51 protein-coding genes and 1 tRNA gene (2 of these 52 running past the window's edge) are annotated in these 57,671 nt (G+C 35.8%); 24 read left to right on the top strand and 28 right to left on the bottom strand.

The window, feature by feature from the left end; translation table 11 throughout:
* The 8 genes from Q0972_RS09880 to Q0972_RS09845 form a co-directional block, all read right to left on the bottom strand.
* Window positions 1-671: the 5' portion of a porin family protein gene (locus Q0972_RS09880; protein WP_299365368.1), read on the bottom strand. 28 nt of this gene lie to the left of the window's left edge; 671 of the gene's 699 nt are visible here — the first part of the coding sequence; it begins with the start codon at window positions 669-671; the stop codon falls past the left edge of the window.
* A 91-nt stretch (window positions 672-762) separates the two neighbouring features.
* Entirely contained in the window at window positions 763-1,224 is a 462-nt protein-coding gene (locus tag Q0972_RS09875; protein WP_299365366.1) for a biopolymer transporter ExbD, read from the bottom strand.
* Between the two features lie 12 nt (window positions 1,225-1,236).
* Entirely contained in the window at window positions 1,237-1,872 is a 636-nt protein-coding gene (locus Q0972_RS09870; protein ID WP_299365364.1) for a biopolymer transporter ExbD, read from the bottom strand.
* 7 nt (window positions 1,873-1,879) lie between these two features.
* Entirely contained in the window at window positions 1,880-2,344 is a 465-nt protein-coding gene (locus tag Q0972_RS09865; RefSeq protein WP_299365362.1) for a hypothetical protein, read from the bottom strand.
* A gap of 18 nt (window positions 2,345-2,362) precedes the next feature.
* On the bottom strand, window positions 2,363-3,133 hold the full coding sequence (locus tag Q0972_RS09860; protein WP_299365360.1) for a MotA/TolQ/ExbB proton channel family protein: 771 nt from the start codon (window positions 3,131-3,133) through the stop codon (window positions 2,363-2,365).
* A 75-nt stretch (window positions 3,134-3,208) separates the two neighbouring features.
* Window positions 3,209-3,296 (bottom strand) — tRNA-Ser (locus tag Q0972_RS09855).
* 74 nt (window positions 3,297-3,370) lie between these two features.
* On the bottom strand, window positions 3,371-4,396 hold the full coding sequence (locus tag Q0972_RS09850) for an asparaginase (protein WP_299365358.1): 1,026 nt from the start codon (window positions 4,394-4,396) through the stop codon (window positions 3,371-3,373).
* A gap of 3 nt (window positions 4,397-4,399) precedes the next feature.
* Complete coding sequence (locus Q0972_RS09845) at window positions 4,400-5,167, bottom strand: TatD family hydrolase (protein ID WP_299365356.1); 768 nt, start codon at window positions 5,165-5,167, stop codon at window positions 4,400-4,402.
* Between the two features lie 48 nt (window positions 5,168-5,215).
* Between Q0972_RS09845 and Q0972_RS09840 the strand changes: the two genes are divergently transcribed.
* On the top strand, window positions 5,216-5,683 hold the full coding sequence (locus tag Q0972_RS09840; protein WP_299365354.1) for a TIGR02281 family clan AA aspartic protease: 468 nt from the start codon (window positions 5,216-5,218) through the stop codon (window positions 5,681-5,683).
* A gap of 33 nt (window positions 5,684-5,716) precedes the next feature.
* Window positions 5,717-6,340 carry a response regulator transcription factor gene (locus Q0972_RS09835; protein ID WP_299365352.1) on the top strand — a complete coding sequence of 208 codons (624 nt, stop codon included), beginning with the start codon at window positions 5,717-5,719 and terminating at the stop codon, window positions 6,338-6,340.
* A gap of 498 nt (window positions 6,341-6,838) precedes the next feature.
* Here the strand turns inward: Q0972_RS09835 and odhB are convergent, their stop codons facing one another.
* Together odhB and Q0972_RS09825 are read right to left on the bottom strand one after the other, a co-directional pair.
* Window positions 6,839-8,053, bottom strand: a complete 1,215-nt coding sequence (odhB, locus tag Q0972_RS09830) for a 2-oxoglutarate dehydrogenase complex dihydrolipoyllysine-residue succinyltransferase (RefSeq protein WP_299365350.1) — start codon at window positions 8,051-8,053, stop codon at window positions 6,839-6,841.
* Window positions 8,054-8,083: 30 nt separating this feature from the next.
* On the bottom strand, window positions 8,084-10,852 hold the full coding sequence (locus tag Q0972_RS09825; protein WP_299365346.1) for a 2-oxoglutarate dehydrogenase E1 component: 2,769 nt from the start codon (window positions 10,850-10,852) through the stop codon (window positions 8,084-8,086).
* A gap of 113 nt (window positions 10,853-10,965) precedes the next feature.
* On the opposite strand from Q0972_RS09825, the gene Q0972_RS09820 reads away from it, so the two are divergent.
* Window positions 10,966-11,511 carry an alpha-ketoglutarate decarboxylase gene (locus tag Q0972_RS09820; protein WP_299365344.1) on the top strand — a complete coding sequence of 182 codons (546 nt, stop codon included), beginning with the start codon at window positions 10,966-10,968 and terminating at the stop codon, window positions 11,509-11,511.
* Here Q0972_RS09820 and Q0972_RS09815 read toward each other — a convergent pair.
* Together Q0972_RS09815 and Q0972_RS09810 are read right to left on the bottom strand one after the other, a co-directional pair.
* Window positions 11,508-11,858: a hypothetical protein gene (locus Q0972_RS09815; protein WP_299365342.1), complete on the bottom strand. Its 351-nt coding sequence runs from the start codon at window positions 11,856-11,858 to the stop codon at window positions 11,508-11,510. The genes Q0972_RS09820 and Q0972_RS09815 overlap by 4 nt on opposite strands.
* Entirely contained in the window at window positions 11,858-12,832 is a 975-nt protein-coding gene (locus tag Q0972_RS09810; RefSeq protein WP_299365340.1) for a polyprenyl synthetase family protein, read from the bottom strand. The genes Q0972_RS09815 and Q0972_RS09810 overlap by 1 nt, the downstream gene beginning before the upstream one ends.
* Before the next feature lie 119 nt (window positions 12,833-12,951).
* On the opposite strand from Q0972_RS09810, the gene Q0972_RS09805 reads away from it, so the two are divergent.
* The 8 genes from Q0972_RS09805 to Q0972_RS09770 all read left to right on the top strand — a co-directional run bounded on the left by Q0972_RS09805 (window position 12,952) and on the right by Q0972_RS09770 (window position 23,973).
* Complete coding sequence (locus Q0972_RS09805; protein WP_299365338.1) at window positions 12,952-13,557, top strand: TetR/AcrR family transcriptional regulator; 606 nt, start codon at window positions 12,952-12,954, stop codon at window positions 13,555-13,557.
* Window positions 13,558-13,563: 6 nt separating this feature from the next.
* Window positions 13,564-14,907 carry a TolC family protein gene (locus tag Q0972_RS09800; RefSeq protein ID WP_299365336.1) on the top strand — a complete coding sequence of 448 codons (1,344 nt, stop codon included), beginning with the start codon at window positions 13,564-13,566 and terminating at the stop codon, window positions 14,905-14,907.
* A gap of 23 nt (window positions 14,908-14,930) precedes the next feature.
* The gene (locus Q0972_RS09795; RefSeq protein ID WP_299365334.1) at window positions 14,931-16,094 is read left to right on the top strand and encodes an efflux RND transporter periplasmic adaptor subunit; all 1,164 of its coding nucleotides are present in this window, start codon (window positions 14,931-14,933) and stop codon (window positions 16,092-16,094) included.
* An 84-nt stretch (window positions 16,095-16,178) separates the two neighbouring features.
* Window positions 16,179-19,715 (top strand): efflux RND transporter permease subunit, encoded by a 3,537-nt coding sequence (locus Q0972_RS09790; RefSeq protein ID WP_299365332.1) that lies wholly within the window; start codon window positions 16,179-16,181, stop codon window positions 19,713-19,715.
* Window positions 19,716-19,812: 97 nt separating this feature from the next.
* Window positions 19,813-21,567, top strand: a complete 1,755-nt coding sequence (aspS, locus tag Q0972_RS09785) for an aspartate--tRNA ligase (protein ID WP_299365330.1) — start codon at window positions 19,813-19,815, stop codon at window positions 21,565-21,567.
* 46 nt (window positions 21,568-21,613) lie between these two features.
* Complete coding sequence (locus tag Q0972_RS09780) at window positions 21,614-23,395, top strand: chloride channel protein (protein ID WP_299365328.1); 1,782 nt, start codon at window positions 21,614-21,616, stop codon at window positions 23,393-23,395.
* 50 nt (window positions 23,396-23,445) lie between these two features.
* Complete coding sequence (locus Q0972_RS09775; RefSeq protein ID WP_299365326.1) at window positions 23,446-23,691, top strand: hypothetical protein; 246 nt, start codon at window positions 23,446-23,448, stop codon at window positions 23,689-23,691.
* Between the two features lie 90 nt (window positions 23,692-23,781).
* The gene (locus Q0972_RS09770) at window positions 23,782-23,973 is read left to right on the top strand and encodes a cold-shock protein (protein WP_299365324.1); all 192 of its coding nucleotides are present in this window, start codon (window positions 23,782-23,784) and stop codon (window positions 23,971-23,973) included.
* Between the two features lie 144 nt (window positions 23,974-24,117).
* On the opposite strand, the gene Q0972_RS09765 is transcribed toward Q0972_RS09770, so the two are convergent.
* A complete protein-coding gene (locus Q0972_RS09765) occupies window positions 24,118-24,573 on the bottom strand; it encodes a protease complex subunit PrcB family protein (protein WP_299365322.1) in 456 nt (151 codons plus the stop codon).
* A gap of 14 nt (window positions 24,574-24,587) precedes the next feature.
* On the bottom strand, window positions 24,588-25,037 hold the full coding sequence (locus tag Q0972_RS09760; RefSeq protein WP_299365392.1) for a nucleoside deaminase: 450 nt from the start codon (window positions 25,035-25,037) through the stop codon (window positions 24,588-24,590).
* Between the two features lie 65 nt (window positions 25,038-25,102).
* On the opposite strand from Q0972_RS09760, the gene Q0972_RS09755 reads away from it, so the two are divergent.
* Window positions 25,103-26,872, top strand: a complete 1,770-nt coding sequence (locus Q0972_RS09755; RefSeq protein WP_299365320.1) for a 1-deoxy-D-xylulose-5-phosphate synthase — start codon at window positions 25,103-25,105, stop codon at window positions 26,870-26,872.
* On the opposite strand, the gene Q0972_RS09750 is transcribed toward Q0972_RS09755, so the two are convergent.
* Together Q0972_RS09750 and dgt are read right to left on the bottom strand one after the other, a co-directional pair.
* Window positions 26,846-27,016: a hypothetical protein gene (locus Q0972_RS09750; protein ID WP_299365318.1), complete on the bottom strand. Its 171-nt coding sequence runs from the start codon at window positions 27,014-27,016 to the stop codon at window positions 26,846-26,848. The two genes, Q0972_RS09755 and Q0972_RS09750, sit on opposite strands and share 27 nt — an antisense overlap.
* Before the next feature lie 79 nt (window positions 27,017-27,095).
* Window positions 27,096-28,436 carry a dGTP triphosphohydrolase gene (dgt, locus tag Q0972_RS09745; RefSeq protein ID WP_299365316.1) on the bottom strand — a complete coding sequence of 447 codons (1,341 nt, stop codon included), beginning with the start codon at window positions 28,434-28,436 and terminating at the stop codon, window positions 27,096-27,098.
* A 226-nt stretch (window positions 28,437-28,662) separates the two neighbouring features.
* On the opposite strand from dgt, the gene Q0972_RS09740 reads away from it, so the two are divergent.
* Together Q0972_RS09740 and Q0972_RS09735 are read left to right on the top strand one after the other, a co-directional pair.
* Window positions 28,663-31,500 carry a TonB-dependent receptor gene (locus Q0972_RS09740; protein WP_299365314.1) on the top strand — a complete coding sequence of 946 codons (2,838 nt, stop codon included), beginning with the start codon at window positions 28,663-28,665 and terminating at the stop codon, window positions 31,498-31,500.
* 33 nt (window positions 31,501-31,533) lie between these two features.
* Window positions 31,534-32,739, top strand: coding sequence for a multidrug transporter (locus tag Q0972_RS09735; RefSeq protein WP_299365312.1), 1,206 nt, complete (start codon window positions 31,534-31,536; stop codon window positions 32,737-32,739).
* 92 nt (window positions 32,740-32,831) lie between these two features.
* On the opposite strand, the gene Q0972_RS09730 is transcribed toward Q0972_RS09735, so the two are convergent.
* Window positions 32,832-33,185: a nicotinic acid mononucleotide adenyltransferase gene (locus Q0972_RS09730; RefSeq protein ID WP_299365310.1), complete on the bottom strand. Its 354-nt coding sequence runs from the start codon at window positions 33,183-33,185 to the stop codon at window positions 32,832-32,834.
* Window positions 33,186-33,471: 286 nt separating this feature from the next.
* Between Q0972_RS09730 and Q0972_RS09725 the strand changes: the two genes are divergently transcribed.
* Together Q0972_RS09725 and Q0972_RS09720 are read left to right on the top strand one after the other, a co-directional pair.
* Window positions 33,472-35,742 (top strand): inorganic phosphate transporter, encoded by a 2,271-nt coding sequence (locus Q0972_RS09725; RefSeq protein ID WP_299365308.1) that lies wholly within the window; start codon window positions 33,472-33,474, stop codon window positions 35,740-35,742.
* 152 nt (window positions 35,743-35,894) lie between these two features.
* Window positions 35,895-36,746, top strand: coding sequence for an OmpA family protein (locus Q0972_RS09720; RefSeq protein ID WP_299365306.1), 852 nt, complete (start codon window positions 35,895-35,897; stop codon window positions 36,744-36,746).
* A 212-nt stretch (window positions 36,747-36,958) separates the two neighbouring features.
* On the opposite strand, the gene Q0972_RS09715 is transcribed toward Q0972_RS09720, so the two are convergent.
* Both Q0972_RS09715 and Q0972_RS09710 read right to left on the bottom strand, forming a co-directional pair.
* The gene (locus Q0972_RS09715) at window positions 36,959-39,430 is read right to left on the bottom strand and encodes a ribonucleoside-diphosphate reductase subunit alpha (RefSeq protein WP_299365304.1); all 2,472 of its coding nucleotides are present in this window, start codon (window positions 39,428-39,430) and stop codon (window positions 36,959-36,961) included.
* Between the two features lie 186 nt (window positions 39,431-39,616).
* Complete coding sequence (locus Q0972_RS09710; protein WP_299365302.1) at window positions 39,617-40,597, bottom strand: ribonucleotide-diphosphate reductase subunit beta; 981 nt, start codon at window positions 40,595-40,597, stop codon at window positions 39,617-39,619.
* Between the two features lie 694 nt (window positions 40,598-41,291).
* Here Q0972_RS09710 and Q0972_RS09705 point away from each other — a divergent pair.
* Complete coding sequence (locus tag Q0972_RS09705) at window positions 41,292-42,026, top strand: LytTR family DNA-binding domain-containing protein (RefSeq protein ID WP_299365300.1); 735 nt, start codon at window positions 41,292-41,294, stop codon at window positions 42,024-42,026.
* Window positions 42,027-42,034: 8 nt separating this feature from the next.
* Window positions 42,035-43,963, top strand: a complete 1,929-nt coding sequence (locus tag Q0972_RS09700) for a tetratricopeptide repeat protein (RefSeq protein ID WP_299365298.1) — start codon at window positions 42,035-42,037, stop codon at window positions 43,961-43,963.
* A 3-nt stretch (window positions 43,964-43,966) separates the two neighbouring features.
* Here the strand turns inward: Q0972_RS09700 and Q0972_RS09695 are convergent, their stop codons facing one another.
* On the bottom strand, window positions 43,967-44,539 hold the full coding sequence (locus Q0972_RS09695; RefSeq protein WP_299365296.1) for a DUF3109 family protein: 573 nt from the start codon (window positions 44,537-44,539) through the stop codon (window positions 43,967-43,969).
* 90 nt (window positions 44,540-44,629) lie between these two features.
* Between Q0972_RS09695 and Q0972_RS09690 the strand changes: the two genes are divergently transcribed.
* Genes Q0972_RS09690 through Q0972_RS09680 form a run of 3 tightly spaced genes read left to right on the top strand, consistent with a single transcriptional unit; the run spans window position 44,630 to window position 46,034 of the window.
* Window positions 44,630-45,211 carry a MarC family protein gene (locus Q0972_RS09690; protein ID WP_299365294.1) on the top strand — a complete coding sequence of 194 codons (582 nt, stop codon included), beginning with the start codon at window positions 44,630-44,632 and terminating at the stop codon, window positions 45,209-45,211.
* Between the two features lie 11 nt (window positions 45,212-45,222).
* Window positions 45,223-45,426, top strand: a complete 204-nt coding sequence (locus tag Q0972_RS09685) for a hypothetical protein (RefSeq protein ID WP_299365292.1) — start codon at window positions 45,223-45,225, stop codon at window positions 45,424-45,426.
* A complete protein-coding gene (locus Q0972_RS09680) occupies window positions 45,423-46,034 on the top strand; it encodes an NAD(P)/FAD-dependent oxidoreductase (RefSeq protein ID WP_299365290.1) in 612 nt (203 codons plus the stop codon). The genes Q0972_RS09685 and Q0972_RS09680 overlap by 4 nt, the downstream gene beginning before the upstream one ends.
* On the opposite strand, the gene Q0972_RS09675 is transcribed toward Q0972_RS09680, so the two are convergent.
* The 3 genes from Q0972_RS09675 to Q0972_RS09665 form a co-directional block, all read right to left on the bottom strand.
* Window positions 46,024-47,631, bottom strand: coding sequence for a S41 family peptidase (locus Q0972_RS09675; protein ID WP_299365288.1), 1,608 nt, complete (start codon window positions 47,629-47,631; stop codon window positions 46,024-46,026). The two genes, Q0972_RS09680 and Q0972_RS09675, sit on opposite strands and share 11 nt — an antisense overlap.
* Window positions 47,631-48,062: a dCMP deaminase family protein gene (locus Q0972_RS09670; protein WP_299365287.1), complete on the bottom strand. Its 432-nt coding sequence runs from the start codon at window positions 48,060-48,062 to the stop codon at window positions 47,631-47,633. The genes Q0972_RS09675 and Q0972_RS09670 overlap by 1 nt, the downstream gene beginning before the upstream one ends.
* Window positions 48,063-48,156: 94 nt before the next feature.
* Window positions 48,157-48,750 carry a HupE/UreJ family protein gene (locus Q0972_RS09665; RefSeq protein WP_299365285.1) on the bottom strand — a complete coding sequence of 198 codons (594 nt, stop codon included), beginning with the start codon at window positions 48,748-48,750 and terminating at the stop codon, window positions 48,157-48,159.
* A 763-nt stretch (window positions 48,751-49,513) separates the two neighbouring features.
* On the opposite strand from Q0972_RS09665, the gene Q0972_RS09660 reads away from it, so the two are divergent.
* Window positions 49,514-50,962 carry a T9SS type A sorting domain-containing protein gene (locus Q0972_RS09660; protein ID WP_299365283.1) on the top strand — a complete coding sequence of 483 codons (1,449 nt, stop codon included), beginning with the start codon at window positions 49,514-49,516 and terminating at the stop codon, window positions 50,960-50,962.
* Between the two features lie 180 nt (window positions 50,963-51,142).
* Here the strand turns inward: Q0972_RS09660 and Q0972_RS09655 are convergent, their stop codons facing one another.
* Genes Q0972_RS09655 through Q0972_RS09635 form a run of 5 tightly spaced genes read right to left on the bottom strand, consistent with a single transcriptional unit; the run spans window position 51,143 to window position 55,610 of the window.
* Window positions 51,143-52,438: a TRAP transporter large permease gene (locus tag Q0972_RS09655; protein WP_299365281.1), complete on the bottom strand. Its 1,296-nt coding sequence runs from the start codon at window positions 52,436-52,438 to the stop codon at window positions 51,143-51,145.
* 4 nt (window positions 52,439-52,442) lie between these two features.
* Complete coding sequence (locus Q0972_RS09650) at window positions 52,443-52,907, bottom strand: TRAP transporter small permease (RefSeq protein ID WP_299365279.1); 465 nt, start codon at window positions 52,905-52,907, stop codon at window positions 52,443-52,445.
* Window positions 52,904-53,887 (bottom strand): TRAP transporter substrate-binding protein, encoded by a 984-nt coding sequence (locus Q0972_RS09645; RefSeq protein WP_299365277.1) that lies wholly within the window; start codon window positions 53,885-53,887, stop codon window positions 52,904-52,906. Before Q0972_RS09645 ends, Q0972_RS09650 begins: the two co-directional genes overlap by 4 nt.
* Window position 53,888: 1 nt before the next feature.
* A complete protein-coding gene (locus Q0972_RS09640; RefSeq protein ID WP_299365275.1) occupies window positions 53,889-54,554 on the bottom strand; it encodes a bifunctional 4-hydroxy-2-oxoglutarate aldolase/2-dehydro-3-deoxy-phosphogluconate aldolase in 666 nt (221 codons plus the stop codon).
* A gap of 9 nt (window positions 54,555-54,563) precedes the next feature.
* Window positions 54,564-55,610 (bottom strand): sugar kinase, encoded by a 1,047-nt coding sequence (locus Q0972_RS09635; protein ID WP_299365273.1) that lies wholly within the window; start codon window positions 55,608-55,610, stop codon window positions 54,564-54,566.
* A 207-nt stretch (window positions 55,611-55,817) separates the two neighbouring features.
* Between Q0972_RS09635 and Q0972_RS09630 the strand changes: the two genes are divergently transcribed.
* Together Q0972_RS09630 and Q0972_RS09625 are read left to right on the top strand one after the other, a co-directional pair.
* Complete coding sequence (locus Q0972_RS09630) at window positions 55,818-57,419, top strand: UxaA family hydrolase (protein ID WP_299365271.1); 1,602 nt, start codon at window positions 55,818-55,820, stop codon at window positions 57,417-57,419.
* A 4-nt stretch (window positions 57,420-57,423) separates the two neighbouring features.
* On the top strand, window positions 57,424-57,671 hold the 5' end (the start) of the coding sequence (locus Q0972_RS09625) for an SDR family oxidoreductase (RefSeq protein ID WP_299365269.1). The gene runs 568 nt beyond the window's last position; the window shows 248 of its 816 coding nt (coding positions 1-248); the start codon lies at window positions 57,424-57,426; its stop codon lies beyond the right edge, outside the window.

Raw genomic sequence — 57,671 nt, 5'->3', positions numbered from 1 at the left:
TTAAAAAATCTCATATCTATAGGTTGACCGTCCAGTCTTACCGAATTATCAAATATTGGATTAAGACCATAATAGGCATGGAAATTCCAGGTTCCGTATCCTGCGCTTAGTGTTAGACCATATTGAAGCCTATTGAACTCATCGATATTAGATAATTTTACATCACCACTATCGCTTATAAACTTTGTAGAATTATAAAAAAGATACCCTATCTTAAATCCTGGATATAGTCTTAAAAAATTATAGTTTGTAGCATTAGATCTTCTCCATCTAAACTCAAAAGGTACTTCTAACAAATAAGTAGTAAACTTATTCTTAGAGACATTAACTTCACTTTCGTCTATGACGTTAAATGTGATCTCGTTATTGGTTTCTAAGATAGCTATATTTTGATTATATGAGTTTGAAGACAACCCTAATCCAATACCAATAGCTACATTTCTTTTTTCATTAATTGGCATATCTCTAATAAAACCGAAATGAAATCCTGTAGAGAAGCCACTTTGATTGACATCATTAGGTTTTGCACCTAGAAGATTATAAGTAACCGAAATATAAAATTGATCTTCTCGATAGTTCTTGTATAGTTCTGATTTATCCGAATTGTCATCATCCTGTGAAAAACCAAAACAGCTAATCAAAAATATAAAAACCAAGTGTGCATTCTTCATAGAGATAAATCTACAAAATCTTTTAAACGACATAAAATAAAAACGTCCTGAAGTAATCAGGACGTTTCTTGTATAAAATTAAGACTATTGTTTATTCTGCTCTAGCATTAGCAATATACATTACCTTTAATGTGTTTGCCTTTCTAAGTTCTTGTTTAATATCCGATACTAAACCTGCATGTGTGTTTTTGTCTATTTTAAGACCCACTACAAATTTAGGTTGTAATTCTTCAACTAATTCTGCTTGAGCTGCTAATACGCTTGATTGCACTTCCTCAACACTAATGATTGCATCGTTAAATTGGATAACTGGCTCTGTTCCTAATTGAGAAAATGAACTACTGGGTTTACCAGCATAAATAAATGCTGTTCTGTCCTTCTTCAATTTTTCTACCTGATCTGCACTTGGTAGCACATTCTCAATCATTAAACTACTATCGCGCATTACTGTTGCTACCATGAAAAAGAAAAGCAACATAAATACAATATCTGGTAAGGATGCCGTTGAAATCGCCGGCAAATCTCCTGATTTTCCTTTTTTAAATTTTGACATATCTGTTACTTTTTAACTTTTATCTGGTTCTGCCTCTGATAACTTCATCGGGTATAACTTCTTGATAGCATCAATGCGACCATTTAAAATGGTATCCTTGCTAAACTGGTTCTTCTCTTTCTCAGCTAGCATGGCTTTATAAACATTCTCTGCATCTGGATAAAATCTCCTATACAAACGCTCTGCTTCACGCTCTCTCAAGAAATTATAGGCTGCTACAAGTTCGTTCTGAACATCCATATATTGCTCATAGGATGTTTCTCTATCATGTTTCATAGAGATAATCGCCTTATCTGGATGGTCAGATGATGATGCGTCTCTTTTTCCTTTGCAGTAATCACAACTTTCACCTGCTGCATTGGTGCCTCCTCCATTATCAAGGAAATCTATTGCCGCCTGTCTCAAATCTTTTAATTCCATTTGCTCTTCTTCTACGAGCAATTGATTCCGACGGTTAATAAGCACCGTAAAAAGATTTTTCTGCTTAATTATAGGTGGCTCTACTTCAGAATCATCAATAGGCGGCAAACTTCTTAACAATCCCTTATCTTTTTCTATAGTTGTTGTTACTAAGAAGAAAATAAGTAATAAGAAGGCAATGTCAGCCATTGATCCTGCATTTACTTCTGGTGCTGCTCTTTTTGCCATACCTTAATTATTTGCTAATTGTTTTTTTAACTCCAGAGAAAATCATTGAGACTGCTGCAATGACGATCAAAATATAGAAAGCGATTAAACCGCCACCAACAACTTTTGATTCACTTTCAGTTGCCATAGTATCACCATACTTGTAAAGTCCTGCAGTAAAAGATTCGTCTGGCCCAACTGAAATCACATAAGAGATGATTAATACTGCCGCAAATGCTCCTACTCCTATTAACGTATTTTTTAAGCCTGAAGTATTTGTAAATAGATTTTTAACTACAAAAACCAACACAAATAATAAAACCAGTCCTAATATAATGTAAGCAACTATTGCCATTGGCTCAACGATGGCAGTATCACCTGCTAGAGCCGCTGCTTTAATTTCATCATCGCCTTCAGCTATGATCCTTCCTAAGAAAAAGATACCAGCTACGCTGAGAATTAAAGCTACTATTCTTAATATTTTATGTAACATAATTTAGTGTGGTCTTTGTTATTTTTTGTGTCTTACCAGTAAATCCATTAATGTGATCGACGCATCTTCCATATCGTTTACAATACTATCAATCTTAGCAATAATATAATTGTAGAAAATTTGAAGGATAATAGCCACAATAAGACCAAATACCGTAGTTAAAAGTGCTACTTTAATACCACCTGCTACCAATGATGGCTGCATGTCACCAGCGGCTTCAATTTTATCGAATGCTTGAATCATACCAATTACCGTTCCCATGAAACCAAGCATAGGCGCTAAGGCAATAAATAAGGAAATCCAAGATACGTTCTTTTCTAATTGTCCCATTTGAACTCCACCATAAGCTACTACAGCCTTTTCTGCCGCATCAATATCCTCATCTGCTCTGTCTAAACCTTGATAGAAAATAGAGGCAACTGGCCCTTTTGTATTTCTACACACTTCTTTAGCTGCTTCAATTCCTCCAGATGCTAGTGCATCTTCTACATTTTGGGTTAGTTTTTTAGTATTTGTAGTTGAAAGATTTAAGAAGATAATTCTCTCTATAGCAATCGCTAGACCAAGAATTAAACATAATAGTACAATACCCATAAAGCCTGGGCCACCTTCAATAAAACGCTTTTTTAATTCTTGATGGAAACTCAAATCTGCGTCTGAAGCGTCATCTTGAGTTACACTAGTTACTGTAGCTGTTGCAGTTGTAGACGCTAAAGTCGTTGCATTAACGTTAACAGTTCCGATAGCCATTAAACAGGTTATGGCGAGGATAGAAAATAATCTTTTCATTGTTCTTAATCTTAATTTTATTAGTTAAAGTGTTAAAGATAAAAAAAATAATGTAACCTTTTCCTAAAATCTAAGCAGAGAGGAAGGGATTCGAACCCTCGATACCCTTTTGGAGTATACACACTTTCCAGGCGTGCGCCTTCGACCACTCGGCCACCTCTCTGTAGGTTTTGATAAAAATTACGGTGTGCCAAATAACAAAAAAAACTTTAAACACTAAAATTTGTGTCGTTAATTTTAAGTCATTTCGCCTCTTAGTGATTTTTCAAAATAGAATTGGAATTCTTCAGAGCTAATATTATAACCCAAGAGGTACATTAATTTAGCTACTGCAGCTTCTGTTGTAATATCCTTACCAGATATAATACCTATATGCTCCAGCTGGGAACTTGTATCGTACTTTCCCATTATAACGCCACCACCTGAACATTGGGTAACATTAATAACATGCAAACCCCTATTGATAGCTTTCTCTAGCAAATCTATAAACCATTTTTCCGTTGTTGCATTTCCTGATCCATAGGTTTCAATAATTAGACCTCTTAAACCTTTTGTATTTAAGATGGCTTGCACTAGAGGCTCCGAAATGCCTGGAAATAATTTCAATACTCCAATATTTGTATCTAATTGGGTTCTTACAATAAGTTTTTCTTTATATTTTTCTTTTCGCAGAAGCTCATCATTAATTTTTAAATGAACACCCGATTCTGCCAATGTTGGATAATTTGGTGAATCAAAAGCTTCAAAATGCTCGGCATTAATCTTAGTGGTTCTGTTTCCCCGATAGAGTTTATATTCAAAATACAGGCACACTTCTCGAATTACAGGAATTCTATCGTTATGAAGGGACGCTAGTTGAATTGACGTAATTAGGTTTTCTTTGGCATCCGTTCGTAAATCACCGATGGGCAATTGAGATCCTGTAAATACGACTGGTTTTTCTAAGTTTTCTAACATAAAGCTCAAAACAGAAGCCGAATAACTCATGGTATCACTACCATGCAATACCACAAAACCATCAAATTTTTCGTAATTGGCTTCTATGATCTTTGCCATGGCTTCCCAATATATTGGATTCATATTTGAAGAGTCTATGGGTTCCTCGAAGGACACAGTCTCTATAACGCACTCTAACAATCTTATTTCCGGAATTCTTACTAATAAACTATCAAAATCAAAAGCTTTAAGAACGCCAGTATCTGCATCTTTTACCATTCCAATTGTACCACCTGTATATATAAGTAAAATATTGGGTTTTCTCATATATTAAATACCAAATACTTGTTTTGAATTTTCAGTTGTAATTTTTGCAATCTCTTGCTTGCTTATTCCGTAAAGTTCGGATAATTTTTCTAATACCTTATTAATGTATAGGCTTTCATTTCTTTTACCACGATATGGTTTAGGGGCCAGATAAGGTGCATCTGTTTCCAGGACAATATGTTTTAAATCTATTTGATTAATAAATTGATCTATTTTCCCATTCTTGAAGGTCACTACACCCCCAATTCCTAATCTCATATTATAGGATATGGCTTTGTGTGCATCTTCTAATGTCCCAGTAAAACAATGAAAAATACCGAATAAATCTTCTGATTTCTCTTGTTCTAAAACACTAAAAATTTCATCAAAAGCATCACGGCAATGAATAACAATCGGCAGCCTATATTGTTTTGCTAAACTTATTTGATGTCTAAAAGCTTCAATCTGAATATCTAAAGTACTTTTGTCCCAATACAAATCGATACCTATTTCACCAATGGCATAGAACTTTCGCTTTTGAAGCATATGCTCTACGTGTTTTAATTCTTCTTTAAAATTGGCTTTAACATGTGTAGGGTGCAATCCCATCATTAAAAAAATATGCTCAGGAAAATCCTTTTCAAGCTGTAGCATTGATTCCGTGTAGTGGGAGTCTATAGCTGGAATAAAAAAACGGGTGACGTTACCCTCTAGGGCTCTCTCGATCATCTCTCGTCTATCTTCATCAAAAGCCTCTATGTATAAATGCGTATGTGTATCTGTTATAACCATTTTTCAAAAATAATCGTTTAGAATATTATATTTGCACAAATTTTAAAAATGGAACCATTAAAAGATTTTCTTATTGATAAAGGCTACTCTAAGATAAAGCTCAAACTCACCAAAACCAATCATTTTGAAATTAGAGCTTCTATAAACGGTGTCAAAGGACGATTTATTTTAGATACTGGTGCCTCGAGTAGCTGTGTTGGTTTTGAGGCTATAAACCGTTTTAACCTTAAAGTAAAAGATTCTGAAATAAAAGCTGTTGGTGCTGGTGCTTCTAATATGTCCACACAGATTTCTAATTCAAATAACTTAAGAATTGGGACTTGGAAAAAAAATCGTGTCGCCCTAATTTTATTCAACCTTTCGCATGTTAACAACGGGCTTATAAACCATAATGCTGATCCTGTAGATGGTATTATTGGTGCTGATGTTCTAAAAAAAGGGAAGGCCATTATTGACTACGAAAAAAAATATCTTTACTTAAAACTAAAAGAAATTTCATTACCTAAAGATTCTTAGTATATTTAAATCCCTAGTTGAATTAATTGCATAATGAATCCAACCATCATAATTGCAGATGATCATCCTTTGGTTCTAAAAGGTCTTGAAGACTTTTTGTCTGAAAATGGATTTAATGTTTTAGCGAGTGCCAAAAATGGTAAAGAAGCACTCACATTGATAAAGGCTCATGTTCCACAAATCGCCATTTTAGATATAAAAATGCCTTTTTACACAGGTTTGCAAATCGCCGAGAAGTGCATACAAGCTAAAATTACAACCAAGATTATACTTATTACTTTCGAAAAAGACGAAAAAATATATAACGAAGCCAAGAAACTTGGAATTTACGGTTATGTACTAAAAGAATTTGCCTTAGACGAAATAGAAAATTGTATATCTTCAGTTGTTAAAAACAGACCTTATTTTAGCCCAGAGCTTTTGGCCTATATCGAAGTAGACGAAGCACCAAAAGGATTAGACACCTTAACCCAAGCTGAAACCAAAATTTTTAGGCTCATTGGCGCCAATAAAACAGCTACCGAAATAGCAAAAGAGCTCTTTATTTCGGTAAGAACAGTAGAAAAACATAAAAATAACATTAGACGCAAACTTGCATTAGACTCAAAATCAGCAAGTTTGTATTTCTTTGCCAAAGAAAATCTAAAATATCTCTAAAAATACGTAGTTCTACGTATAGTATGGCATTATTTTATTTATGACATTTACATTGTTATTAATTAAGGGTTAATAACGAGCTATTAATTAGTTCTTAGGGGATTATTAGAGCCTCGAACGTTGTTCGGGGCTCTTTACTTTTTTTGAAAAAAATTAAAAAAATACGTAGTTCTACGTATAGTGTCGCATTATAATTATTCGGAATTTTACAAAGCTATTAATCAACGCCTCAGATTAAATTTTTAAAAAGCTCTGGGCCGATCTTAGTTCAGAGCTTTTTTATAACATAGATTTATGCAGACAATGAAAAACAATACCGCAAAAAGGGATAGAATATTTATGATACTTTTAGTTGTAAGTTCTATTGTAGTAATCACAGCCAATGTAGCTGTTAATTTTTTTAGTTAATTTTAGTTAGTTGCTCTTTTCTTCAGTTAGGAGTAAAAAAAAGCGCAATTCCATTTAAGAATTGCGCTTTTTTAGTTATTCATTGATTTTTTACATCTCTAGAGCTTTTTTAGGATTGTTATCCATCAATAATTCTATCGGGTTCTCTAACGCCTCTTTTACAGCAACCAAGAAACCAACAGACTCTCTTCCGTCGATTATTCTGTGGTCATAAGATAAGGCTACAAACATTACTGGACGAATTTCTACCTTACCATCAATCGCCACAGGCCGTTCAACAATATTATGCATACCCAAAATACCACTTTGTGGAGGGTTAATTATAGGGGTTGATAACATACTACCAAAGACACCTCCATTTGAAATGGTAAATGTTCCCCCTGTCATTTCATCAACTGTAATTTGTCCATCTCTTGCTCTAATTGCCAAACGTTTAACTTCAGACTCGACGCCTCTAAAAGTCAAATTCTCTGCATTTCTTATAACCGGTACCATTAAGCCTTTTGGTCCTGAAACGGCAATACTAATATCAACAAAATCATAGGTAATCATCTCTTTACCATCTATCATTGAGTTGACAGCTGGATACATCTTTAAAGCTCTTACAACAGCTAGAGTAAAGAAACTCATAAAGCCAAGGCTTACGCCATGTTTAGCTTTAAAATCTTCTTTGTATTGCTTACGTAAATCGAAGATTGGCGACATATCAACCTCATTAAAAGTAGTTAACATCGCCGTTGTATTTTTAGCTTCAACCAACCGTTCTGCTACTTTACGACGCAACATTGACATCTTACTACGAGATGTCCCTCTATTGCCTCCTGTAGGGGTTCCCATCGATGGCACAGCATTAACAGCATCGTCTTTTGTTATTCTTCCATCTCTGCCAGTACCCGAAACCGAAGCAGCATCAATCCCCTTTTCATCTAATATTTTCTTTGCAGCTGGACTCGGTGTACCGGTAGCATAAGTTTTAGATTCAACAGGTGCAGCTTTCACTTCTTCTTTTTTAGGGGCTTCTTCTTTAGATTCCTCTTTCGCTAGTACCTCTGACCCCTCGGGTGCTTCAGCACTGGTATCAATTAAACATACTACTTCCCCAACGGCAACGGCATCGCCTTCTTCGGCCTTGAGTGTAATTGTACCACTTGCTTCAGCAGGTAATTCTAATGTTGCTTTATCGCTATCAACCTCAGCAATAGCTTGATCTTTCTCAACATAGTCCCCATCTGAAACTAACCATTCAGCTATTTCCACTTCTGTAATAGACTCGCCTGGCGAAGGCACTTTCATTTCTAAAATCATACCTATATTATTAACTTTTAAGGAGTTGAATTATTCTTTATATCGTGTTTGGTTATTCTTGCTTTTATCAAAAACGTAATCTATAACTTCTTGATGTCTTATTTTTGAACGTACAGAGCTTCCAGCCGCTGGTGCTCCATATGGTCTTCTACTAGCTGCTCTCCATTGCCTAGCTTCTTCTAAATGCATCAACATGTGCCCGTAAGCTCCCATGTTTCTTGGTTCTTCTTGCGCCCATACTACATCATCGGCATTTTCATATTTTTTCAAAGTAGCTCTGATGGCTTCAGCAGGTAATGGGAACAATTGTTCTACTCTAACTAAAGCAATATCGTCTCTTCCAAGCTTCTCTTGTTCTTCTAATAGATCATAATAGAATTTACCTGTAACAAATACTAGGGTTTTTACTTTAGCAGCATCAACCATTTCGTCGTCTATCAACATTTGGAAACTTCCATTGGCAAATTCATCTACGGTTGAGATCACCTTAGGATGACGCAACAGACTTTTTGGTGTAAATACGATTAGTGGTTTTCTGTAATTGGCTTTCATTTGTCGACGTAACAAATGAAACATATTAGCAGGCGTGGTACAATCAGCCACAAACATATTGTCCTTAGCACATAATTGCAGATAACGCTCCATACGACCCGAAGAATGCTCCGCGCCTTGACCTTCGTAACCATGAGGTAACAATAGCACTAATCCGTTAGACATTTTCCATTTATCTTCGCCAGAAGATATGTATTGGTCTATCATAATTTGGGCGCCATTACTAAAATCTCCAAATTGTGCTTCCCAAATAGTTAAGGTATTTGGACTAGCCATGGCATAACCATAGTCAAACCCAACGACTCCATATTCTGATAATAGAGAATTATAAATACTGAATTGCCCTTGACTTTCTGAGATATGGTTTAATAAAACGATTTCTTCTTCACTATCCTCAACTTTAACCACAGCATGGCGGTGAGAAAATGTACCGCGCTCTACATCTTGGCCTGATATTCTAACATTAAAACCTTCTAACAATAACGAACCATAGGCCAAATGCTCTGCCATTGCCCAATCTAATCGATTCTCATCGAACATAGTCTGTCTAGACTCTACCAACCTTTGAATCTTGCGGAAAAACTTTTGGTCTTTAGGCAAATTAGAAATAACCTTAGCGACATCTTTAAGCACGTCTCTGGAAACCGTTGTATCTACAGATTCCATCATTTCAATCTCGGTAACGCGCTGAAGTCCTTTCCATTCTTCTTGCATAAATGGTGTAATCTCGGTCTTGTCTTCTTTACGTGAGTCTTCTAACTTTTCTTCGAGCTTCTCTTTGTATTTGGCCTCAATGTGTTTTACATAGCCTTCATCTATAGTGCCTTCATCTAATAAACGCTTTGCATAAAGATCCCGAGGGTTTTTATGCTTGGCAATTGCCTTATACAATAATGGTTGTGTAAATTTTGGTTCATCACCTTCATTGTGCCCATACTTTCTGTATCCTAATAAGTCTATAAACACATCACGCTTAAACTTCATTCTAAAATGTAAAGCAAAAAGTGCGGCATGGACTACTGCTTCTGCATCATCTGCATTAACATGTAAAACTGGCGACAATGTTACTTTAGCTACATCCGTACAGTATGTACTAGAACGACCATCTAGGTAATTGGTGGTAAACCCAATTTGGTTATTGACGACAATATGAATGGTTCCATTGGTTCTGTAACCATCTAATTTGGCCATCTGTACTACTTCGTAGACGATGCCCTGCCCAGCGATTGCAGCATCGCCATGAACTACAATTGGCAGTACCTGGGAAGCATCTGAAATCTCATTCTTATCTTGCTTTGCTCTGGCAATCCCTTGCACAACGGCACCAACCGTTTCTAAATGTGATGGGTTTGGTGCGATATTTAAATTGATTTTTTTATTGTTGTAGGTTTCGCGATTACTCGTCCAGCCTAAGTGGTATTTTACATCACCATCGAAAACTTTCTGCTCATAATCCTTACCATCAAATTCACTGAAAATATCTTTGGCCGATTTCCCAAAAATATTAGTTAAGGTACTTAAACGCCCACGGTGTGCCATTCCCATAACAAACTCTTTAACACCTTCGTCAGCAGCACGTTCTATAATGGCATCTACAGCAGGTATTAGAGATTCATTACCTTCTAATGAAAAGCGTTTTTGACCCACATATTTAGTATGGAGAAATGACTCAAAAGCAACAGCTTCATTCAATTTTTTTAGAATATACTTTTTCTCATCAACTGTGAACTGTGGATGATTGTCATTGATGTTAAGCTTATCCTGAATCCATTGAATTTCTTCTGGCTTTCTGATGAACATGTATTCAACACCTATTGAGTCACAATAAATACGTTCTAAATGATCGATGATGACTTGTAAAGTATTGGCACCTATGCCTATAATTTCTCCTGCGGAAAAAACAGTATTTAAATCACTTTTTGACAGGCCAAAATTTTCAATCTCTAAGGTAGGCGCATATTTTCGTCTTGCTCTTACCGGATTGGTTTTGGTAAATAAATGCCCTCTGCTTCTATAACCATCGATTAGTTTTACAACCTGAAATTCTTTTTGGACATGTTCTGGTATCTGGGTAGAAACACCTTCTACTATTTCACCATCCATTCCATAGTTTTCAGACCCAAAATCGTACCCTTGAAAAAAGGCACGCCAACTTGGTTCTATAGCATCAGGATTTTGTAGGTATTGGTCGTATAAATCAGCAAAATATGCCGTATGTGCTGCGTTGAGAAAGGAATATTTATCCATTATTTTTACGAGACATTGTCGTTTCAACAAAATTTCTTCAAAAATACAACATTTACCAAAAATAACGGTTGTTTTATTATATTTATAACAATTAGAAAATATCCCATCTAACCATGCTTACATTCAATTTTAGATTACTTAAAAAAGGTATTATTTGCGTTGCTCTTTTATTGACTTTTAATGACGCTGCTTTAGCACAAAATTACAATGACAACAGTAATAGTTTCTGGAACAATGTTCAGTTTGGAGGTGGCTTAGGTCTTAATTTTGGAGATGGTTTTTTTAGCGGTGCTATAGCCCCGAATGCCCTATACAATATTAATCCGTACGTTGCTGCAGGTTTAGGTTTAAACTTCCAGTACAGTTCCCAACGCGATGTTTTTGAATCTACTGTTGTTGGCGGAAGCATTATTGGTTTGGTTAATCCTTACCCAGAATTGCAGCTCTCAACCGAATTTGAACAGCTTTATGTCGATAGGGATTTTGACGAGCAATTTGTAAGTAATGTAGACGACAACTATTGGTACCCTGCATTGTTTCTAGGTGCTGGATACCGAAGCGGTAATGTTACTTTTGGCATACGATACGACATTCTTTACGATGAGGACAGAAGTATACAAAATCAGGCTTGGATGCCTTTTATAAGGTTTTGGTTCTAAGAAAATTTGGTTTTATACCAAACCTTTTGCCATTCGCGCTGAAGAATTAAAAACGTAACGTCTTCGGAAAGCTTAACCATATCTTCACCATCCAAAGCACGAATCTTAATTTCGGCAACGTCAACTTGGTAAAGTAGGTTTAGGTAATCTGAAAATTTATTTTGAATAAGATTGTAAACCGTTTCTTGTAGTACCAATTTTAAGCTCGACGGTAGTGTTTCTTTATCAAATTCTAAATCTATATTGGCATAGAGTAGATCCTTATTCAATTGGGCGATAAGTTTTTGATAAAGATTTAATGCTGTGGCTTCAACAATTAAATCGTCAAAAGTACTTGGCAATCCCATTAGACACGCCTATTCATTAACTGTTCTCCAAATGACCTCAACAATTGCTTTTTATCATTTGAAATATTAAGACTTTCAAGAATATTGAATGCTCTTTCTGTATAGTCTTTTACTGCATTTTGAGTAGCTTGTGAAGCTCCAGAATTATTGAATAGGGTTTTTACTTCTTTAATCTTTTCACTATCAGAAATTGAGCTATTCGACATTAAGGTGATCAAAGCTGAGGCATCGTCTTGACTGCCTAATTCCAAAGTCTTAAGATATAAATAGGTTTTTTTGTTCTCTAAAATATCACCCCCAACTTGTTTTCCAAAGGTTTCTGGGTTACCATAAGCATCAAGATAATCATCCTGTAATTGAAACGCAATGCCTAAGTAACGCCCAAAATCGTAGATTAAATCTTGATCTTCCGACGAAGCCTTTGCTATTATTGCTCCCATTTTCATTGCTGAGCCCACCAAAACAGCAGTTTTATACTCAATCATCTTCAAGTATTCAGGAATGGTAACATCATCTCTAGTCTCAAAATCAATATCGTATTGCTGCCCTTCGCAAACTTCTAAAGCAGTTTTGCTAAAGAGCATAGCCAAAGATTGAAACATTTTAGGCTCATAACCCTCAAACAATTGATAAGCTAAAATCAACATAGCATCTCCCGAAAGAATCCCTGTATTTAAATTCCACTTTTCATGTACGGTTGCCTTTCCTCTTCGTAAAGGCGCATCGTCCATAATATCGTCATGGATTAAAGAGAAATTATGAAATACTTCGATAGAAAGTGCAGCATTCATAGCTGATTTGGCTTCACCACCAAAAATTTCAACAGCCATCAAAGTTAAAACCGGACGCAAACGTTTACCACCAAGCTTAAGGATGTAATTTACAGGTTCGTAAAGGTTCTTTGGTTCTTTTTCAACTGCAAAATCTTCTAAATAGGTCGTAAAAGACTTTTGATAGGTTTCAATTTTTTGCATAAGGCAAAAATAAGGTATTCAGCATATTTGAAACTAATGTTAACAATGTTAAATAATTATTAAAACTTTGGAAACTTTAATTGTTTTTAAAGTTTCCCAATGTATTTTTGTCGCCGCAAATGAGAACTCAAATTATAGATAAAGCAACTGATCTGTTCTTAAATCTTGGATTTAAAAGCGTTACTATGGATGATATTGCCCATGCTATGGGTATTTCAAAAAAAACCATCTATGTACATTTCAAGAACAAATCAGAACTGGTAGATGCGACGACAATGAATTTGTTTGACGTTATTTCTGATGCCGTTTTTAACATATGTGATTTACAAAAAAATCCGATAGAGGAAATTTACGACATTAAGCGTTTAGTTATGGATCACCTGAAAAATGAAAAAACCTCGCCACAATACCAGCTTCAAAAATACTATCCAACCACTTTTGAGACCCTTAGGCAAAAAGAATTTGACATGATGCAAACCTGTGTTACAGATAATCTTAATCGCGGTGTCAATCTAGGTATGTACAGAAAGGATATCGATGTGGATTTTATATCTCGTTTATATTTTTCGAGCTTGTTGGCCATTAGGGATAATGATTTATTCCCGTTAAAAGACAGCTCTTTGAACAGCCTTCTAGAACATTTTTATGAATACCATCTACGCGGTATTTGTACCGAAAAAGGACTTGACGTCTTATTTCAGTTTATCAATAAAAATCAATCATAAAACATAATGAAACAGTTTTTAACATATACGTTTTTAGTGTGTTTAAGTTTTGGCGTTGCCCAAGACATACCAAGTAGTTTCTCGTTACAGGAAGCTATTGACTTCGCGTTAGAAAATAACAGAATTGCAAAAAATGCAGCTCGAGATATTGAGGCCGCTGAACAACAGAAGTGGGAAACCACAGCAACTGGGCTACCACAAATCAACGCCAATGTTAACTATCAGAATTTTTTAGAACTTCAGCAACAGGGTATCCCGGCTACATTTATAAACCCTGATAATTCGCCTAACGACCTTGTCCCAGCAGCTTTTGGTGCAGAGAACACTGCCATTGCCTCTGCTACACTGGAGCAGTTGTTATTCGATGGGTCCTATCTCGTAGGTTTACAATCGGCAAAAGTATTTTTAGAAATTTCTGAAAATGCAAAGGTTAAAACGGATTTAGATATACGAAAAAACGTTATTAATGCCTATGGCAATGTGTTATTAGCAGAAGAAAGCGTCCTTATTTTGGAAGATAATATCGAAGTCCTTCAGAAAAACCTTAATGAAACCACCAAAATCTACGAAAACGGTCTTGAAGAATTAGAAAGTGTAGAACAGTTACAGATTACGCTATCTGGATTGCAGAGCAATCTTAATAATTCAGAACGCTTAAGGGATATTGCCTATCAAATGTTTAATATTACCCTAGGTATAGACTTTGACGCAACAACTAAACTAACAGACTCATTAGAAGATTTGGCCTTACAAAATGATGAGTTAAATCTGTTAAACAGTGAATTTGAAGCCAAACAAACTGTCGATTACAAAATTGCAGAAAATGACGTAAGGTCTAATGAACTATTAGTCAAACTAGAAAAATCTAAAGCACTACCTCGACTGAGTGCCTCGCTAACTGGTGGGTTCAACACCTTTAGTAATGATTTTACGTTATTTAACACTAATAATCAATGGTTTGATTATGCTGTAGTTGGTTTTAATCTCGACATTCCAATTTTTAGTTCTTTAGGTAGAAATGCCGCCACGCAACGGGCTGAAATAAATCTTGAAAAATCTAAGGACAATCTTACCGAAACCGAGCAAATGCTCAACCTGCAAATAGATTCTGCAAAAAGCAATTATCGTTTTGCTACAGAAGATTACTATATAAAAAAGGACAATTTAGAGCTTGCCGAGCGTATTGAAAAGAAAAATGAAACCAAGTTTTTTGAGGGTATAGGATCAAGCTTCGATCTTAGACAAGCACAAACACAATTGTATACTGCTCAGCAAGAATTATTGCAAGCAATGCTAGATGTCATTACAACTAAAGCCGAGTTAGAAACTATTACCAATAAAATAGATTAAAGACAACTTATAAACTCATAAAAATGAAACATATCACAACCTTGATACTAACCGCTCTTATTTTGGTATCCTGCGGGAACCAAAACCCAAAAAGCGTAGATGATGTTATAGCTTCAAAAGACTTAACACAAATACGAGAAAAGAAAGCTGCTTTAGATGAGCAATACAATGCTCTAGGCGAGCAAATAAAACAACTTACCGAAAGTATAAAGGAACTAGACCCTCAAGAAAAAATTCCTTTAATTACTACATTTACTGTGAAAGACACCGTGTTTAACCACTATGTAGAACTACAGGGCAATGTAACTACAAAAGAAAACATTGTTATTTATCCGGAATTTAACGGAGTATTACAACAAGTTTTAGTAAAAGAAGGGCAAAAAGTCCGTAAAGGTGAAGCCTTAGCAAAAATTGATGATGGCGGTTTAAGTCAACAAGTAGCACAACTAGAAATCCAAACAGACTTAGCCAAAACCACCTATGACCGTCAAAAACGTCTTTGGGACCAAAAAATAGGTAGTGAAATTCAATTTTTACAAGCTAAAACCAACTACGAGGCACAACAAAAGGCAGTAAACCAAATTAAAGAACAAATAGGAAAAACAATAGTTAGAGCACCATTTTCCGGCACAATCGACGATGTATTAACAGATCAAGGTACGGTAGTAGCTCCAGGACAATCTCAACTGTTTAGGTTAGTGAGCTTAAAAAACATGTATGTTGAAACCGATGTTCCAGAACGCTACGTAGCTAATATTACGCCTGGAAAAAGTGTAGAACTCTCATTTCCAATTTTAGGAAAAACCATGCAAGCCAAAGTACGTCAAACAGGAGACTTTATTAACCCAGCAAATAGAACATTTAAAGTTGAAGTTACCGTACCTGAAAAGGATAAAACCATTAAACCAAACCTTACGGCCAAGTTAAAAATAAACGATTATACAAACCCGAAGGCGATTTTAATTCCGCAGAGTATCATATCAGAAAATGCCCAAGGCGACCAGTACGTATATACTGTAATAGAAAAAGCCGAAAATACTGCTACTGCAAAGCGTACTCTAATTACAACAGGAAAAACACAAGGCGATAAAATTGAAGTCTTATCAGGCCTAGAAAACGAAGCAGAACTTATAGATAAAGGTGCGCGAAGCGTCAGAGACAATCAAACCGTAAAAATCTTGAATTAAGTTTATATACTAAAGGTTTAGAAGGTATTGGGTAGAAAAAAAATAAAACAGGATTTATAGCTAAAACTTATAAACGCACAAATAATGGCTAAAGGAAAAAAGAAAAGCACAAAAAAAGTTGATAAAGAGTTTCCACTGTCATCGTGGGCAATCAACAATAAGACCACAATGTACGTACTCATTGTGCTGATATTGATTTTAGGAGCTTCAGCATATTTTGGTATGGCACGTGAAAATTTCCCTGAAATTAAGGAAACCAAAATTTATATAAGTTCGGTATATCCTGGAAATACTGCTGAGGATATAGAAAAACTCATCACAGACCCCATAGAAGACAGAATAAAAACCGTTAGCAACGTCATTGAGATTACCTCAACTTCACAAGAAGATTATTCTATAATTATAGTTGAATTTGACGAAAATATTACGGTTGATGCTGCAAAGCAAAAGATAAAAGATGAAGTAGATGTCGAAACGTCTAGTGAAGATTGGCCAACATTCAATGGTGCTAAAGTAGAACCCAATATTTTTGATTTAAGTCTTTCAGAAGAAATACCAATACTCAACATTAATATTTCTGGGGATTACCCTGTAGACAAACTAAAAGAGTACGGTGAATATCTTGAAGATGAAATCGAAAGCCTCGACGAAATCAAACAGGTAGACATCCGAGGTGCACAAGAAAAAGAAGTAGAAGTTGCAGTAGACATCTATAAAATGATGGCAGCAAAAGTAAGCTTTGACGATGTTATAAATACCATACAAAATGAAAACGTAACTATGTCTGCAGGTAACCTTATTACCAGTGGTCAAAGACGTACGATTAGAATTTTAGGCGAAATAGAAGACCCTAAGGAGCTCAACGATTTTGTCGTCAAATCTGAAAACAACAATCCCATTTATTTAAAGGATATTGCAAAAGTAACTTTTAAAGACGAAGATAAAACCACCTACGCGCGTGAATTTGGAGATGAGGTCGTTATGTTAGATGTTAAGAAGCGTTCTGGGAAAAACATGGTTGATGCTGCGGATAAAATTAGGGACATTGTTAAAAATGCTGAAGAAAACGTATTCCCAAAAGACTTAAGGCTTACCATTGCCAATGATCAATCCTCTAAAACTATTGGTCAAGTAGACGATTTAGTGAACAATATCATATTTGGTATTATCCTCGTCGTTACGGTGTTAATGTTCTTTTTAGGTTTTAAAAACGCTCTGTTTGTTGGGTTTGCCATACCCATGTCCATGTTTATGTCGCTCACTATTTTAAACCTGTTCGGATACACCATGAATACCATGATTTTGTTTGGTTTAATCATGGGCTTAGGAATGCTGGTAGATAATGGTATTGTAGTGGTAGAAAACGTTTATCGATTAATGAGTGAAGGCATGCCTCGGGTAGAAGCTGCTAAAAAGGGAATTGGAGAAATTGCGTTTCCAATCATTATTTCTACAGCAACAACAGTTGCTGCCTTTGTTCCCTTAGGATTATGGCCAGGCGTTATGGGGCAATTTATGATTTACTTTCCCGTCACCTTGTCTGTGGTGCTAGGCTCTTCACTCTTTGTAGCCATATTTTTTAATTCGGTACTTGTATCGCGTTACATGACCACGGAAGACAAAGAAATGCCTTTAAAAAATATAATTACCATAAGTCTTATCGTAGGTTCTATCGGGCTGCTTATTGCACTATTTGGAGGCGCTTATAGAGGCTTGGGTACACTTATGATTGTATCTGTCATACTTATATGGATATACAGACTCTTTTTGAGGTCTTGGTCTGTTGGATTTCAAGACAAAGTATTGCCTCGCTTTGAGCTTTTGTATGAAAAAACCTTGCGAACAGCTTTAAGCGGGAAAAAACCTGTGCTCATAGCGGTTGGTACTTTTATACTCCTAATCGTAGCTTTTATAGGATTTGGGGCATCTGTTGGTAGCCAACGTACCAAAGTGGAGTTTTTCCCAGACAATACACCTAATCAGATTATAGTATATATAGAATATCCCGAAGGTACTGATATCAAAGAAACAAACATCATTACCAAGCAAATAGAGCAACAGGTCTACGATATTATAAAAGACGAGGCTTATATTGACGGCAGTGGCTTTAATTTCTTAACCGAAAGTGCAGTATCGCAGGTTGGTGAAGGTGCAGGAAATCCCGAAACGGATGGCGGCTCTGAAGCAGAGTTACCACACAGAGGCAAAATTACTGCCACCATGCGCGAATACAAGTTCCGTGATGGTGCTGATAGTAATGTTTTACTCAAAAAAGTACAGGACGGGCTTAAAGGCATTTATCCAGGTGTTACTATTTCGGTCGAAAAAGATGCCGTTGGTCCTCCTGCTGGTTTCCCTATAAGTTTAGAATTGCGAGGTGATGATTATGCGGAGCTTATCTCAACTGCCGAACGCATGCGCGATTTTATTAATTCAAAAAATATTGAAGGTATTGACGAATTAAAAATCGATGTCAATAAATCTAAACCCGCTATGCTTGTGCAAGTTGACCGTGAAAAGGCTGGTGAACTGGGAGTAAGTGCTGGCCAAGTAGGGCAGCAATTGCGTAATTCTATATTTGGAGCAAAAGCAGGTATTTACAAAGAAAGTGGCGAAGATTATGATATCTACGTACGCTTTAATAAAAACGACCGATACAACACAAGTGCTCTTTTTAACCAAAAGATTACATTTAGGGATATGGCTTCTGGCCAAATCAAAGAAATTCCCGTTTCTGCGGTAGCCAAACAAAACAATTCTTCTGGGTTTAGTGCCATTAAGCACAAAAATACAAATAGAGTCGTACTACTATATTCGGCATTAGCTCAAGGTGGAAATGCGGCGTTAGCTGTTTCCAAAATTCAGAAGGAAATGGAAAATTTTGAAGGTATGCCTAATGGCATTAAAATCAATTATACTGGTGAGATTGAAGAGCAAAACAAACAGCAAGCGTTTTTAATGAGTGCTTTTTTTATAGGTTTGGGATTAATATTCTTTCTTTTGATTTTTCAGTTCAATTCCATTTCAAAGCCAGGAATTATTATGTTGGCTATTTTCTTAAGCTTAATTGGCGTTTTTGGAGGCATCGTAGCTACAGGCAGCCCATTTGTAATCATGATGACCATGATGGGCATTATATCTCTCGCCGGTATTGTTGTTAACAACGGTGTGGTGCTTCTGGACTATACCCAATTGCTCATAGATCGTAAAAAGATTGAATTAGACCTTAATGATGATGAAAATCTCCCCAATAAGGATTTGTTAGAGGCTATTATCAAAGGAGGCAAAGCGCGTTTACGACCTGTATTATTAACGGCAATCACCACCATTTTAGGCTTAATTCCACTAGCAACTGGTTTAAACATAAATTTCTTCACATTATTGTCAGATTTAGACCCAAACATTTATGTTGGTGGCGATAATGTTATTTTTTGGGGACCATTAGCATGGACCGTTATTTACGGACTATTCATCGCAACGTTTTTAACCCTAATTGTAGTGCCTATTTTGTTTTACCTCATCACACGATTCAAATTATGGATAAAGGGCTTATTTAGCAAGTCTCCTCAATCTGAACCAGTAGAAGTTGAAGACGATTTACAACTCGTACTAGATAAATAATAATTGAACAAATATTTAGTAAAGCCCCAACAATTGTTAGGGCTTTTTTATTTTTTTGTCTTTAAGTTAATTAAATTTGCAGGATCAATTTTTTCATATGTATAGAAGTCATAATTGTGGCGAATTAAGAGTCACTAGTAGCAATAGAGAAGTTACACTGGCAGGTTGGGTACAAGGTGTTAGGGATAAAGGGTTTATGATTTATGTAGATCTTAGAGATCGTTATGGCATAACCCAACTTTATTTTGATGAAGATCAGACTTCAAAGGACTTAATGGAGCAAGCTCAAAAATTAGGGCGTGAGTTTGTAATACAAGTTAAAGGAAAAGTTCAAGAACGTGCTTCAAAGAACCCAAATATTCCAACAGGAGATATTGAAGTTCTAGTATCGGAGTTGACAGTTTTAAATAATTCTTTAGTTCCTCCGTTTACTATTGAAGACAACACAGATGGGGGAGATGATTTACGCATGAAATATCGTTACTTGGATATTCGCCGTAACCCTGTAAAAGAAAGTTTGATCTTTAGGCATAAAGTGGCTCAAGCCGTCAGAAACTATTTATCTAATGAAGGATTCATTGAAGTCGAAACTCCTTATCTTATAAAATCCACACCTGAAGGTGCACGCGATTTTGTAGTGCCCTCGCGCATGAACGAAGGCCAGTTTTATGCCTTACCACAATCGCCACAAACCTTCAAGCAATTACTGATGGTAGGCGGTATGGATAAGTATTTCCAGATTGTAAAATGCTTTAGGGATGAAGACTTACGTGCCGATCGTCAGCCAGAGTTTACACAGATAGACTGTGAAATGGCCTTTGTAGAACAAGAAGATATCTTAAATACGTTTGAAGGCTTAACACGTCACCTTTTAAAGGAAATTAATGGTGTTGACGTTGACAAATTCCCAAGAATGCTTTACGATGATGCCATGCGTTTGTATGGCAATGACAAACCAGACATTAGATTTGGGATGGAATTCGGCGAACTAAATGAGGTTACCCAACATAAGGATTTTAAGGTGTTCAACTCTGCCGAATTGGTGGTTGGTATCGCTATTCCTGGAGGAAACAGTTATACCAGAAAAGAAATCGACAAGCTCATTGATTGGGTAAAACGACCGCAAATAGGCGCTTTGGGCATGGTCTATTGTCGATGTAATGATGATGGCACCTACAAGTCTTCAGTAGATAAATTCTACGACCAAGAGGATTTAGCAAAATGGGCAGAAGTTACTGGAGCCAAAGCCGGTGATTTAATCTGTGTGCTTTCTGGTGAGACCAATAAGGTTAGACCACAGCTAAGTGCCTTACGTATGGAATTAGCAGAGCGATTAGGCCTACGCAAATCAGACGAGTTTGCGCCACTTTGGGTTATGGATTTTCCATTATTGGAATGGGACGAAGATACTGAACGCTATCACGCTATGCACCATCCGTTTACCTCACCAAAACCTAGTCAATTAGAATTATTGGACACAAATCCTGGTGATGTTAAAGCTAATGCTTATGATTTGGTATTGAATGGAAATGAAATAGGAGGTGGTTCAATTCGTATCCACGATAAACCCACCCAAGCCATCATGTTAAAGCACTTAGGATTCTCGGAAGAAGAAGCAAGAGCACAGTTTGGGTTCTTAATGGATGCTTTTGAATACGGAGCACCACCACATGGAGGTATTGCCTTTGGGCTCGATAGATTGGTGGCTATATTAGGAGGCCAAGAAACCATTAGGGATTTTATCGCTTTCCCAAAAAATAATTCGGGACGAGATGTAATGATCGATGCACCAGCACCCATAGATGACGAACAACTTGAGGAACTCAATTTAAAATTGAATTTAAAATCCTAAGAATTGAATCCTGCAAAAAGCAGGATTTTTTTGTTAGATTTAAGCTATGCCAACTAAATCCAACTTATTTAAACGCTTGCATATTTGGAGATATAAGCACATCTCCGAAAAAAACTTCTTGTTTTTATTGAGTTTAATTATTGGACTGTTAGCAGGTTTGATTTCAGTTTTTATAAAAAACATCACTTTTGCCATTGAAGCTGTTTTTGAAAAAGGTGTTATTCTTTCAGAAAATAGCATCTATTTCATTCTTCCTATTGTTGGTCTCTTTTTGGTCTACTTATTTGTTAGGTACATTTCAAAACAACCAAGTAAACATGCCATTCCATCTATTCTATTTGCCTTATCGAAACGCGATGGAATCATTCATAAACGAAACATCTATTTACCGCTAATAACAGCACCGTTAACCGTAGGTTTTGGAGGTTCTGTAGGGCTGTTGGGACCAGCCATTGCTTCAGCATCTGCATTGAGTTCTAACGTAAGTCGTTTATTGCATATTGATCGTAAAACAAGAAGCTTACTTATAGCCTGTGCGGCTGCAGGTGCCATAGCATCCATTTTTAAATCTCCTATAGCTGCTATAATTTTTGCCATTGAAGTCTTTAGTTTGGATTTGACTTTTGCTTCTTTATTACCACTTTTAATAGCATCGGTTTCATCAGTAATTACCTCTTATTTCTTTTTGGGTGATAGTGTACTTTTCGATTTTAATGTTACAGATAAGTTTGCTATAAAAGACACATTATTCTACATCTTATTAGGTATTGGAACAGGAATCGCCTCTATTTATTTTTCGAAAATATATTTTGGAATAACTTCATTTTTCAATCGGTTTAAATCAGCACGGCAAAAGCTCATTATAGGCGGACTCGCCATCGGTGTTATGTTATTTTTCATTCCACCACTCTATGGTGAAGGGTTTGGTTTTATCAACAACTTAATGATAGGAAACGATATTGAAGCACTGGGAAATACACCTTTTGACCAACACTTGGATAATATCTGGATAGTTATTGGGTTGCTTTTTGGCATTACCATCTTTAAAGCTATTGCAATGACCACAACTTTTGTAGCTGGTGGAACTGGTGGAATTATCATTCCCTCATTGGTAATGGGCAGTGCCTTAGGCAATGTGGTCGCAAAAGTGATTAACAATTGCGGATTAGGCTTTTCGGTGTCCGAAGCTAATTTTACATTAATTGGTATGGCAGGTCTTATTGCTGGTGTGCTTCATGCACCGCTAACTGCAATTTTTTTGATCGCCGAAATTACAGGTGGCTATGAGCTATTTGTACCTTTAATGATTACGTCATCTATGTCGTTTATCATTAACAAAAATGGACTCGACCATACCATTTATACCAAAGAATTATTAGAAAAAGGTGCATTATTAACCCAAAATAAGGATAAAAGTGTACTGACACTTATGAAGCTCGACGCAGTTATTGAACAAGACTTCGTTACCCTAAATCCTGAGATGACTTTAGGAGACATGCTGAAAAAAGGTGTTTCAAAGTCGAATAGAAATTTGTTCCCTGTTATTGATGAAGAACAAAACTTTATGGGAATTATTCAGTTAGACAGTATTCGATCTGTAATGTTCGACCCAACGCTTTATGACTCCACTACTGTGGAAACCTTTATGCAAAAACCACCTGAAATCATTTATTATGAAACCGATTCTATGCAACTTGTGATGAATAAATTTCAATCCTCTAGTGCCTGGAACTTACCCGTTATCAAAGACAAGAAGTATTATGGATTTGTATCAAAATCAAAACTACTTACGGCTTATCGTCGCGAATTGATTAACTTTACATCTTAAATCGTTCAACAAATTTTAGGTTGAACGTAGTCGAAACCTATTGCTTTAATATGAAACCTATTCACATCATCACACTAATTGCTTTTATTGCTTCCCTAACAAGTATTGTTTGTGGTTTTATTTTAGAGGTTGACTACTCAAAAAAACTTATTGGTTTTGGCGTACTTGGACTTTTTTTGGTTGTATTTCCTTTATTTTCCTACTACAGATGGAAAGGAAAAGATGTAAAAGACTACATGCTAACAAAGGAAAACCTTGAAAAAATGAGAGAAAATCAAAAGCGTCACAAGTATTAAGAAATTGTAACTTTTTGAAATAAAGTGCCTTATTTCTGATTGGTGAAATAAATAACTGTACCTTTACACTTTAATTTTTATTTATTTATAATGACTGGAACAGTTAAATTTTTCAATGATTCCAAAGGATATGGATTCATTACCAACGAAGAAACAGGAAAGGACATCTTCGTACATGTATCAAATCTCAATGGTGTAGAATTACGCGAAGGTGATAATGTAGAATACACAGAAGAAGAAGGCAGAAAAGGCAAAGTAGCTGCAAATGTGCAGGTACTATAAGAATATATCTTATTAGTTTCCACGCTCAACCTTTGGTTGGGCGTTTTTTATTTAGTGAAACTTTGTTTTGAAAAGTTGCACGGCAATGCATTCAAAACAGATGGTTGAACTAATCCCACTTTTACAGCTGGATCTCAAGAATATTTACTTAAAACGTATTGGCAAATCGTTTTTCATAATCTTAGTTATATAATACGGTTGGGTCAAAACAGTGGTAGCCATCCCTTCTGGAGATTTGTGTACCACCTCCACTAAAACACTATCTTTATGCTCTGTAATATTTAATTCTATACTGTGACCACCTGTAGTCTTCACTTCGTCAAAAACAGCGATTACCTTAAATTTTGAAAAATCTATTTCAGTCTCTGAAAAACTATCAGACACATTGTTTACAGAATTCATTTTCTCTAATAAATCGTCCCAGTCTTTTCGGTTAGAAATCACTATGTTTTGTTTTTCAATACCTTCTGCTCCAGAACCGTAAAGATCCCCTTTAGCGATTAAGGTACTCGTTTTACTGTCCTTCATTTTAGAATTATTGACTTTAGTCTTGCAACTCAAAGGAAGTAATACTATTAATATGACTATAATTTTGTTCATTTTGAAATCGATTTTTAGTTCAAATTACGTCTCTCTATAAAAAAACGTTTCATTAATACTGAAGCTTCATCGGCCAAAATACCACCAACCACTTTTGTTTTTGGGTGTAGCTTGGTGCCCATAACCTTAAATCCGCGCTTTTCATCAGAAGCTGCATATACAATTTTAGAAATCTGGCTCCAGTATAAAGCACCAGCACACATTTGGCAAGGCTCTAATGTTACGTAAAGCGTGCATTTAGTTAAATACTTACCCCCTAAAAAGTTTGCCGCAGAGGTAATGGCCTGCATCTCAGCATGCGCGGTGACATCATTTAACTGCTCTGTGAGATTATGCGCTCTAGCAATAATTCTATCTTCGATCACAATAACGGCACCCACAGGAATTTCTCCCTTTTCAAAAGCGACTTCAGCTTCCTGAAGCGCTTTCCGCATAAAATAGGTATCGTCGTATGGCTTTATCATCATTGTAAAAATACGATTCTATTTGAACTAATAATATAATTTCTATATGGTACATTTGCAGTACTTTGAAAAAGTTTTTAGAACATATCGATCTTCCTCAAGATTTACGTCAACTTAAGGCAGAGGACTTACCGCTGCTTGCCAAGGAGTTACGTGAGTTTATCATCAATATTGTCGCCACCAAAGAAGGCCATTTAGGTGCGAGTTTGGGTGTTGTAGAATTGACCATTGCACTACATTATGTGTTTAACACTCCCGAGGATTTACTGATTTGGGATGTTGGACATCAAGCCTATGGCCATAAAATTTTAACTGGGCGAAAGAGCATATTTGAGACCAATAGACAGCTCAATGGTATTAGTGGCTTTCCCAAGCGCAGTGAAAGCGAATACGACACCTTTGGAGTAGGGCATTCGTCGACTTCAATTTCAGCCACTTTAGGAATGGCTATTGCATCACAATTAAAAAGCGAAGACAAACATCATATTGCAGTGATTGGAGATGCTTCGATTGCTAGTGGAATGGCTTTTGAAGGTCTTAATCATGCAGGAGTCACAGATGCAAATCTGTTGGTCATACTTAATGACAATGCTATTGGTATCGATCCAAGTGTTGGTGCTTTAAAGCAATACTTAACCAATGTAAAAGAAGGCACTCAAAAACAGGATAATATTTTTGAAGCTTTAAACTTTGAGTATTCGGGCCCTATTGATGGTCATGATTTATCACTATTGATTTCAGAATTAAAGCGGCTTAAAACCATAAGTGGCCCAAAGTTTTTACATGTCATTACTACCAAAGGGAAAGGCCTAGAACAAGCTGAAAAAAATCAAGTAAAATATCATGCGCCTGGAAAGTTTAATGCCAATACTGGGGAACTCATTCCTAAATCAGGTTCTAATCAACCACCAAAATATCAAGACGTATTCGGTGAAACGATAGTTGAACTGGCATTAAAAAACAAAAAGATTATAGGTATTACTCCAGCCATGCCCACTGGTAGTTCCTTAAAGTATATGATGGAGAAAATTCCAGAGCGCGCTTTTGATGTAGGCATTGCTGAGCAACATGCTGTGACTCTGGCAGCAGGTATGGCAACACAAGGCATGATTCCATTTTGTAATATCTATTCTACCTTTTTACAACGCGCTTATGATCAAGTGATACATGATGTCGCCTTACAAAACCTTCCTGTTGTTTTTTGTTTGGATCGTGCCGGAGTGGTAGGTGAAGACGGCGCTACACATCATGGTGTTTTTGATTTGGCTTATCTCAATTGCATACCTAATCTTGTAATTTTTGCGCCTAGAAGTGCTATAGCACTGAGGAATATAATGTATACCGTTCAATTGGGTATAGATTTTCCTATCGCAATCCGCTATCCAAGAGGAAGAGGGCATCTTTTAGATTGGAAAAAACCTTTTGAAAAAATTAAAATAGGTAAAGGTACTTATCTTAAAAAAGGTAAGCAAATTGCGGTACTTTCAATAGGAACCATGGCTAAAACAGTTGAAGATGCCATTGTTAATTTAGATGTATCGCATTATGATATGCAATTTTTAAAGCCATTAGACGAAGACTTACTATACGAAGTTTTTACGAACTATAGCGCTGTAGTAACAATCGAAGATGGTACTACTTTAGGTGGCTTTGGTAGTTCTATCTTAGCATATGCAAATAGATATAACTTTAAGCAGCAAATAACTGTTTTGGGTCTACCAGACACATTTGTTGAGCACGGTTCAGTTAACCAATTACATGAACTTTTTCAATTAGACGCAAAATCAATAAAAAACAAAATTGAAGATTTAATCTTCGTTTTCAATAACAGCTAAATCTGTTTGATTGTCAATTTGTTCTACCTGAACACTATCATTTACAGACGTTTTTTCTCTAGGGTTAGAAATGTCATCTAACATTAATAAACAAGTAAGTACAACCATAAAAATGACTAAGCCGCCGAGTATATTATTTCTCATAAGTAGGTTTTTGGGACTGAATATGAAATAAATAAAAACAATTCCTCGGTAAAAAACAAAATTAATCGACGAAATACATCTATAGAATTTGCCCTCTAAGCTTTTGGTGTAGTAACAACGCATTAGTATCAGACAATTTTGATATGTACAAACAGACAGCCATTAGATTACTATATAAAGACGTATTCCCCAAGTTTACACTTTCTGGCATAAGGTTCAATAGCAATCTGTCGTAGTGAGATATATTATCGGTATAGCAGTTATAGGCTAATTCACCATGCGTATTTAATAGTTGATTTAAGATTTCGTATCCAGCAATTTCTTTATTAATGACTTCTTTTGAGCGGTATACATTCTTTATGCTTAGATCAATAATATCCTTAATTTGTGCTTTATATTGACTTACATCTAAAAGTGCAGTCCCAAAATTTCCACTTAAAATAGATGCTTCATTTTCCATAAAGATAGAAGCAGCCTCCTCTATTAGGGTATTTATTGCTAAAGCTCTTAAATAGCTTACGCGATCCTCGGTCGTTTTTAGCGCATTATAATTGTTTGTGATAATTTTGCCTTTTACTAATTTTATTAAATATTCAAGGGCATATTCTTCTTCTATGAGTCCTAGATTAATGCCGTCTTCAAAGTCTATTATAGTATAGCAAATATCATCTGCTGCTTCAACTAAATAAGCTAATGGGTGTCTATCAAAACTTAGATGATCATCACTTCTTTTTATTAATCCTAGCTCTGAAGCTATATCTTGGAACATGTTCTTTTCGCTCTGAAAAAAACCATATTTCTTATCTACAATATGATTCGTTGGCTTTTTGGGTAACGATTCCTTTGGATATTTCATAAACGCACCTAGAGTTGCATAGCTCAGTCGTAATCCCCCTGCTCTTCCCGACCTACTTTCAGTTAATATCTTAAACCCATTAGCATTACCTTCAAAATCGCATAAATCCTGATATTCCTTAGAACTCAACATAGATTTAAACTCAGCGCCTTTTCCATGAGTAAAATATGATCCTATGGCTTTTTCTCCAGAATGCCCAAAAGGGGGATTGCCAATATCATGTGCCAAGGCTGCAGCAGCTACGATAGCACCAAAATCGTTAATCTTATAACCATGTACACGAGATAAATGTGGATGTTTATCTAGAAGCAATTTACCTACTTTTCTTCCTAAAGACCTTCCCACCACACTTACTTCAAGGCTATGTGTCAGTCTTGTATGAACAAAATCCGTTTTAGATAAAGGAACAACTTGGGTTTTGTCTTGTAGACTCCTAAATTCTGATGAAAAAATAATTCTGTCATAATCCACTTCAAAACCAACACGTGTTTCATCTTGCTCTTTTCTTAGTCTTTTATTTGTATCACCAAAACGCTTTAAGGATAGTAGCTGTTCCCAATTCATAGTTAAAAACTTAAGTCTTGCAAGATATACAAATTGAGGTTGAATTGTGTAGAAAAAACAATTTCAAATCGAACAGATATTAATGTTAACAAATTGTATCCTTAACGATAAATCGCTTAATATTCAGGTAACGCTTAACTAACCTTTTCATTACAAATCTTTAATCATTGTCTAACCTAAAGGAAGGAATATCGCAGTTTCTTTGCAGCATAATTTTAAAAAACTAATGAAAAACATATTACTTATATTTTTATTCTCCGTATCCTTCTTGTCTTATGCACAGCAAACAGGGAGTATCGTTGGTAAGCTAACCGATAAAGAGTTTAATAATGAGCCTTTGCCTTTTGCAAATGTAACTATTAAAGGCACTACTAAGGGTGCTACTACAGATGCAGATGGACTTTATGAGATAGACAATTTAGATCCAGGAACGTACACAGTGGTATTCAGCTTCGTTGGGTATGAAACCATTGAAATCGAAGCAGAAGTTGTAGCTGAAAAAGTAACAACAATCAACGTGCCCATGGGTGCAAGTGCTGCTGCATTAGATGAGGTTGTCATTCAAACCACTGCCAGGCGAGATAGTCCTGCTGCATTGTTGATAGATCAAAAAAAGGCAGTGGCAATAAAAACGAGTATCGGTTCTTTTGAATTAGCTAGAAAAGGTATTAGCGATGCTTCTGGAGCGGTAGCAAAAATATCGGGTATTTCAAAACAACGTGGTGGTGGTAATGTGTATGTGAGAGGACTAGGTGATCGTTATCAAAATACAACACTAAATGGGATAACATTACCTTCAACTGATGTTAATAAGAAAAATATTGACTTAGGCTTATTTTCAACAGATATCATTGAAAGTATAGGTGTAAGTAAGGCTTATTCTACTAATTTTTTATCAGATTTTTCAGCTGGTAATGTAAATATAGTTTCAAAAGCTCATACGGGTAAAAACTATTTTAATGTTAGTGTTGGCTCTGGTGTAAACTCTGCAGCTATTGGTGAAGATTTTTTATTGAATGAAGGTGTCAGCTATTTTGGACGCTACAATAGATATGATAATAATCCTTTTGCTATTGTATTAGGGCAGCCTGTTGACCCTGTTGATGGCGGTGCACCTGTAAATGTTAATTTTGGTATTGAAGGTGGTTTTACACATGAATTTAATGAGAGATCAAGAATAAGCTTCTTCGGAACTGCATCTTTTTCTAATGGGTTTAGATTTAGACAAGGTGAAGCTACCAATTTTACAAACACCATAAATTCTTCTTATCCAAATGTAGATCAGTACATCTATGATGCTACTACAACTGCTATGGCTAATATAGATTACAGAGTGAATGATAATTTAAACCTTAAATATCGTACATTATACATCAACAGCGCTGTAGATCAGACCGAATTCTTTGGTATAGAAGGGCAAGGTGATATACGAGATGACCAAGGTGGTGCTGAAGAAGGGTTTTTTGTTTACAATGGTCGTTTTAACCAAGATCAGATATTTGTCAACCAATTTTTAGGTGATTATTCGGATGGTAATTGGAAAGTAGACTGGGGATTTGGTTACAACAAAGTATTAGCTGATGAACCAGATCGTAAGCGTTTTGTTTTACAAAATTACCAGTTAGCTTTAGATAATGATCCAAATACCAACCCAACTTTTTTCAGCAACGTGGCCTTTGATAACCAACGTTTCTTCCAAGAAATTGAAGATGATGAATACAATGGGTTTTTGAACCTAAAAAATACGATCTCAGAAAACGTTACACTTAATTTTGGATATGCTGGAAGACGTAAAGTAAGAAACTTTAATGCCATACGCTATGGTTATGATTTAATCAATGGTAATAATCAAGTTGTTACAGATGTAAACAATCTTAACTCAATCTTTAATATATCTAATATCAATATTCCTGATGGTTCTGGTTTATGGAATACGGCTACATTAAATCCGATTCCTGGGCAGAGTACAATAAACAGACCTGGCTTACCAGATAGTAGATACCGAGGTGAATTAAACGTACATGCCGGTCATATAAATGCTGAAATTCAGTTAGCAGATAAGAAGTTACTTATTGTGCCTGGATTGAGAATAGAAAGCTTCGACCAAGAAATTACTTACGATGTCCAAGGTGATGTTATAGCTGCGGGTGTAGAAACTACCGTTGATGCCTACGATAATTTATATTTACCAAGTTTAAATATCAGATATGCGCTAAACGATGACATGAATCTTAGAGGGTCGTTTAGTATCACAGCCTCTTTTCCAGAATTTAAAGAAGTAGCACCATTTGTATATGAAGATGTTGTTATACGCTATGGTGGTAATCCAGACTTATTAGGTGGTGTTGACGGAACTGGGCCAATTTATTCCGAAATTTTTAATTACGATCTAAAATATGAGTGGTTCTTAGAGCCGGGAGAGATTATTTCTTTAGGTATATTCTATAAAGAAATTAACGACCCTATAAACCGTGTTACTGCAAGAGATGCTACAGGTGACCAACGCTACTTTAGAACTGGAGATCAAGCTCAAGTATTTGGTATAGAGGTAGAGGCTAGAAAAGATTTAATCAGAGATGCTGACGAAGATCCAATACTTAATGTAGGCTTTAATTTTGCTTGGACTGATACGCAGCAAGACCTGAAATCAGTTGGTGGTACATTCTCTACACAATTTTCAAGAATTGTAAATGGTCAAATTGTGCCAAGAACAGAGAGCGAATTGGAAGGTGCCTCTGAGTTTATCGGTAATCTAGATTTAACCTTTACACCGAAAATTGGCAACTATAAGCCAAAAGCATCGCTAGTAGGTTCTTACTTCTCTGATCGAATTTTTGCCCTTGGTGCTGGTACCAATGGTGATATCATCGAAGAATCTGTAACCTCTTTGGATTTTGTACTCATTAATCCAATAACCGATAATTTTGAAATTGGTTTAACGGCAAGAAACTTATTGAATCCAAATATTACATTTTCCCAAACGGATGGATTAGGTAATTCATTTGTAATCACTGAATTTAAAGACGGCATCGACATAGGTTTGTCACTCAAATATAAATTTTAACATCTATAATTAAATAAATTAAATCTTTTTAAAATGAAAATTAAATTTCTTTCAAGTTTAATCTTAGTAGCTCTCTTGCTTATGGGTTGCGAAGATGATAATACACCCGATATTGTTATTAACGATAACAGTACTGTTAACAACACTACTGGTGGTGGTAACGGAAATGGCGGCGATGATGTCGAAGAATTATTTGGTTTTATCAATGAGGATACAACATTGGATCCTGATATTACTTATCGTTTAGCAGCTGCTGTTTTTGTGGATAATTGTGCAACATTAACAATTCCAGCAGGTACTCGAATTGAAGCAGAACCAAACGGTGTGCAAAATTATATTGCTGTTTTACGTTGTTCACAAATAATCATAAACGGTACTGCAAGTAATCCTGTAGTTATGACTTCTGCTTCAAGTAATCCAGGTCCTGGTGATTGGGGTGGCTTAGTTATACTAGGACAAGGAACTACAAACTTATTTGACCCAGCAGAACCAGACGATTTACCAACAAGTGAGGTTGGTCAATTACCTTATGGTGGAGAAGTTGCAGGTGATGATTCTGGAAGTATCAACTACCTAAGATTAGAATATGTTGGTGGAGCATTAAATGGTACACAAGAGTTAAATGGCCTTTCACTTTATGCTGTAAGTGCGGCAACAGAAATCAACTTTGTCCAAATATTTGAAAGCTCTGACGACGGTATCGAGTTCTTTGGTGGCGATGTTAATGTTAACAATCTAGCAGTTGTTGGTGCCGAAGATGATTCTGTAGACTGGACAGAAGGTTATACTGGTACTGTAACTGATGTATATGTTGAGCAAACACTTGATGGTGATAGTGCTTTTGAGATGGATGGTTTCAATACTGATTTCCAAAACTCAGGTGGCTTCGTATCTATCCCTACAATAAACGATGTAACCGTTGTAGGAAGCGCTGATAATAGCCGTGCATTCCGTTTGCGTGCTGGTACCGGTGGTATATTTAACAATGTAGTTATAGAAGACTTTGGCCGTGGTGTTGTTGTTGAAGATGATACTCCAGGAGATATAACTTCTGACAATATTCCTGCAAATCTTCAGTTTACAGATGTTTTATTCACTAACGTAACTACAGAGTTTATTTACGAAGATGATTTTATGAACATGAATCCTCCAACTCAAGCAGATGTTATCGGTGGTTCATCTGCTAATGCAACTGGTACTGACTATAGCACTTGGGGAGCTGGTTGGACAATTAACTAATATTAGCTGAGGTAAAATTCCCTTTAATTATAAAAAAAAGGCTCTCATTTCGAGAGCCTTTTTTATTCGTACATTTTTTTTAAACTTACTTATTAGTTGATTGCTACTTTACTCTTATTATCCCATTGATTAACACTGATTACCTTAGAATCAATATAATCAACCTCCTTTAAAGAATCACCTTGCCAGAAGAACCATTTACCTACTTTTTTACCATTATCATAGGTACCTATGGCAACTTTATTACCATCGATATCATAGCTTCTCCATTCGCCATGCAACTTTCCTTCGGCGTTAAACTGTCCTGTTTGACTTACTTCTCCATTATCGTGATAATATGTTATATAAGTCATGTCCCCTTTTTTCTCTAATTTGGGCTCTTTGCGATCTTGAGCATAAATAAAACTCACACTCATCATCAATAGAAATATCATTATTTTTTTCATATCCATTGGGTTTTATTAATATTAATATTACAAAGTTAACGTTAATTTTACTTTTAAACAACATTTACGTAACATTAATTTAACATTAAACTTATAAAACACTAATAATCAGAAATTTAAATATTTTTTAATGATTAAGATTAAAATACAAATCAATTTATAACCTATATTTACTGGAAAAGTTAATCACTTTTTTTTTGGTTTGTCATTTAGAACATAACATTTTGGTAACATTACGTTCAAATTAAAACAAGTAATTTGCGTTCAATTATAGCTATTTTATTTCATGGAAAACCTTTATGTCTATATGCTAGCTGCTTTAGCTTTCTTAGCAATCGCAGACCTAGTAGTTGGTGTAAGTAATGATGCCGTAAATTTTTTAAACTCTGCAATCGGCTCTAAGGCAGTTTCTTTTAAAACTATAATGATTGTTGCCAGTATTGGTGTTGCGGTTGGCGCAATGACTTCTAGTGGTATGATGGAAGTTGCTCGTAAAGGCATTTTTAACCCGGGTGAATTTATGTTCAATGAGATAATGGTCATTTTTATGGCCGTTATGCTTACAGATATCCTTCTTCTAGACTTCTTTAATACATTGGGGCTACCTACTTCTACTACGGTTTCAATTGTATTTGAGCTATTAGGTGCCTCAGTTGCTGTAGCGTTAATTAAGATTTATAGCGATCAACAACAATCTATAATTGATCTAGGTAATTACATCAATAACGAAAAAGCCATAGAAATTATACTCGGAATACTTCTATCGGTTGTTGTTGCATTTACTATTGGTGCTTTAGTACAATATATATCAAGGCTATTGCTTTCATTTGATTTTAAAAAGAAGCCAACTTGGTACAGTGCTGTATTTAGTGGTTTTGCTGTAACTTCAATAATGTACTTTATAATTATTAAAGGTTTAAAAAATGCAGCATTTATGCCACCATCAATTAAGGAGTTTTTAAGTACCAACCCATTTACTTTTATAGCAATAAGCTTTTTGACTTTTACTATTCTATCGTATCTGGCGATAAAGTTATTAAATGCCAAAATTTACACCATAATTATAATAGTAGGCACCTTTGCATTAGCTGTAGCTTTTGCTGGTAATGACTTAGTTAACTTTATTGGTGTTCCAATTGCTGCTTATAATTCTTATGAAGCTTGGTCCGTTAGTGGTGAAGATCCTTCAAACTATGTTATGACTGCATTGGGCGAGCCCGTACAAACGGAACCTTATTTACTACTAATTGCAGGTTTAATTATGGTATTGACACTCTGGTTTTCTAGCAAAGCAAAGGCCGTAGTTAAAACATCTGTAGATTTGTCGAGACAAGATGAAGGTACGGAACGTTTCGAACCAAATTTCTTATCAAGAAATATCGTAAGGTTGACTATTGGACTCAATGAGAGTATCAATGGCATTCTCCCAGAGTTCTTCAAGACTTGGTCCAACAAACAATTTCAAGAACCTAATGTGATTATTAAAGGTAATGATAAACCAGCATTTGATTTGGTTAGAGCCGCCGTAAACTTGATGGTAGCCAGTGTTTTAATCTCAATCGCTACATCAATGAAGTTACCATTATCAACTACTTATGTCACGTTTATGGTAGCCATGGGTACATCTTTGGCAGACAGAGCTTGGGGTAGCGAAAGTGCTGTTTATAGGGTTGCAGGTGTACTTAACGTTATCGGAGGTTGGTTTTTTACCGCATTTAGTGCATTTGTTGCCGCTGCATTTATGGCCTATATCTTATACTATGGTAAAGGTTATGCTTTAACAGGACTTATAATCTTAGCTATTTTGCTATTGGTAAGAAGCTATTTATCGCATCGCAAGAGTACAAAAATTATGAAAGAAGAAGATCATCTTGAAAGAGCCGAAAGTAGTTCTACCCAAGGTGTTATACACGAAAGTGCTTCTAATATTGCAAATGTTATAAAACGAGGAAATAGAATTTATACTTCAGCTATTAATGGCTTAGCGGTACAAGACTTAAAACGCCTTAGAAAGAATAGGCAACAAATCGAAAGACTCTCTGACGAAATTGATGATCTTAAGGATAACATTTTTTACTTCATTCGTAATCTTGAAGAACCAAGTGTTGCTGCAAGTAATTTCTACATAAATGTTTTGGGACATCTGCAGGATATGACGCAGTCACTTGAGTATATCTCTAAAGCTAGTCATAAGCACATCAACAATAACCACAAAAAATTAAAATTTAGCCAGATCAAAGAGCTTAAAAATTTAGATGCAAGTCTTGAAACCTTATTTGAGACAACACAAATCGCATTTGAAACTCGGTCTTTTGAAATGATCGGTACTGTAATTAAAGATAAAACTAAGGTATTTAACTTAGTAAAAGAAAAAATCCAAATTCAAGTAGAGCGTACCAGAAGCGAAGAATCTAGCCCAAAGAACACAACGCTTTACTTTAGCCTACTGTTAGAGACCAAAGATCTATTAACTGCCATGATGAATCTACTTGAAGATTATTATCATTCCCATGATAGTTCTGTAGAGCCTGCTCAACCTAGCTCTGAGCAAGAATAGTACTACTATCTCTTTTAAAAAACTACAAATGCTTTAGAAAACTCTAAGGCATTTTTTATGGGAAATTCAAAAAAATATTGTCATTCAACATCCAAAAAGTGTATTTGGTCGTATATGTAATTGTATTTAATAAACTAACCTAAAACTTAAACATGAAAAAAATTTCAATTTTAGTAGTAATAACTATACTATTAAGTTCTTGTGTTTCAAAAAAGAAATACATGGCTTTAGAACAGGAAAATGGCGAGATTAAAAGCGAACTAACCAAGACCCAGGTAGAAAAGGAAGATTTAGAAAACAAATTTGCAAAAATCCAAGAGCGTGTTGATCGCTATAATAAGAAAATCAACTCTTTAAATGAAGATGTAGAAGGTCTTAAAATAGAGAACAACATCAAATTAGATGTTAATGCAGATGGTACGGTAATGTCTAATGAAAGTAAAAGTAAGATGATAGCAACATTGCAAAATGTTGATCCTGAAAAATTAGCTGGAGCAAAGACTTTAAAGGACTCTATGAATTTGGCTGTGCAATACAATCTTGCAAAAAGTATGGACACAACAAATTTGAACGAAGATGAAGATATCGCTGTAAATATTAACGAAACCGTAGTAATGATTTCTATTTCTGATAAGATGCTTTTTAACACTGGAAGTTACAGAATTAGTAACAAGGCAGATAACATCCTTCAAAAATTAGCAGATGTCATTAACTCTGAAGAAAGTATAGATGTTATGGTCGAAGGTCACACAGATTCTAGAAGCATCAATACTGAAAAAATAAAAGACAACTGGGATTTAAGTGTATTAAGAGCAACGTCGGTTGTAAGAAAATTGCAAAACCAATACAATGTAGACCCTGCTAAACTGATTGCTTCTGGTCGTAGTAGTTACCAACCTTTAGTAGACAACAACACTAGGGAGAACCGATCTAAAAACAGAAGAACACGCATTATTTTAATGCCAAACATTGATAAATTCTTTGCTTTAATGGAGGCAAATTAATTGATCCATTATTTTATAATAGAGGTGAAAAAAGCACTCTCCCGTATAGTTCGGCATTGAGTGCTTTTTATATGATTTATATTTTATCCTTTCTATTAGATATTGAACTTTCTCTATTAACTAAAAAGCACCCTACTCTCGATAGTAATCGGGACTTAGGTGCTTTTAATAACACTTAAATTATAGAGGTCCCTGCTTGCACAGGAACCGAATTAAGAACCGCACATTAAGCAATCATCACCTTCGCTTTCTTTAGCTTGTGCAATCAATGCCTTCATCTCTTCGGCTGTCATTGGCTCTACCTCAGCAGTCTCTTGGGCAAACTTAGCTGCTGTTTTAGCCGCTTTTGCCTTTTGTTTAGCTACTACGGTTTCTTCTGTAACTTGCACAGCTTCTGCTACTGGTTCTTCTTTCTTCTTATTAGTCAAAGTAAACTTAATCGCATCAACAGCACTCTTGGTACGTAAGTAGTACATTCCTGTTTTTAGGCCGCTTTTCCAAGCATAGAAATGCATAGAAGTCAACTTTGCCATTGTTGCACCTTCCATAAATAAGTTAAGCGACTGCGATTGGTCAATAAAATAACCACGTTGGCGGGACATATCGATAATGTCTTTCATACTAAGTTCCCAAACCGTTTTATAGAGTTCTTTTATATCATCTGGAATCACATCTATATGTTGCACAGATCCATTGGCTCTCATAATATCCTGCTTCACAGATTCATTCCAAAGTCCTAATTCTACCAAGTCTTCTAATAGATGTTTGTTTACGACAATGAACTCACCAGACAGTACACGTCTTGTATAGATATTAGAGGTGTATGGCTCAAAACATTCATTGTTCCCTAAGATTTGAGACGTTGAAGCTGTCGGCATAGGTGCTACCAATAATGAGTTACGCACGCCATTTTTAGCAACTTGCTTGCGTAATTTATCCCAATCCCAACGACCGCTTAATTCTTCATCTTTTATATTCCAAAGGTTATGCTGAAACTCCCCTTTACTAATCGGAGATCCTTCGTAAGATTGGTATGGGCCATCTACTTTTGCCTCCTCCACAGATGCTGTAACAGCTGCGTAATAAAGTGTTTCAAAGATATCCTGATTTAAAGCTTTAGCTTCATCACTGGTAAAAGGTAAGCGCAATTTAATAAATGTATCTGCCAAACCTTGCACGCCCAAACCAATTGGTCTATGGCGCATATTTGAATTTTTAGCCTCTGGAACCGGATAGTAGTTTCTATCGATAACACGGTTTAAATTCTTGGTAACGCGCTTTGTGATTCTAAATAATTCTTTGTGGTCAAACTCACCATTCTTCACAAACATTGGCAAGGCAATAGAGGCCAAGTTACAAACAGCAACCTCATCTGGTGAGGTGTATTCTAAAATCTCAGTACATAGGTTAGACGACTTAATTGTACCTAAGTTTTTCTGGTTAGATTTACGGTTAGCCGCATCCTTGTACAACATGTAAGGGGTACCTGTTTCTATCTGAGATTCTAATATCTTCTCCCAAAGTTCTCTGGCCTTAATGGTTTTGCGACCTTTGCCTTCTGCTTCGTACTTTGTATATAAAGCCTCAAATTCTTCACTATGGGTATCTGCCAAACCAGGGCATTCATTGGGGCACATCAACGTCCAATCGCCATCTTCTTGAACGCGCTTCATAAATAAATCTGAAATCCACATGGCGTAAAACAAATCCCTAGCTCGCATTTCTTCTTTACCGTGATTCTTCTTAAGATCTAAGAAATCGAAGATATCTGCATGCCAAGTTTCTAAGTAGATTGCAAAGCTCCCTTTACGCTTTCCTCCTCCTTGATCTACGTAACGTGCTGTGTCATTAAAGACACGTAGCATTGGCACTATACCATTGGATGTTCCATTAGTTCCTGCAATGTAACTTCCTGTAGCTCTAATGTTGTGGATAGACAATCCTATCCCTCCTGCAGATTGCGAAATTTTAGCTGTTTGCTTTAATGTATCGTAAATACCATCAATACTATCCTCTTTCATCGTTAATAGAAAACAAGAAGACATCTGAGGTTTTGGCGTCCCAGAATTAAACAATGTTGGAGTGGCATGTGTAAAGTACTTTTTAGACATCAGTTCATAAGTTTCTAAAATGGCATCTAAGTCATTTAAATGAATACCAACAGAAACACGCATTAACATATGTTGTGGACGTTCGGCGATTTTACCGTTTAATTTTAGCAGGTAAGAACGCTCAAGGGTTTTAAACCCAAAATAATCATAGCCAAAATCGCGATTGTAGATAATGGCAGAATCTAACTTATCTTTATTTTCCTTAATGACGTTGTAAACTTCGTCGGATAATAACGGTGCTTTTTTACCAGTGCGAGGATTAATATATGTATATAAATCTTCCATCACCTCGCTAAAGGATTTCTTGGTGTTTTTATGTAAATTAGAGACAGAAATACGTGCAGCCAGCTTAGCATAATCTGGATGGCTAGTTGTCATTGTAGCTGCAACCTCCGCTGCTAGATTATCCAATTCGCTAGTCGTTACGCCATCATACAGGCCTTCTATTACTCGCATGGCTACCTTTACAGGATCTACTAATTCGTTTAACCCGTAACACAATTTTCTCACTCTGGCAGTGATCTTGTCGAACATCATTGGTTCTTTCCGGCCGTCTCTTTTTACAACATACATATATAAATTAGTTTTTAGATTTTCCTGAATACTCCCATTCAGAAAAATAATAGTTAGTTATGGTGGGCTCCATTAAAAACGCAACCCACTTAGTTAGATTAATTTATTCTTTGGACTATTTCTGTTAAAACAGAAACAGAATTGGCATTGAATTTTTTAGCCCTTAAGAAGGCCCAATTCAATTAATTAAAAGTCAGCGTCGAAAGAAAACTTATCCTTCTCCTCTTCTTTATTAAGCACTCCTGCTTTTTGATATTCTGAAACTCGTTTCTCAAAGAAATTGGTTTTTCCTTGAAGCGAAATCATATCCATAAAATCGAATGGATTTGATGCATTATATTCTTTTTCACAACCTAACTCACCCAGCAATCGGTCAGTCACAAACTCTAAATATTGTGTCATTAATTTGGCATTCATGCCAATAAGACTTACCGGCAATGACTCTGTAATAAATTCTCTTTCAATATTTAGAGCATCAACAATAATATCTCTAATACGTTCTTTAGGCACTTTATTGACTAAGTGTTTATTATGCAAGTGGACGGCAAAATCGCAGTGTACACCTTCATCTCTAGAGATTAACTCATTTGAAAACGTTAATCCTGGCATTAGTCCTCTTTTCTTCAACCAGAAAATAGAGCAAAATGCACCTGAAAAGAAAATACCTTCAACAGCTGCAAAAGCGATTAAACGCTCTGCAAAACTTGGAGATTCGATCCACTTTAAAGCCCAATCTGCTTTCCTCTTAATAGCAGGGAAATTTTCAATGGCTTTAAAAAGTGTATCTTTTTCAACTTCATCCTTAACATAAGTATCGATTAGCAATGAGTAGGTTTCACTATGGATATTCTCCATCATAATTTGGAATCCGTAGAAAAATTTGGCTTCACTGTACTGAACTTCATTAACAAAGTTTTCGGCTAAATTTTCGTTTACAATTCCATCACTTGCGGCAAAAAAGGCTAAAATATGTTTTATAAAATAACGTTCATCGTCATTTAGTTTGGTTGACCAATCAGTTAAATCTTGGTGCAAATCAATCTCTTCGGCAGTCCAAAAACTAGCTTCAGATTTTTTATACCATTCCCAAATATCGTGATGTTGAATAGGAAATATTACAAATCTATCTTTATTTTCGGCTAAAATTGGCTCTACTGCTTGCGACATGTTTTACTACTTTTTGAGGATTAATTTTGAATTTATTTTGCTACGATTCGGGACTGACAAAGATTTAAAAATGTATAAGAAAATGAAAGACAATCTTATAAACATTGTCAACAAGTTTTTAACAAACTCTTGAATCACCCGCAAAGTCTAGGAAAAATAAATTTTCAACATATATATTTGATTATCAGTTTTTTAAAAAATATTGACGCATTAATTACCTGTAAGTTTTATCGTATTAAATCAAAGGTTAATAGGCGTATTTATTGAAGGTTTACTTTTTTGTTTTAAACAAAAAGAGCAAAAAAAAAGAGTGCTGTTAAAGCATTCTTTTTTTCCATAATAACTAACTAAGAAATGAAAAAGCAACACTTAAAATTGCTTGTAACAAAATTAAAACTGAAAATAAAAGTCAAGATTTAAAAATCCTGACTTTTAATCGATTAATAGCGTTAAACTGTTTAAGAACAAACCCTCATTTATTCTTAATATTGGTCAGTTTTGTTATTTAAATATCTAAATAAATATACTCATAGCTTTATACTATTGTATAATTGGTAAAAAAAAGTGTATGAATGGATGGACTTAAATCCAAGAATTAAATTTTAACACATTATACATAAAACACTACACGATATACATAAACATATTAAAGAAAACCTTTATATGTATATCTTTATAATATAGAAATTTAATTATGTTAAAAGCTGTAATTGTAGATGACGAGCCAAAAGCTATTCAAAGCTTAATATGGGAACTTGGTAACTTTAAGGAGGAAATTGAAATTATGCAATCGTTTACAAATCCTGAAGAAGCTTTGAAATACTTGGCTTTAAATACGCCTGATTGTCTTTTTTTAGATATACAGATGCCTACCATTGGTGGATTTCAGTTTTTAGAGCAATTAGATGATATAAATTTTGCAGTAGTTATTACGACTGCATACGATGAGTATGCTATAAAAGCGTTGAAGCATGACGCTATAGATTACCTGTTAAAACCCATAGACTCTGATGATTTAAGAGATACGCTTAGTAAAATAAAAAAGCACAGTAATCGTCAATTCAGCATTTCTAAAATAGAAAACATGTTGTTGAATTTTAATTCAAAATTCGATAAAAAACGTATTACAATTAATACAGACGGGAAACTTCTGTTTTTAGATGTAGATGATATTATCTATGTAGCTTCAGACGGTAACTACAGCACACTATTCCTTAAAGACGAAAAGAAAATAGTAGTGACAAAAAAGCTAAAAGAGGTCGATGCTATTTTACCAGAACACTATTTTTTCAGGATACACAACTCTTATATCATTAACCTTGGCAAAATAAAAGCTTTCATAAAAAATGAAGGTTATGTCGTTATGGACAGTAATCATAAAATTCCTGTAGCAAGACAACGTAAATCCGATTTTCTCGAAAAGCTATAGCCCTAAAATTGAGCCTTAAAGTATCATATCACTTTTTTGTCATTCTACTATTCTTATTAGTAAATCAAATTAGCAATGCCCAGAATTTAGAAGCGTTTAACGACATCATAGATTATTTAAATAAAAACAAACCCGCTACTTACTCTGGTATTGACTCTTTAATAAAACCTTTTCAAAGAGATAGCTTAAAAATGAAGCTGTTTTTAGAAGCTTCAAAGTTAAACACCTATAATGAAGGCACTAGCTATGCTTTAAATGCTCTGGGTGTCATTAACAGAAACATTTCTAACTACAATAAATCCATAGCACTTCATGAAGAAGCTAAGTCTTATGCCGATAAAGCTAACAGTAACGAACTAAGAATTGTTAGCTTAAATATGATAGGAGTCGCTTATCGAAGAATGGATGTTATTAAATCTGCCTTGGATTACCATACCCAAGCTTTAAAAATAGCCTATGAAGTTAATAATCCTACACCAACAGTAAGTTATAACATTGCTGTTTCTCAAAATAGTATTGGAAATATTTATTTGGCGCTCGAACAATATGACATAGCTATAATTCAGTTTAAAAAATCATTAAAGATTGAAGAAAAAGCTGATAATAAGTTAGGCCTAGCCATAAACTATCACAACATAGGTTATGCTGAAGAAGGAAAAGGCAATCTGGATGTGGCCTTGGCAAATTATGAGAAGTCCTTGTATTATAATGAGGCCATAAATTCTGATATCGGAAGAATGATATGTTTTAATAGTATTGGTGGCATTTATTTAAAAAAAGAAGATTACAGTAAAGCAGAGCCCATCATTAAAGATGCTCTTAAAAAAGCACTGGCCTTAAAAGATCAATTTTACATTGCATCATCATACATTAGTCTAGGGCAGCTGGAAATTAAATTAAATCAAATCTCCGAAGCTGAAGATCATCTCAAACAAGGGCTGGAAGTATCAAAGACTTATAACCTTAAATCCTCTGAAGTCGTCTCGAGCAGATTACTTTCTGAAATCCATCAAGAAAAAAGGAATTATAAAGCTGCTTTAGATTATTATCAAAACGCTGTTGATATTGAAAATACTATATTAACTGAACAAAATCTACAATATGTCAATGACATTGTTATTCAGTATGAAAACGAAAACAAAAACAATCAAATTAAGGCCTTAGCTTCAGAGAACGAAAAAGTGCGACAGCGATTAGAACGAAATAAAAATATTTTTTGGTATTCTATGCTAGTGTTGGTTTTAATTGTGATGGCTATGTTTATAATCAACAGAACCCGAACTCTAAAACGAGATAAGCAGATTTTGACCTTAGAACAAGACATGCTTCGGAGTCAGATGAATCCACACTTTATTTTCAACTCGTTGAATTCTATTAAGCTTTATATCATTAATAATGAAAAGGAAAATGCGGTGTATTACCTCAATAAGTTTTCAAAACTTATGCGCAAAATCCTAATGGCCTCTAAAGAGAAAGACACCTCTCTCCAAGATGAATTAGAGACCATGCAACTCTATATGAACATAGAAAATATAAGATTTGATAACGAAATAGATTTTAAAATCAATGTGGACGATTCCATAAATACTGAAGTCACCAAAGTTCCGTCCTTAATACTTCAACCTTTTTTAGAAAATGCACTTTGGCATGGTTTATTTTCTAAAACAGACGACAAAAGAATTGACCTCAATGTTTCTAAAAACTCATCCGATTATATCACTGTTGAGATTACTGACAACGGAATAGGGAGAATTGCATCAAAGAAAATAAGAGACAATAAAAAACTGAAACGCAAATCTGTGGGTATTGATATCACAAAAGCTCGTTTGGCAAACTTCTCTAAGGCCTTTGATAACTCTTACTCACTTAATATTGACGATCTCTACGAAAAGGATACGCCTACTGGAACGCGAGTTACACTCAATATTCCTATTTAGTATTTAGTTGTCGAGTTTATGTTTTGCCACCTTTTCTAATTCTGCATACCAATCTTCACCAAACTTTCTAATAAGAGCTTCTTTAACGAATTTGTAAACAGGGACTTGTAATTCTTTCCCAAGTGCACAAGCAGGGTCACAGATATCCCACTTCTCATAATTGACTCCAGAAAATTCAGAATAGTCCTTGACGCGTATGGGATATAAGTGGCACGACAGTGGTTTTTTCCAATCGATTTCCCCTTGGTTATAAGCCTCTTCAATACCACAAAGCGCTGTGTTGTTTTCATCAAAAATTACATAGGCACACTCAGCTCCATTAACCAGAGGTGTCTCAAGATCCCCAAATACCGTTTTCACAGAAGTCCCTTGGGCCTCAATGACTTCTATTCCTTCTTTTCTTAGAAAAGGTTTTACTTTAGGGTAGATATCATCGAGAATTTTTATTTCGTCTTTATCCAAAGGCGCACCAGCATCCCCATCTACACAACAGGCTCCTTTGCAAGCCGACAAATTACAGACAAAATCCTTTTCTATAATATCTTCCGAAACTATGGTTTTTCCTAGTTGAAACATGCCGTAAAAATAGTTAAACTTTACTGTAATTTAATATTGGAAATCACTAATTAAATTGCACCTTTGCGGCGAATTTCAAAATCGAGTGTTATGGAGTTAGTTTTTAAAGAAATTTTCACCGCTTTTATGGTTCTATTTGCCGTGATAGATATCATTGGTAATATTCCTATCATTATAGATTTACGTAAAAAAGCTGGGCATATTCAGAGCGAGAAGGCGTCCTTAATTGCCGGAATAATAATGATAGCATTTTTATTTCTTGGAAAAAGCATGCTATCATTGATTGGTATTGATGTTAATTCGTTTGCAGTTGCTGGTGCGTTTGTATTGTTTTTTATTGCTCTAGAGATGATTCTTGGAATTACCTTATACAAAGACAATGGCGATGAGGCTATTACGGCTTCGGTATTTCCCTTGGCATTTCCGCTTATTGCAGGCCCAGGTAGTTTAACAACACTGTTATCTTTACGCGCCGAGTTTAGAATAGAGAACATTATTGTAGCGGTTATTTGCAATGTTATTTTTATTTATATTGTACTTAAAACATCCGCAAGAATTGAACGAGCGATAGGAAAAAATGGAATTAACATTATAAGAAAAGTTTTTGGCGTAATTTTGTTAGCCATAGCCGTAAAATTATTTGCCCATAATATCAAGGCTTTATTTGTTTAACATTTGACCTAATGAAGATATTTACTTTAATTCTAACATTTATTGCCGTTGCACTTATCGTTTTTAATGCTACAAAATTGAATTTTGATGCATTGTTTGAAGGTGAAAGCTACACGGCAATACTCACTATTATAGCAGCTTTGTGTGCCATTATTTTGCTTCAAATTCTTCGTATATCCAAAAAAATTGAAACCCTTAGCAAGAAGCGTAAATGAATTTTGATGTTCTAATTATTGGCGGTGGAGCAGCAGGACTCTCCTGTGCTTTGGTTTTAGGCTCAGCCAAGGACAAAGCCTATGCAAAGGATAAACAAATTGGTATTATAGCTCACCAAAAGGCATCGCACCTACAGAATGCATTGTTTAACAATGTTCTTGGTTTGCAACCTGGCACTTTGGGAAGAGATATTCTTGAAAGCGGAAAACAACAGCTTAAGGATTTATATTCTCATGTGGTTCAAATTGAAAAGGAAAAAGTTAAGTCTATTGAAAAACAATTAGAAGGTTTTAAAATCACTACCAACAAAAACGAATACATCTCTAAGATTGTGATTATTGCTGTTGGTTATACAAGTCTCATCACCATTAAAGGATTAGAACCTTTTATTGAACCTCATCCTAGAGCTGTGATTGAAAAAGACAGAATCTGGTTAAAAAACACGGATCACTTAATAGAAGAAAACCTCTATGTCGCTGGTACTTTGGCAGGTTGGAGGAGTCAGTTCTCTATAGCTTGTGGCAGCGGATCACATGTGGCCACAGACATACTAACACTTTGGAATGGCGGAAAACACACCAAAGTGCACGATAAGCTTACTGTTTAAAGTTAGGATATTCTGTACTGAGAAGTATTACTTCTTGTACCATGACGTCTTCCTTATTGAGAATTTCCTCAAAAGCGTTATCATCAAACAACTGTTTAGCTAAAGTAGCCTTTATTAATCGTCTAATTTCATCATTATAGGCCACAAAGGAAATATTAGTCCCCTCTCTTCGATTAACGTAATCTTGAAAACGTACCACAATATCATCGCTTACTTCAAAATTATTGATAAAATCGTATTTGGTAACATGCTCATAAACCGTTCTGTCCCTGTCTAACTCTTCAAAAACAAAATAACCAAAGTGATCTCTTCGCCTTAGATAATTAATAGTTTCATTATTGAATGATTGGTCTACAGGAACAAAAATATCTGGAATTATACCACCTCCTCCATAAACCACTTTCCCTTTAGGAGTGGTAAATTTTAAGGAGTCATCAACCTTAATATTATCTACATCTACCAATTCACCAGTTCTTAAGCGCTTGAAATAATCATTATAATAGGAACGACTGTCCCCATTGGTATATGGCCTTTGGATAGATCTTCCTGTCGGGGTGTAATATCTCGACACGGTTAACCTAACAGCACTTCCGTCACCTAAAGCCATTTCGCGTTGTACTAATCCTTTACCATAAGACCGCCTACCAACAATAATCCCTTTGTCATTATCTTGAAGTGCACCCGCAATGACCTCGCTGGCTGAGGCAGAATTTTCATTTATTAGAATATAAATTTCACCGTCTTCAAAATCTCCCCGTTTTGTTGCATAGGTACGTTCTTCTCTTCCTTTTTTATCCCTAGTAAACAAGATAAGTTTTTTATTTTCTAAGAATTCGTCGGCTATCTGTTCTGCTATGCCTAAGAAACCCCCAGGATTATCGCGCAAATCCAGTGCTAATTTTCTTGCACCCTGATCTTGTAGCTCTTCTAATGCCGATTTAAACTCTTTAAAACTAGTCTCGGCAAAGCGATTCATTTTTATGTAACCAAGTTCATCTGTCAACATGTAAGCTGCATCTACACTTTTAATAGGTATATCTTTTCGCCTTACGTCAAACTCGAGTATTTTATCTTCGCTTTTTCTGTATACGGTAAGCTTAACATTTGTGTTTTTATCTCCCTTGAGTCTTTTTGAAATATAGTCGTTAGTCACTTCGGGACCATAAATCTTATCGCCATCTGCCGTAAGAATACGATCTCCTCCTATAATTCCGGCACGCTCGCTAGGACCTCCCTCTGTAGGTTTTATAACCGCAATAGTGTCTCTATAAGGATAATAATTAATCCCAATGCCCACAAAATCACCTTTCATGTTTTGTGTAATGCGTTCTAAATCTTCCTTTGGTATATAAGTAGAGTGTGGGTCGAGATTATCTAGAATTCCATTAACCGTAACATCGACAATACTATCGGTATTAACCTCATCCACGTACTCATAATCGATATAATCTATTAAACGGTTAAGTTTGTCCTTCTTACTATTAGTAGTAAACAAACGATCAGATGTATCCGTAAAATTCAATTTTCCGCCTATTACAACACCAGCTGCTATGGCGACACCTATAATTAGTGGTATATATTTATTTTTTGTTGCCATTAGGCTTCTAAATCTTCAATAAGTTGTAATTCTATTCCAGCCTTCTTTAAAAATTCAAGACCAGAATTATCTTTGTATGCTCGCGAATAGACCACCCTAATAATTCCCGCTTGATGTATCAGCTTGCTACACTCTTTGCATGGCGATAAAGTGATATATAATGTGGCGCCTTTACAAGATTGCGTTGATGCTGCTACTTTTAAAATGGCATTAGCTTCTGCATGTAATACGTACCACTTGGTGTAACCCTCATCATCTTCACAATAATTTTCGAAACCTGTTGGTGTGCCATTGTAGCCATCAGAAATAATCATTCGGTCTTTTACTATAATGGCCCCTACCTGTTTACGCTTGCAATGCGACAGTTTTCCCCATTCGTGTGCAATTCGGAGATAAGCCTTATCGTATCGTAACTGTTTACTCTCTGACATTAATCTTATTTATTGCACAAACGTACGATGTTATTAACGAATATAAAAGGATAGAATTGTAATAGCAATGGACTAGCCGTTAAAGTTTTATCAATTAGGAAGCGTTTAACAAATCACTACCCATAATCATTGGTATAACCAACCCAATAACAATTGCCGAAAGTACCATGACCCAATCACGACGCGAAAACCTGAAAATGGTCTGAAATAAGAAGCCCAAAAACAGAACAACAAAAACGATAATGACCTGAGCTATTTCAATACCTAGAGCAAATTCTATTAAGAGCTCAACTTTATTTTCGGATAGCCCTGCAAACATCTTAAACTCCCTGGCAAAGCCAAGGCCATGAATGAGTCCAAAAGCTAAGGTAGTGAAGAAGAGCAATCCTAATTTGTTGGTTTCTTTTTTCCCAGCCGTAAATACGTTATATATGGCCGCAACTAAAATAGTAATCGGAATTAAAAATTCTACAAGCTTTCCATTTACAGATACCACATCGTAAGCTGCTAAAACCAAGGACAGTGTATGACCTAAGGTGAACATAGATACAAGTAAAAGTACGCGTTTCCAATCCTTAAACACATAAGGAACCGCTAGGACCATTAAGAACAGGACATGGTCGTATCCATTTGGGTCAAGTACATGATTAATGCCATATTGCACATTAAACCAGAAGTTTTCTAACATAATTAATTCGTTTGGGAGAACTCAAAGTTACGATTTATATCAATAAGAACAGGCTCCTAATTATTTTTAGGACCTGGATGTACTAGAGCAATAATAACCTGACAGCTACATTTGTTTTTACATATAGCCAGTCCTTATAAGCCTCATCATATTTTTTTGCCTTTACCTTTTCGTGAAAATTTAAAAGCTTAGTTTGGCATTCGATGGCTTCCTGAGAATCCATTCTTCCAAAACAGAAGAGAAGCGCTGCACAAAGGAGGATTAATTTTCTGGCCATAATGCATTTGATTGTAGTTAGTTATATAAAAAAAGCTACAAAAAACATACCAAAGCCCTAGAAAAGGAAAAAGCTATTAAGTGCCAATACTTACATTCGATTTATCTGTTATGGACTGAAAAAAATATTAAATTCATTGCTTTTAAATACTTATATACCAACTACTTAGGTTTTGGTAGAATAGTTTAGTTCTCCTAGGAGATAAATTGCACATCATGTCTAAAATGCATTCGTTTGCATTGACCATACATTTCCAAATTAAAGCATCATCTTATTCACAAATATCTCCTGTAATATACTATTTTACTAAGCAATTTAATTCTATTTCTAAAGAAAACTTAATGAGTTATTAACATTTTTATACCAATAATAATTGCATATTGATAATAAATCTATTAATTTTATGCAATCGTTTGCATTAATTACATATTTCTTATGAATTACAAAAAGACGTTAATACTAAATTTTAACTAAATATTTCAAATTATGAAGCATAACTACTTTTCTAAACTTATGATAAGTATGGCTCTCCTTTTAGTAGTCCAAACTTATTCAACCGCACAAAACAACATAGAAGATGTTGTATTGAACGGTCAAGCATTTAAAAAAATAACTGGGACTATAAGTGTCGATGAAACTCTTGATAATTCTTCGTTATGGATTATCGAAGGTATAGTAGAAGTTGCGGCAAACACAACACTTACAATTACTGAAGGCACTCAAATTTTTGCTGAAACAGCAGGTACACGTCTAGAGGTTAATCAATTAGGATTAGTAGATTGGCAAGGTACAGCTACAAATCCCATAGTTTTTAACTCATTGGCGAATGCACCCGGACAAGGGCCAGGAGATACAACTAGAGGTCAGTGGAGCGGGATTGGTATAGAGGGCGCTGGCGGCACCGATAATTCAGGTACTATTCGATATGTAAGGTTAATGTATCCTGGTAGTGATGACGATGCCTTCCAGTTTACTAATGGTGGAGACCAAACCGTAGCAGAATATATTCAAGTTTTTCGTCCTGGAGACAATGGAATAAGAATAAATAACGGAACAATTAATTTTAAGTATTTGGTTTCAACTGATCCTATTGCTTCTGAAGCAGGTATTCGTTGGAGCGACAATTGGGATGGTAATGGTCAATTTTGGGTTGTAAACATGTTAGAAGGTTCTGAGGCTATACAAGGTAGAGAAGGGAACGGTTTGCTTTCAAATGTAACTATCACAGGCCCTGCCTTTAACGATGCGTCTGCCGCCTTTGAGGGTATTGGATTTAGAATCAGAAATGGCGGCACTGCCCAAATATATAATGCCGTTGTTACAGGAGTAGACGTAAGTATAAGATTCAGTAACGGGTCAGAGGACGGTGTTACAAATGGAGTGAGCTTTTTCAGAAATTCTGCAAGTTTTGAAAATGATCCCACTAGTGCAGGCGGTGCAGGTTTTCATAGCACTGCTGAAACATTTAACCCAGAGGATAGCGCATATGTACCAACAAATGATAATTCTACAGACACCTTCCCCATCGTTGATTCCTATGTTGGCACAAGCACAACCAATAGTACAGCAGCTGGTGCTTTAGATGCTTTCTTTACAGATGTAAATTATGTAGGCGCTGTACAAAATGGTAATGATTGGACAGAAGGTTGGACCTTAAATTTAGACGGAACATTACGCACCCTTTCTGTAAATGGTTTTGACATAGAAAATATTGAAGTTTATCCGAATCCTGTAGTAGATGAGTTGACTATTAATTCTGAATTTAAAATCTTAAATGTAGCAATATACAACATACTGGGCAGGAAAGTTTATGAAAACTTATCCTTTATCAATGATGAAAATAAAATAAATATGTCCCAATTTCAACAAGGGATTTATTTCCTACAATTATCTTCAGGTGATGCTACTCAGACCTTAAAAATCATTAAGAGATAGTTTTTACCTTAGTAATTCAATAAGACTCAAGAATAACGAATTTATTTTGTGCTATTCTTGAGTCTTTTCAATTTAATGATTGAAGCTTAAAACTTAAAATAATTATTTACTACTAGATAATTTAAAAGCCTAGCCTTTTTACATTACTTGATCTAAATAGTTTCTTTGACCTTTACCTCACTAAAATCCGAACACTCGGGGCAACCATAAACTCAATTCTGGCACATAAGTGATAATGATTAATACTACAATCATCACTAAAAACAGAGGCAAAAGTGGCCTAACCACCTTTTGAATACTTAGATTGGCTACACCACATCCCACAAACAATACCGAACCCACTGGCGGTGTGCAAAGCCCTATACACAAATTCATTATCATAATGATACCAAAATGAATCGGGTCGATACCAATATCAGTAACAATCGGCAAAAAAATGGGCGTAAAAATTAATACAGCTGGCGTCATATCCATAAAAACGCCCACAAAAAGCAAAATGAGATTTATGATTATTAGTATTACGATAGGATTATCACTCACAGCTAGAAGGCCAGCACTTATTTCCTGTGGAATACTTTCATAAGACATCACCCAAGACATGGCCACAGAAGTTGCAATGAGCAACATCACGATGGCATTGGTCTTAACGGTTTCCAACAAAATTGAAGGTACATCTTTGAGCGTTATTTCCTTATAGGCAAAGGCAAGTACAAATGTGTATATCACGGCAATTGCCGAAGCTTCTGTTGCAGTAAATATACCTGCAACAATCCCGCCTATGACAATAACCAACAAAAGCAAACTCGGAAATGCAGCTATAAATCGTTTAAAGAATATCTTGAGACCAACACTTTTTTCAGTAGGATATTTTTTAATAAAAGAATAAATAGCTGCCACCAGCATCAATGCCAATCCTATAAGTATGCCTGGTACATAACCCGCAAGAAACAGGGCTGCTATTGAAACACCACCACTGGCCAAGGAATAAATGATAAGAATATTACTCGGTGGTATGATGAGACCTGTAGTGGCACTAGTAATATTAACCGCAGCACTAAATGATTTATCATAGCCTTCCTTTTCCATCATGGGATTCATAAAACCGCCAATAGCCGAAGCTGCAGCAACCGCAGATCCTGATATAGCACCAAACAACATACAGGCTATTATATTTACAAAAGCCAAACCTCCTGGTAATGGCCCTACAATAGCTTTGGCAAAATCAATTAAGCGAGTTGCTATTCCACCGCGATTCATCACTTGACCTGCCAAAATAAAAAATGGGATGGCTAATAAAGCAAAACTATCTAAAGATGTTGCCATACGCTGTGCTAAAGTGGTTAATGCCGGCATTAACGGTAGAGAAACGACAAGTGTAAATAAGGCAGCTAAGCCGATGCTGTAGGCAATAGGAACACGTAAAGACAGAAAAACAATAAAGCTAATTACTAGTATGAGTATTTGGGTATAATCCATTGCTTTAAAGTATTTTTAACTTTTGTTGATACGAATCAAAACTGTAGTACACGATCAAAAGACCACTCAGGGGAAGAACAAGATAAACGAAAGCCAATGGTATTTTCAATACGGCTGATTTTTGTTCCAACACCCATGTTAACCAACAGAGTCTTAGACCTCCAATGACCATTACCAAAATAGCGAATACAATTACAAAAAATGTAACAAATCCATGGAAGAACCGAGGAGACTTAGCGATAGTATTTTTTGGAATAAGATCAATGGCTAAATGTAGCTCTTTTCCGGTGGCATAAGCGGCGCCAAAAAGACCCAACCATATTAGCGAATAACTTGCAATTTCATCAGTAAAGGTACTTGGTGAGCCCAACACATAACGCGAAATGACTTGCCAAACCACCGCAAGTAACATAATTAAGACGATGACTATCAACAAACGTTCAAGAAAAGTATCTACCGTTCTTCTCATTCATTTATGCTTTTGATATCACTGATTAGTTTTTGTGCATCTGAATCACCCTCGAAAACATTCAAAATTGCTCTAGTTTTTTCAGAAAAGGGATTCTTATCAGGATAATTGACTCGAACACCAGCCCTTTTTATAGTTTCAAGTGCTTCCTGCTCTGCTTGCTTCCAAAATTGACGTTGAATAATAGCAGATTCATCTGCCGCTTCTTGAAGCCATTGATGTTCTTGGGTATTTAACCGATTCCAACTTTCTGTGCCGATGAGCAAAATATCAGGTACTGCGGTGTGTTCATCAAAACTGTAATACTTGCACACTTCATAATGTTTAGAGGTGAAAAAACTAGGTAAATTGTTTTCTGCACCATCCACAACGCCTTGCTGTAAGGCCGTATATAGTTCACCCCATGAAATTGGTGTTGGGGCACCGCCAAGTTGTTTCACCATTTCCACGGCCATATTACTTTTTTGAACCCTAATTTTTAAACCCTCTAGATCGTTTGGACTACTGATGGCTTTAGTTTTGGTATAAAAGCTTCGGCTTCCGGCATCGTAATAACAAAGGCCCATAAGTCTATAATCACCACCTTTATGCAATAATTCCTTACCAATAGCACTATCATAAAAATCATAAGCATGCTGTCTATCCCTAAAAAGATATGGAATACTCAACACTTTATAATCAGAAACAAAATTTTCTAAAACAGCCGCTGATACTTTAGTAATATCCAAACTTCCGATTTGGAGCAACTCCAAACACTCGCGTTCTGCCCCTAATTGACCACTAGGATAGAGTTTTACAATAAGTCGCCCTTTGGATTTTTCTTTAAGCTTTTTACCCAATTCAACCATAGCTTTGTGAACAGGATGATTGGTATCCAATCCATGAGCAAGTCGTAAAACCTTAACCTTTTGTTCTTCGGCACAACCAAAAAAAATCAATACAACTAATAAGATAAATAGGAACTTTAATCTATTAACCATATTAACTTCTAATAGTTTTAATAAGCATCAAAGTGTCTTGAATCTTATTTATTAAACTGGCAAAGGTATCGTCCTCAAAATCCGATACCTTAAACAATTTCGAACCCATACCAACACAACTAACACCAGAATTAAACCACGCTAAAAGGTTTTTTTGAGTAGGTGCTACACCACCTGTTGGCATTATTTTAATATGTGGCAAAACGGCTTTGGTAGCTTTTACAAACTCAGGACCTAAAACGTTTCCAGGAAATACCTTAATCACTTCGCAACTGAGTTGGGTCGCCCTAAAGACTTCAGTTACGGTACCGCAACCTGGAATGTATATAATATTATTAGTATAGGCGTATTCTGCAATTTCAGGAATAAGAGCAGGCGAAACAATAAAATGAGCACCAGCCTCGAAAAAAGCTGCCGCACTAACCGTATGAAAAATAGTCCCAATACCTAAAACCAAATCCTCATATTTCTGTGCATGTTTAGTTAGTTCAGTAAATACCTCTAAGGCATTGTCACCTCTGTTTGTAAATTCAAATACTCTAATACCAGCTTCATAACTGGCATCAAGTACTTTCTTGGCAATGGAAACATCAGTGTGGTTAAATACAGGAATCATACCTGTTTCTTCCATTGCAACAATAATATCCTTTTTTGAAAAACGACTCATATTTTCAATTTATCTAGCTACACGACCAGAAGCATCTCCACCCATTAGCTTTTCAACTTCTTCAACCGTAACTTGATTAGCGTCTCCTTTAATTGTATGCTTTAAGCAAGAAGCAGCAACGGCAAAATCCAAAGCTTTTTGGTCATCACCTTTATAAGTGATAAGCCCGTAAATCAAGCCGCCCATAAAGGAATCACCTCCTCCAACACGATCTACAATATCCGTAATTTGGTATTGACGTGTATCGTACATCTTTTTACCATCATAAAGTACACCAGCCCAAGTATTGTGAGAAGCAGAAATGGAACCTCTTAAAGTTGTAATAACCTTTTTGGCTTTTGGGAACTTTTCTATCATCTGTTGGCAAACCGATAAAAATGCTTCAGCCTTAACGTCCTGTCCATGCTTATGAACATCTAGACCTTCCGGATGAATTCCGAAATGCTTTTCCGCATCTTCTTCATTTCCCAATACAATATCACAATGGCCTGTAAGTTCTGTCATTATTTTTTCACGATGAGGATCATCACAATACTTCCAAAGTTTAGCTCGATAATTCAAATCTGTTGAAATGGTAATACCCTTTTCACTGGCTATTTGGCAAGCTTCCAAGCAAGCATCAGCTGCACCTTGGGAAATGGCTGGTGTAATTCCAGTCCAATGAAACCATTGACAATCCTTAAACACCTCATCCCAATCGACCATCCCTTTTTTTATGGTTGCCATACCAGAGTGCGCGCGATCATAAACTACCTTACTACCTCTTGCCACAGCACCTGTCTCCAAGAAATAAATACCTAAACGCTCACCACCCCAAATAATATTGTCAACATGTACACCACGTTTCCTTAGTTCCATCATGGCACATTTCCCTAAGTCATTATGAGGTAAGCGCGTTACAAAACTTACTGGGATACCATAGTTTGCCAAAGAAACAGCAACATTAGATTCACCTCCACCGTAGATGACGTCAAAAGTATTTGTTTGTGAGAATCTTAAGAATCCTGGTGGTGCTAACCTCATCATGATTTCACCAAAAGTTACTACTTTTTTCATACAATTTCTGCGAAAGCGAACATCTTATCCCGCATTTCGACTTTGTTTATTTATCAATTTTTTCTCTAAGCAACTTTAAACAAAGCTAAGGCAGCTTCGAAATATTACATTTTTTCAAAAAAATTCTATTTCATTGAGGTCAAATCTACAATTTTTGTTTACTTTGTGCAAACGATTGCGCATATATTTACATGCTAATATTTTGTTTTGAACACCTTAAAGTTACATACCGATGATAATTGTGCTGTAGCATTGAAAACACTCTCTGCGGGTAGTATTGAAACTGTTGATTCCATAGTGTTGGAAATTAAGGAAAGAATCATGCCCAAACATAAGTTTGCACTTAAGGATATTGCCAAAGATGGTGCAATTGTAATGTATGGCATAAAAGTCGGCAGAGCCAAGACCTCAATTTCGTCTGGGCAGACACTTTCATTAAGAAATGTTAGTCATGATACTGAAAATCATCAGAATCTTATTTCGGCAATTCAAAGCGAAAAAATTGAAACAGATACTTTTAAAGATTTAAAGTTTATGGGCTACCACAGAAAGGATGGCCAAGTAGGTACCCAAAACATTTGGGTAGTAGTCCCTTTGGTTTTCTGTGAAAACCGCAACGTTAAGATCATGGAAGAAGCCTTTCTTGAAGAATTGGGTTTTAAACGTAAGAATGAGTATAAGGCCTTAGTGCGGTCCTTAATGAATAAGGAAACGAGTGAACAGACTACTCTAAATAATCGCTATTTTAAAAATATTGATGGTATTAAATTCTTAACTCATCATTCAGGTTGCGGGGGCACGCGTGAGGACGCCCAAATGTTGTGTCAACTCATTGCTGGGTATATAGCGAATCCTAATGTTTCAGGAGCTACTGTTCTAAGCTTGGGCTGTCAAAATGCGCAAATTAGTTTATTGAACAGGGCACTTAAAGAATTACGTCCTGCTACCGAAAAGCCAGTTCATATTTTTGAGCAGCAACAATTGGGTAGTGAAGAACAATTATTGACCAAAGCTATAACAACAACCTTTAGAAGTTTAGTGGAAGTAAATAAAATAGAAAGACAGCCAGCGCCCTTGTCAAAACTAGTTATAGGTCTAGAATGCGGTGGTAGTGACGGATTTTCTGGGATTTCGGCAAATCCCGTTGTAGGTTATCTAAGTGATGTAATTGTAAGTTTGGGGGGCTCGTCCCTTTTGGCAGAATTCCCTGAGCTCTGTGGTGTAGAACCACAACTTAAATCTCGAATGAAAAACCTTAGTGACATTCAAAAATTTGAGAAACTGATGACCAACTATGCCAATCGTGCTGAAGCGGTAGGTAGTGGATTTGATATGAATCCGTCACCTGGCAATATAAAGGACGGACTTATAACCGATGCTATGAAAAGCGCCGGTGCAGCCAAAAAAGGTGGCACCATGCCCATAGCTGGTGTTTTGGATTATGCCGAACAAATAAAAGTGTCTGGCTTACATTTATTATGCACACCTGGTAACGATGTGGAAAGTACCACAGGCCTTGCTGGAAGTGGTGCGACTATCATCCTATTTACTACAGGATTGGGCACACCCACAGGAAATCCCATAGCACCCGTGATTAAAATAAGTAGCAATAATGAATTGGTAGAACGCATGCCAGATATTATTGATTACAGTACTGGGGATATTATTATTGGTGAAAAGACCATTGAGGACTGCGCACATGAACTTCTTGGAATTATCATTGATATTGCCAGTGGTAGCAAAAAGAGTAAAGCACAACAATTAGAACAAGACGATTTTATCCCTTGGAAACGAGGAATTTCATTATAAAACTATGAATGAATTATTTGATTTAGAAGGAAAAACAATAGTAATTACTGGTGGTACAGGCATTTTAGGAAGTGAATGGGCTGCATACCTGACTCAAAATGGTGCCAAAGTCATTGTACTAGGACGTACCCAAGAAGAGGTAGATACCACCAAATCCCGATTGGCAGAAATAGGCCTCAACGTTGAGGCCTATCCTTGTGATGTTATTAATGAAGACGCCTGCAACGCTGTAGCCACTCAAATCAAAGAGGT

Origin of the sequence: Winogradskyella sp. (assembly GCF_028282165.1) — a bacterium.
In the GTDB taxonomy this organism is placed as follows: Bacteria; Bacteroidota; Bacteroidia; order Flavobacteriales; family Flavobacteriaceae; genus Winogradskyella.
Note: the sequence above shows the minus strand (reverse complement) of the source record. Positions and strands in the feature narration are given on the sequence as shown.

Excerpts from the sequence above, each read along its gene's own strand:
- Q0972_RS09875 (WP_299365366.1), bottom strand. The coding sequence starts at position 1,224 with ATGTCAAAATTTAAAAAAGGAAAATCAGGAGATTTGCCGGCGATTTCA.
- Q0972_RS09870 (WP_299365364.1), bottom strand. The coding sequence starts at position 1,872 with ATGGCAAAAAGAGCAGCACCAGAAGTAAATGCAGGATCAATGGCTGAC.
- Q0972_RS09865 (WP_299365362.1), bottom strand. The coding sequence starts at position 2,344 with ATGTTACATAAAATATTAAGAATAGTAGCTTTAATTCTCAGCGTAGCT.
- Q0972_RS09860 (WP_299365360.1), bottom strand. The coding sequence starts at position 3,133 with ATGAAAAGATTATTTTCTATCCTCGCCATAACCTGTTTAATGGCTATC.
- Q0972_RS09850 (WP_299365358.1), bottom strand. The coding sequence starts at position 4,396 with ATGAGAAAACCCAATATTTTACTTATATATACAGGTGGTACAATTGGA.
- Q0972_RS09845 (WP_299365356.1), bottom strand. The coding sequence starts at position 5,167 with ATGGTTATAACAGATACACATACGCATTTATACATAGAGGCTTTTGAT.
- Q0972_RS09840 (WP_299365354.1), top strand. The coding sequence starts at position 5,216 with ATGGAACCATTAAAAGATTTTCTTATTGATAAAGGCTACTCTAAGATA.
- Q0972_RS09835 (WP_299365352.1), top strand. The coding sequence starts at position 5,717 with ATGAATCCAACCATCATAATTGCAGATGATCATCCTTTGGTTCTAAAA.
- odhB (WP_299365350.1), bottom strand. The coding sequence starts at position 8,053 with ATGATTTTAGAAATGAAAGTGCCTTCGCCAGGCGAGTCTATTACAGAA.
- Q0972_RS09825 (WP_299365346.1), bottom strand. The coding sequence starts at position 10,852 with ATGGATAAATATTCCTTTCTCAACGCAGCACATACGGCATATTTTGCT.
- Q0972_RS09820 (WP_299365344.1), top strand. The coding sequence starts at position 10,966 with ATGCTTACATTCAATTTTAGATTACTTAAAAAAGGTATTATTTGCGTT.
- Q0972_RS09815 (WP_299365342.1), bottom strand. The coding sequence starts at position 11,858 with ATGGGATTGCCAAGTACTTTTGACGATTTAATTGTTGAAGCCACAGCA.
- Q0972_RS09810 (WP_299365340.1), bottom strand. The coding sequence starts at position 12,832 with ATGCAAAAAATTGAAACCTATCAAAAGTCTTTTACGACCTATTTAGAA.
- Q0972_RS09805 (WP_299365338.1), top strand. The coding sequence starts at position 12,952 with ATGAGAACTCAAATTATAGATAAAGCAACTGATCTGTTCTTAAATCTT.
- Q0972_RS09800 (WP_299365336.1), top strand. The coding sequence starts at position 13,564 with ATGAAACAGTTTTTAACATATACGTTTTTAGTGTGTTTAAGTTTTGGC.
- Q0972_RS09795 (WP_299365334.1), top strand. The coding sequence starts at position 14,931 with ATGAAACATATCACAACCTTGATACTAACCGCTCTTATTTTGGTATCC.
- Q0972_RS09790 (WP_299365332.1), top strand. The coding sequence starts at position 16,179 with ATGGCTAAAGGAAAAAAGAAAAGCACAAAAAAAGTTGATAAAGAGTTT.
- aspS (WP_299365330.1), top strand. The coding sequence starts at position 19,813 with ATGTATAGAAGTCATAATTGTGGCGAATTAAGAGTCACTAGTAGCAAT.
- Q0972_RS09780 (WP_299365328.1), top strand. The coding sequence starts at position 21,614 with ATGCCAACTAAATCCAACTTATTTAAACGCTTGCATATTTGGAGATAT.
- Q0972_RS09775 (WP_299365326.1), top strand. The coding sequence starts at position 23,446 with ATGAAACCTATTCACATCATCACACTAATTGCTTTTATTGCTTCCCTA.
- Q0972_RS09770 (WP_299365324.1), top strand. The coding sequence starts at position 23,782 with ATGACTGGAACAGTTAAATTTTTCAATGATTCCAAAGGATATGGATTC.
- Q0972_RS09765 (WP_299365322.1), bottom strand. The coding sequence starts at position 24,573 with ATGAACAAAATTATAGTCATATTAATAGTATTACTTCCTTTGAGTTGC.
- Q0972_RS09760 (WP_299365392.1), bottom strand. The coding sequence starts at position 25,037 with ATGATAAAGCCATACGACGATACCTATTTTATGCGGAAAGCGCTTCAG.
- Q0972_RS09750 (WP_299365318.1), bottom strand. The coding sequence starts at position 27,016 with ATGAGAAATAATATACTCGGCGGCTTAGTCATTTTTATGGTTGTACTT.
- dgt (WP_299365316.1), bottom strand. The coding sequence starts at position 28,436 with ATGAATTGGGAACAGCTACTATCCTTAAAGCGTTTTGGTGATACAAAT.
- Q0972_RS09740 (WP_299365314.1), top strand. The coding sequence starts at position 28,663 with ATGAAAAACATATTACTTATATTTTTATTCTCCGTATCCTTCTTGTCT.
- Q0972_RS09735 (WP_299365312.1), top strand. The coding sequence starts at position 31,534 with ATGAAAATTAAATTTCTTTCAAGTTTAATCTTAGTAGCTCTCTTGCTT.
- Q0972_RS09730 (WP_299365310.1), bottom strand. The coding sequence starts at position 33,185 with ATGAAAAAAATAATGATATTTCTATTGATGATGAGTGTGAGTTTTATT.
- Q0972_RS09725 (WP_299365308.1), top strand. The coding sequence starts at position 33,472 with ATGGAAAACCTTTATGTCTATATGCTAGCTGCTTTAGCTTTCTTAGCA.
- Q0972_RS09720 (WP_299365306.1), top strand. The coding sequence starts at position 35,895 with ATGAAAAAAATTTCAATTTTAGTAGTAATAACTATACTATTAAGTTCT.
- Q0972_RS09715 (WP_299365304.1), bottom strand. The coding sequence starts at position 39,430 with ATGTATGTTGTAAAAAGAGACGGCCGGAAAGAACCAATGATGTTCGAC.
- Q0972_RS09710 (WP_299365302.1), bottom strand. The coding sequence starts at position 40,597 with ATGTCGCAAGCAGTAGAGCCAATTTTAGCCGAAAATAAAGATAGATTT.
- Q0972_RS09705 (WP_299365300.1), top strand. The coding sequence starts at position 41,292 with ATGTTAAAAGCTGTAATTGTAGATGACGAGCCAAAAGCTATTCAAAGC.
- Q0972_RS09695 (WP_299365296.1), bottom strand. The coding sequence starts at position 44,539 with ATGTTTCAACTAGGAAAAACCATAGTTTCGGAAGATATTATAGAAAAG.
- Q0972_RS09690 (WP_299365294.1), top strand. The coding sequence starts at position 44,630 with ATGGAGTTAGTTTTTAAAGAAATTTTCACCGCTTTTATGGTTCTATTT.
- Q0972_RS09685 (WP_299365292.1), top strand. The coding sequence starts at position 45,223 with ATGAAGATATTTACTTTAATTCTAACATTTATTGCCGTTGCACTTATC.
- Q0972_RS09680 (WP_299365290.1), top strand. The coding sequence starts at position 45,423 with ATGAATTTTGATGTTCTAATTATTGGCGGTGGAGCAGCAGGACTCTCC.
- Q0972_RS09675 (WP_299365288.1), bottom strand. The coding sequence starts at position 47,631 with ATGGCAACAAAAAATAAATATATACCACTAATTATAGGTGTCGCCATA.
- Q0972_RS09670 (WP_299365287.1), bottom strand. The coding sequence starts at position 48,062 with ATGTCAGAGAGTAAACAGTTACGATACGATAAGGCTTATCTCCGAATT.
- Q0972_RS09665 (WP_299365285.1), bottom strand. The coding sequence starts at position 48,750 with ATGTTAGAAAACTTCTGGTTTAATGTGCAATATGGCATTAATCATGTA.
- Q0972_RS09660 (WP_299365283.1), top strand. The coding sequence starts at position 49,514 with ATGAAGCATAACTACTTTTCTAAACTTATGATAAGTATGGCTCTCCTT.
- Q0972_RS09655 (WP_299365281.1), bottom strand. The coding sequence starts at position 52,438 with ATGGATTATACCCAAATACTCATACTAGTAATTAGCTTTATTGTTTTT.
- Q0972_RS09650 (WP_299365279.1), bottom strand. The coding sequence starts at position 52,907 with ATGAGAAGAACGGTAGATACTTTTCTTGAACGTTTGTTGATAGTCATC.
- Q0972_RS09645 (WP_299365277.1), bottom strand. The coding sequence starts at position 53,887 with ATGGTTAATAGATTAAAGTTCCTATTTATCTTATTAGTTGTATTGATT.
- Q0972_RS09640 (WP_299365275.1), bottom strand. The coding sequence starts at position 54,554 with ATGAGTCGTTTTTCAAAAAAGGATATTATTGTTGCAATGGAAGAAACA.
- Q0972_RS09635 (WP_299365273.1), bottom strand. The coding sequence starts at position 55,610 with ATGAAAAAAGTAGTAACTTTTGGTGAAATCATGATGAGGTTAGCACCA.